Below are 57,671 nucleotides of genomic sequence, written 5' to 3'. Positions count from 1 at the left end.
AGGTAGTCGGCCAGGTCGCGGGCAGTGAGCTGTGGCCAGGTGTACCGCCCGACGCACACGACGGGTTGGTCCTCGATCCTTGCACGCGGACGGGCCAACCAGATGGCCTCGAAGACCCCTTCGCCTTCGCAGTCCTCGCCAAAGATGAGGAAGTCACTCGCAGAGGCCCTGCCGGGGACGAGGATCTCCCCCATCCACTCGGTCTCCGCGGTCGGCACGAAGTCCCTCAGGACACGAAGCCCGATGCCGTCCAGGTCGATCGGCACGGCTGCCACGGCTCGAAGAGCATCCGGCATGTGCTGGCCATGAAGGGTCACGCCAGGAGGCTAGCCGAGTGGGGCCGCATGATCGAGGCTGGGCCGTCTCGGGGCCGCACGAGGTGAACCACCGTCGCGCAACAACGACAAGATGTTCCGGCGGAGAGGATCGGGTGCAGTGGAGTGACGTCATGGCGGCGGTTGCGACTGGACCCGCGCGGGCGTTTGGCCCGCTGCATGAGATTCTGCGACCCTGCAACAGGGGACCGATTCCAGCGGAAAAGTTCTCGCTGCCCCAGACATCGCTGCGACCGGGATCCTGTGCCGTACAGCGGCTTCTAGGACGGGACGCCAGCGCGGTGAGGGCGGTCGGCTCAGGCAGGTGTGCGCAGGACCAGGTCGGTCCGGCGGCCCGCGGTGCGGTGGCACTGTCTATGGTTGTGGTTGGGTGGGGACAACAAGATGATCACACGTGCGATCGATGATCGCGTTCGACGGGGGGAACATGGGCGGCTCAACGCCCGCTGACGGGGCGACACCCCGACAGGATCAATGCGGCGGTGTGGTCCAGCAGGCCCTCGTCTCGCGGCTACTGGCGCTCATTCGGGCGTCCGAGATCGCCGAGTGGACGGACGGCACCGGGATGCTGCTCGCTATCACTTCGCTGGCACGCGCCGCGCTCCGAGAGGCGCAGGGGTGGTCCTCGCAGCAGATCCTGCAGGACCTGCGCCGAATCGTTCGCCCAGAGGACCGCAATCCGCCAGGCGAGCACGCTCTGGCGCAGCTCGTCGATGCGCTGATCCGCGACATACGCCGCCGGCCGTCAGAGGATCTGACTTACACGCGGCTTTTCGCCGCGTATGTGCAACTGCAGTCCCGCTGGTCCTCTATGCGTAAGGACTCCGGCGTCGCTGACAGCTCCGATCGGTGGGCCTGGGCTCCTCCGCCCCTGCCCACTGGGACCGGCAGGGAACTGCGCTCCAGCGATGTCGACGATGTGTTCGCGCGCCTCTGTCTCGATGCGCTGTTCGCCGACGCGGGAAGTCTGACGCCCCGCGAGGCGCCCGACTACGGGTGCAGCAATCCGGGCCCGCAGTGGGTCAGCGCCCCTGGACGGACCTTTCCGTCCGTGCCCACCTGGATGGCTACGGCCGTCTTGCACAGCGATCGCAGGACCTGGCACGGCCTGCTGGGAGCGACGCCCTGGTGGTACACCACGTTGGACACCGCCGCTGATGCCTTCGTCGCCTGGTACCTCTTGCGGGGACGCGACGCAGAGCCGTTGCGGATCGACGCCCGGGAGGGGCGCTGCGTTATCACCTTGGGCTTGCACCGGCCGCAAGTCGGTCAAGACCTGCTTTCCGCGGCCTTCGACTACGACCTGGCGAACCTGCGGGACGCCTGCGAACTACTGCTGTTGGCCTGGGCAGGGCGGGTGCGCCTGGACATCCTCCAAGTAGAGGGAGAAGATGCTGCCCCGATTGCCAAGCGCACCCTCTCACTGCCCGTGGACGCCGCCTCGGCTGCCTGCCTGCAAGCCGTGGCTCTGGAAGCACTGCACGGCCTCGTCGAGGGGTTCCAGGAGGCCGACAGCGCCGCTCTGGCGGCCGAACTGCCAATCGCGCTGGCCCTGCACCATTTCGCCGAAGCTGAGGCGAACAAGGCTAGCGACCTGGTTGTCGCGCTGAGACTCCTGCGCGGCACGCTGGGTCTGGAGCGAAGCAAAAGCGCCGCAGTTGCACGCGCCGCACGCAAGGTGACCGAGCAGCGGCAGCACCGGGCTGACCTATCCCTGGCCGGTCACGACACTGCCAAAGCGCGGACGGCTCAGCGGTCGGCCGAACGCGCCCTGGCCCGACTCTTGGCCGTCGACGAGGACGGTGCTGCTCAAGGCACCCGTCGTGGATTCGGCGGGCATGCGTTTGCTGATGATCGCCTCGCAGCGATGCTCGCGGCGCTGGATCGCCAGGACCGGGCTTTCGTCCACATTCACGTCGACGACGGCGTGCTGATGGCTACATGGGCCCGCCTACTGCCGGGCGGCCCGGCAGTGCGACGGCTTGCTCTACCCGAGGTACCGCTCACCCACGTCGCAGCAGAAGTCCGCTCCTGGAAAGAGCGCGGATCAAAGTTGGCTGGCATACCTCGGATCCAGCAGCTCCTGACGCTCGTAGGCACCAGGCTCAGCTCCTCCTTGGTGGATGACGGGGTCCGGCACGTGGTCCTCAGTCCCGTCTGGTTCCTGGAGCATGTTCCGCTGCACGCCGCGCCTTGCAGCCCCACGGCGGACGGGCCGGTCTTCTTCGACCGGTTTCACAGCGTGACCTACGCGCCGTGCCTGCAGGTGCTGGAGCAGTTGTACGGTTTCGATCCTGTCATTCCGGACGGCAGCGCTCTGCTGGTCTCTTACGGAGACGACCTGCCCGGGACAGCAGTGGAGGCACGCGTTCTCGCACGAATCTACCAGGCCTCCACAATCCTGCAGGGCGACGACGCCACCCCTCAACGGGTGCTGGACTGCTCCCGCACAGTGGATGTTGTGCACCTTGCCGCCCATGCCGCAGCACACGAAAACCGCTTCGCGTCCGCGATCGGTCTGCACGGCTACAGCGCTGCCGACTCGGCACTTACGCTTGCCCGGGTATTGGCCGAAGGCGACTTCCGGCGGACCAGCACGGTCGTCCTGGCCACCTGCGATTCGGGCACGCATGCATTCACCGGGCTCGGACGCCCACAGTACCGTTCGCTCGATGGCGCATTTCTCGCGCGCGGGGCCCGCAGCATTCTTTCCACGCTCTGGCCGCTGGCTGACGCCTCTTCACCAGCTTTCATGAGCGTGTTCCACCACGTGCTGGCCAGCGGCCGCGGCGCGGCTGCTGCTTACCGGACGGCCGTGAACTACCTGCGCCACGCCCAGTGGCGCGGTCCCGCTGACCATGGGGCGTCTATCGCCCAGGCCGAAGCAGACCTTGACGCGGTCTCACCCGACTGGCGGGAGCGCCTGGACGAGTGCACAGGCCCCGACGGCACCCTCGACCCCTCCCACTGGGCCTGTTTCAAGCTCGCCGGCTTGACCTGGTAGTCGGCACTCCAGGTATCTTCGATCAACGATCACGATGCGCACTGCGGACACAGGTGGGAAAGGGGCTGCGCCGATGGTGGGGTGGGTGACTGTGATTCGGGCCCCCGAGCAGGTCGACTACCGCCTCCTCAGCGCCTGCGGATGCGACTCCGAGCTCGACGCCCAGGTGGAGTGCTGACTGGCCGCTCCGCGCGATCTTGTGTGGATCGGCAGCGGGCTGGGCGAATTGGGCCTCGTCGCCGGCGAGTCCGCCGACCCGGCCGCCGCGAGGGCCCTGATGGACGGCCGCGACTGCCGCACGGTGAGCCGCTGGTACAGCGGAAGCGGGTTCTCGATCCGCGCGGCAAGCTCGCTGCCCATCTCCTGGTCGAGGCCGTCGCGGAGGCCGCCGAAGCCGAGGCGAAGTCGGTACGGCGAGTATCTCGGAGGCGCCCTCGCCAAGCGGCTCGTGCGAGCCGAGCGCGGCATCGTCCGCGACTCCGAGAAGCACCTGGCGGCCGCGGTCGGGTTCTCCCTCGACGACCTCCACGGCGGGGACGTCGTGGCGGAGACCCGGCGGTGGATGAACCGCCACGTCGACATCGGGCTGCGCGGCTGCGACCTCGTCCCTGGACCTGCCGAAATCCATCTCCACCGCCTTGGCCCTCGCCCCCGCAGCGCTCGCCGAGGACATCGAGACGGCCTGGTCGGAGTCCGCCAGAGAGGCCGTCGCGGCCCTGGAGCAGTGGACCGCCTACGGAATGCGCGGTCACCACGGCGACGGTGAGTGTCAGAGGACAAGGAAGACTGGCTCTTCAGCACTTTCCGTGAACGCAGGTGTTCTGGGACAGCGAATGCTGAGCGTTGTCAGCGGAGGTTGACAGCCACTAAGTTCGTGCCAGGGAAGGTTGAGTGACTGGGGCTGGGAGCGGTGCGTGTCCTCGTTGGATGAGTTGCGGGCTCTGCTGGGCGAACCCGCCAGCCGTCAGTCCAACCCGGATGACTGGACCGAGGTGGAGCGACACGTAGGGTCCGCTCTACCCGGTGACTTCAAGGCGTTTCTCGACGCCTACGGCACCGGGGTCATCTCCGGCGAGCTCGTTGTCTTCCACCCCTGTGGGACAAGCCCGCTATTGGATCGCATGCGCAAGACCAACGAGGTCTTCGCCGAGCGCCGAGCCAGGGCCCTCAGCAACGGCGACTCCGAGCACATCCCATACCCCTTTCACCCAGAATCGGGCGGGCTCATCTCGTGGGGGTACGACTACAGCGGCGACGAGCACTTCTTCCTGCCCTGCGACTCCGACCCGAGCCGATGGAAGATCGTCACGATGGCCCACGAGGAGGGCTGCCAGACCTTCGACGGCCCGTTCTCAAGCTTCGCCCTGGCGTTCGTACGACGACTGCTCGACGTCGACCGGTACCACGGCATCGAACCGGAGGCCCTGGAGTTCCTGGAACCGGAGGACCTGGAGGAACTGGTTGCCAGCGGGGAGATCGGCCCAGTGCAACCGGGCTTCGAGCCGGCCTGACCCGCGAACCGACAGGTCAATTGGCGAGCAGGATGCGTCGTCGTAGGAGAGCGAAGCCGGCGCGGCCGTAGGACTGGCGCTTGAGGAGCTTGATCCTCGTGACGTTGCCCTCGACCGGGCCGGAGTTCCAGTGCAGGGTGAGGCCGGCGGTGACGGCGGCGAGGTCCTTGCGGAGTCCGTTGGCGAAGGTCTGCAGTTCCTTGATTTGACTGTCGTCGGCTCTGGTCAGCCAGTCGGTGAGCTGGTGACCTTCGCGGCGTCGCAGCATCGCCGTGAAGTCGCGGGCCAGACGGCTGACCTGCTGAGTGTGCTCGCACCGGTCGCAGAGGTCTTTGAGGCTCTGACGTGCTGTTTCGCTTTGGTTCTCGGGCCGGCCGACGATCCACCGCACCACGTCACCGACTTTGAGCGGGGGTTGCGGGCCCGGGACAGGTCCACGGCGCTCGGCGAGGCTGTTCAGGAAGCGGCGTACGGTCTTGCGTCCGCCACGGTACCCGCGCGCGTGGATCTCTTCGCGCAGGATCTCGGCGTTGCCGCAGCCCTCCTCCCATCGGGCGGTCAGGTAGGTCTTGTAGGGGTCCAGAACGCTGGAGCCGCCGATGCGGATTTGCAGGAGGCTGTCGACCTGTGCCGCGTGGTAGTAGCGGCGCACGGTCTTTCGGTCCAGGCCGAGCCGGGCGCTGATCGTCTGGATCTGCAGGCCGCGCTCGCGTAGGGCGCGAATCTCAGCCCAGCGGTCGCGAACTCGCTGTTGAGCGGACGTCTCGGGCGCGGGCTCGGAATCCGGAACAGGCGGCTGTAGAGGTCGTAGACATCCTCGGTGGCGTCGTACCGCCCTCTCGACGGCGGTGGCGAGGTTGTCGAGCAGGTGCCAGCGGTCGGCGACTTGAGGGACTCCGGGCAGGGCCCGCTGGGCGCCATCGGCGAACGATCCGCCGCGGTCGCGGCAGATCAGCTTCACGTGTGGGTGCTCGCGCAGCCATGCGGCGAAGGTGTCGGAGGTATGGTCCGGGAGCACGTCCACGGGGCGGCGAGTGTGCATGTCGATGAGGATCGTGCCGAAGGTCCGGCCCCGGCGGAAGGCGAACTCGTCGACGCCGAGCACCTCGACTGCTGGGACGCCGGGCACCTCCAGGCGGTGGATCTGCCGCAGCAGCGTGGAGGCGCTGATCGGCACGGCCAGGTGCTCGGCCATCCGACTGCCGGCCTGGCCGCCGAGGTCGAGTGCCAGACGCTCCAACAAGCGTTGCAAGGTGACGGTGCGTCGGCCGTAGCGGAAGGTGAGACGGTCGACCTGTTCGGCGAAGGTCCGCTTCGCGCAGTTGGTGTTGCCACAGACGAAGCGGCGGACCAGCAGGTCGATCGCTGTGACCTGTGCCCCGACGGCCGTGTCGGCGAGTCTTCGTACATATCGGCTGTGCACACGCTCCGACATGGTCCCGCACACCGGGCACGGGGCGTTCGGCTCACTGCACCGTGCCGCGATCCGGACGGTCCTACCCACCCGGACCACGGAGTCGACTACAACCCGAGATAGATGCGGCAATAGGACTTTCAGCAGCTCAGGAACATGATCCCCCACCCCGAAGGGCTACCCAGAGATCACCGCGTTCACGGAAAGTGCTGAAGAGCCAACTCCTACTGTCCCTTGACAGGTGAGCGAGCCGAGCGCGTCGCCAGCAGCGGCTACCTAGGCTGGACGACACTGCACCGCTCCGCCCACCCGGTCGACGGTTCCCCCGGTGACCCGCACCTGCACGTCCACGTGAACCCGGCCCACATGATCAAGTGCGAGGACGGCAGGTGGCGAACGCCCGCGTCCGGCGCCGTTGACCTGCGCCGGCACGCGCACCTGGTCAACGAGATCGCCGAAGGCCTGCTCCGCGCGAAGCCGACGGAGCGCCATGGCGCAGTTTTCGAGCGGTCGGAGACCGGCGCCTGGAAGCTGGCCGGGATCCCCGAGCGGCTGTGCGCCGAGTTCTCGCGCCGCCACGCCCAGGCCGTCGCGATGGTCGGCGAGGGCGTGACCCGGGACCAGCACAGGGCCACAGCACGTCGTACTGCGGAAGCCAAGGAGGAGCACGGCACCGACGCCGAGCGCCTGGACTGGCTTACTCCGGCGGCGGGAGCCTTCACGGGCTCAACGAGGACGAGCGGACCTGCGCCCGCCAGTGGGGGTCAGGAGGCCGTCGACGCCGCCATCGCGACCGCCCTCCCCGGCGCGGGCGGCAGCCCCGCACCGGCCGGACGCGGTGCTGACGGAGGCGGACAAGTCCCGGCTCTGCGACCCTGGGGCAGATCGCCGAGCAGGTATGGGATCCCGAGCACAGCGTCGTCGCCGTACCAGCCGGCCCTGTCCCGGGCGCGGGGCAGAGCCACTTCTACCTGCCGCTGGCCGAACTCGAGGACGCCGCCACCCGCGCCACCCTGGGGGAACCCCGCAGCGACCAGGCCTGGTGGCGAGTCGCTAAGATCCGCCGTATCCGTGATCAAAAACAAGGCGGGGGACTCGTGCGCCGGACCCGTTGGACGACTGCTCTGATCTTGAGCCGCGCGCTGCTGCACCTACTTCGGACAGCCTGGCGCTCTCGCCTGACTGCAGCACGTTGGGCGCGAATCCATGGTGAGACAATCGCCGCCCTTGCCGTAACTGCTGTCATCATAGGCGCGGTCTACCTGGTCGTTCAGTTGTGCAACTTGCTCTGGACCAAGGTCACACACTTCTTTGCCTCCACGCCGCCCGTAGTCACATCCGAGGATCGGGCGACAGGTAGGGCGGAGCAGGTCAAAGCGCAAGCCACTGCGGCTCTCGCTGACCCCACCGTGTGGATGCCCAAGCCTGCCAACGACAGCATCAGCGTGGAAGGCTGGGACGCCTTCGACATCGATGTCCTCGGCAACGACAGTGCACAGGTGGATCCCGCGGCATATAGGGCGTTGGCCGAACTGCTGCCCAAGGGTTACCCAGTGGATGTCTGGCTGCCCGGTGATACCACTGACCTCACCACTGGTGATGGTCTTGACGTCTGGATGGCCCCGTTCGATGAGACCGACGTTAGCGTCCGCATTGTGGGCCTGCCCGCCCACGGCACGGCCACCGTCAAGGATCATGGGATCAGGTACAGGCCCCACTACGGCTGGGTGGGCGCGGACTCCCTCACGTACTCGATCACGTTCGGTGCCAGCGGACATACCGCCAAGGCCAAGGTCCGTATCAAGGTGGGTCCGGAACCGCACATCTACTACGAGAACTGCGCCGCTGCCCGTGCCGCAGGTGATACCCCGCTGTACAGGGGGGAGCCAGGCTACGCCCCCTGGCTCGATCGCGATGGCGACGGCATTGCCTGCGAGTGGGGATAGTCAGGAAGCGTCGGCAGCAATTCCCTGCTCGTGAGGTCTAACCGTTCTGAGTCGCGTTGGCCCATGTTGGCGCAACTGTTCGGAATTGAGCGCCGGATGTGGCTCAAGGTTGGCCAAAGGTAGCGGTGGTGCCAGTACATCGCGGCGTCGCTCTGGCCCTCGTCCGAGGCATCCTGGAGCATCGCCTTGCGCCAGGCGGAGTGCAGGCCGGCGAACTGTTCCACAGCGGCCAGGTGCGACGGTCAAGACGTGACGGCCGTGGCAGCCGCGGCCGTTGCCGCGGACTGGACCTGGTATACCGACCTCGACGTCACCCCGCCGACGCCCAGCGCCGGTCGGCCCCGTGGCTCACCTCCGGTTTCGCCGCCGAGGTCCGGCCCCAGGCGCCGGTCGCAGCCCCGGCGCCGACTGGGCTCGACTGGACGCCCACCACGGCTACACCACCGTCCGCCTGGTCCAGGCCCAGGACGACCCCACCCGGACACCGCGACGGCCACCTGGCGGGAGTTCACAGTGACGGTCTCCGAGCACGGTCGCGACAGCTGGAGCGGCTCCACGGCCACCTACGTCCAGTACGCCCACCCGGTCCGCGCCGGACGCGGCGCGGCCTGGCGCGTGAGCGAGATGCGAGGCGCCCAGTGACCGACGTCGAAGCCAGCCCGAGCTGGCCGAACCCGACCATCCCCGTTTCGCGCGACCTGGAAGTCACGGTCGACGGCATTCCCGTTCAGCCGCCGGCTGGGTTGGACCTGGCGGCACCTGGCAGTGGGCGGTCCGGCACGTGGCTCAGCGGTCGGAGTCAGCTGTGGCGGCCGCGCCGTCGGCAGCCTCCTTGCGCTTCCAGGCGCCGGGTCAGCGGGCCGTGAGCGTGCCGGAGCAGGAGCGTCGCGCACCGCTGGTCATCGACGGCTCGAACCTCGCGTGGATCTCATCTCCGAGTCGTCGCAGTGGGGGCCGCCCCAGCTACAACACCATGATGGAGGGGGGCAAGGCGCTGGAGCGGCAATACCCGGGGCGGCAGTGCACATCGTCATCGATGCGACGCTGCGCCACGACGTGCCGCCCGAGGAGCGGCCCGCCATCGAGGCCGCGATTGATGCTCGCGTGGTCGTACAGCCCCCGGCCGGGGCCGAGGGGCGCGGCGACGCTCTCGTGGCCAACATCGCCGCACAGGTCGACGGGGTCGCGGTGTCGAACGACAGCTTCGCTCCCCTTCACCGGTTGCACCCATGGCTGCGCACAGCAGGTCGGATGATCGGGGCCACTCGGTCCCAGGGGGTGTGGGTCTTCACACCCAGGACGCCGCCAGCCGCGCGGTGACATGGTCCTCCGGAAGGTGCCCAGCAGAGTTCCAACGGTGCTCCGCTGGGCCTACCTCACGGACCTCGACTCGTTCCTGATGGATCCCAGCACGCGTCAGCAGATCGACGCCTACCTCTGCAGCACGTACCCCTACTGCGTCCGACTCGCTGCTTGCCTTGCCGTCCCGGTCTGGCCGGAGGAGCAGCACCCTTCATAGAGGCGCCAGTGCCCGGCGCCTGGCGAAGGCCTCGTGCACGTCAACTCGGCTCCGGCACCGGGCTCTGCCGGATCGCAAGGGCGATCAAGGCCGCCAGCCTGCCAGGCTCAAGGGCACCAGCGTTGCAGCTCGGACCAGATCTCGTGGGGCCAGGACAGCGCCTTCACATCGAATGGGACCGAGACCCCGAACCCCCAGATCCACAACTTGACGCCCTGCGCTGCCTCGTCCGCGATCTCGCGGGCGGCACGCAGGAGAGCGAGAGCGCGCGATGCCGCGCCCTCGGCTGCGGCATCGCGCAGCGCGGGGAAGACCTCCCACATCAGCAGCTCGTGGAGCTCCCTGAGGTGATCCCCCGTCAACCGCTGGATCTCGCGGGCGCCTTCTTCGGCGGCCTCTTCCTGTTTCCCTTCGAGCTCCGCCTGACGATCTTCGTCCCAGCCGTGCTCCAGAACAATGGACTCCCAGACCCGCCAGGACCGCTCCATCGCAGCAGCGCCGGCGCGCAGGACCTCATCCTCGGTGAGACGCGGAATCACGACTCGATGATCGTGTTCGGGCTCCAAACGCCATAGCGCCCCGCCACTGCGATCCCCGGACCTTACAGCGGTGAGCACGCCCAGGGCGCGGATGGCCTGGGCAAGATCGTCGTCCGAGGCCGCATACACCATCTGCGAGACGTCCTCGTCCACGGCTTCCGCATTCTCATCTGCGAGGTGGAAGTCGAGGTCGCAGGCGATGGACTCGGCATCGGTCAGGTCACTGATCTCGTTGACGAGGTACTCGATCTCCGCATCCAGGCGCGCGAGCACGGCCACAGGTCGAGCACGGTCCCGTGCGGCATCGGCCTCGGCCGCTTCACGCTCCCGTTCTGCGCGGCGGCGCTCGCGAGCTTCCGCAACTGTGGGGAGGCGCATCTGCTCTGCGCGGGCGTGGAGGGCGCGGTCGGGGTCGAGACGCTCCAGCACATCGATGGCCTCCCGACGGTCTGCGGCCCTCACCAGGGGGTTGACAGCCAAAGCGGCCAGGGCCGGCACCGCCGCCTCGGGAGCGCGTCGGGCAGCCGCCAGGGCAAGCGCGAGGCGTTCGCCGGAGGGCGCATCTGGATGGTTGACGAGTTCGGGGACACCGGGAAGGAGCATAGGAAGGTCCTGCGTCTCCAAGTACGCGAGCGCAGTGTCGATGCGGATCTTCAGCTTCATCGTGTCGTCCGGGATGAGACTGATCGCGGTCTGCGTCCCCCAGCTCGGCTTCGCGCGGAGCGCCGCAGCCACCCAGCCCCAGGCGTTCGAGGGCAGAAGTTCGCGGGCGGCTCGGTAGCCATCGTCGTCGACAGCGAGCCTCTCGGCAGCCCGGTGACGAAAGACCGGCGGGAGGCCCTTGAGGCCGGCGATGTAGCGCAAGCCGGTCTCGAACTCGTTGCTGTCGTAGGGAACATACAGGGATCGAAATCGCTCGCTGAAGGCGCCGAGTCCGAACTCCGGCGCCTCGGGAATGCCGACCATGAAGGTGGCCGCCGCTGCGGTTGCCCCGCCTCGCACCGCGCAGGCGTCCAGGGTGATCACGGTCTGATGCGTCTTCCCCCGTGCACCTCCGAGTGCCAGGAGCATTCGCTGCGTGAACTGATCAGGCTGCGCGGACACAGTATGAACCTCTCTCCTGGGACTGGAGTCTGGCGGCATGTACTCCCCCTCTGCGGCATCCTGCGAATTTCGGCGGCGGCTCGCGGCCTACTGGTTCCCCAGGTCGAGGCGAATGCGGGCGATGGTCTCGGCAACCTCGGCTGTGAGTTCGTCGTGCGGACCGAAGACCACAACGAGGTCGTCGTGCAGGGGCTCCAGAATCTCGAGCGCCTCCGGGACGCGGTCCTGGGCGAGGAGCAGCACGGCGATCGTGTGGCGGAGTTCGACGGCTTCCTCGGTGACGTCGCTGCCGGTGGTGGTGCGAACGGCGGTGAGGACGTCCTCCAACTCGTGCAGGGCACGGGTGACCTGGCCGAGTTCGGCGCGGCAGCGAGCGGCCTGGCTGCGGCAGTCGAGCACGTCGGCGGCGAGCGGGCCGGCGATGCGGGCGTAGGCGCCGGAGAGGGCTTCGAACTCCGGCAGCGCCGCACGGAAGTCGCCGCCCAGATAGCGCGCCACAGCGCGGAGCTTGCGCAGGTCGAGCACGGTTCGGCTGTCGCGGCCGAGGGACCGGGCGGCGGGTTCGACGACCGCGTCCAGGATCTCGGCGGCCTGGGCGAAGCGTCCTTCCCGCATGAGCGCCTCTGCCTGGGCTCGGACGCTCCGCACCTCTGCACGCAACTGCTCTGGAATCGGCAGCGGGCCCGCGTCGATCGCGGTGGGCACCGGGGCCGCCGCAGCCGGCACCTGGGGGCGGGGCCGCGGCGCGTAGGGGTAACGGAAGACGCCCGTCGGGTCCGGGGCGCCGACGGGCCCGGCCTCGGCCGGTTCCGGAACAGATCCGGCGGGCGGGAGGAACGGAACCAGACGGGCGTGGACTTCCTGACTGTCGGCCGGGCGCGCCTCGGGGGCCTTTCGCAGCAGGTCCAGCACGAGCTCTTCCAAGCCCTCCGGGACCTCGGGCCGCAGCTGCCGTAGCGGCGTCGGGGCGGCGCCCACCTGCATCGACATGAGCGCGAAGTCGTTGTCGGCGTCGAACACAGGCTGGCCGGAGAGGAGTTCGTGCAGGGTGCAGCCGAGGCCGTAGAGGTCGGTGGCCGGGGTGTTCCGGCCCCCGCGGACCTGCTCCGGGGCCATGTAGTGATAGGAGCCGATCGGGCTGCCGGTGGCGGTCAGCTTGGTGACGTCGGTGCGCAGCAGCGCGGCGATGCCGAAGTCCAGGAGTTTCACTGTGCCGTCGCGGGCGACGAGGATGTTGTTGGGCTTGAGGTCGCGGTGGATGACAGGGACCTCGTGCGCGTAGGACAGGACGGTTGCGACCTGGGCGGCGACCGCCGCTGCCCAGGAGATCGGCAGCGGGTGGCCCGGCCGCAGGTACGCGTGGAGGGAGACGCCCTCGACGAGTTCCATGACGAGGAAGAGCCGCTCGTAACTCGCGTCGAGGACTGCGTCGTACACCTGTGGGACGCCCGGATGCTGGATGCGGGCAGTGATCCGGGCCTCGCGGCGGAAGCGCCGGGCGAACTCCTCGGCCTCGACGGGAGATCCGACCGACTCCTGCCGGATCAGCTTGACCGCGACAGGGCGGTCCAGCACGGTGTCATAGCCGCGCCGGACCTTGCCCATGCCACCCTGGCCCAGCTCCTCCAGGAGTTCGTAGCGCTCGGAGATGACCTCGCCCGGCACGCCGGTGCCCCCGTTCCTGACCTCTGTGGTTGTGAAGACGGTGTGTGTACGGGTTCAGTGTGACCGGCAAGGTGATCTCCAGTCCAGAGCCGCCGGCGAGGAGACCAGACTGCAACGCTCCATCCTCGAAGAATGATTGACGGGTCGTCAGGCGACGTCGTCGACGCCTTCCTCGCGGCGGATCATCCGCCAGGCGGCGCGGCGGGCGCTGCGGTCGAGGCTGGAGCGGAAGCCCTTGTCGGGAGCGAAGTAGCGCTTGCCGAGGTCGGTGACGATGCCGACGTAGTCCTCGACCTTGTCCGCGAAGACGCGGTCGAAGACCTTGCCGAAGTTGTCCTCGTCGTTGACCACCGCCGCCTGTCGGACCTCGGTCTCGGCCAGCGTCGCGTTGAAGGCCGGCAGCAGGTCCTGCTCGGTGAAGTCGGTGCCGAACTTGTCGTTGAACTTCGCGATCAGCTCGGACAGGAGGGACTTCTCCGGCTCCTTGGGGACGCCGTTGCCCTCGCCGACGTTGGCGATCAGCGACGGGCCCTCGGAGGTCAGGCCCATGTCGTACTCGCCGGTCTTCTCCACGCGGAGGTGGCTGAGGTCGACCTCCCCTATGTCGACGCCGCCGTCGGCGCGGCGGGGCAGGCGGTTGAGCAGGTAGCGCCCGTAGAGATGCAGGCGCTCCAGCTCGGGGTCGAAGTACGGGACGATCTGCGCGAGGAAGCCGTACTTGCGCACGTAGTCGTTGAGGTTGGCGCGGAAGTCCTCGGCGGTCTGCTGATCATCGTCGTCCTCGCTGTCCAGCAGGGCCTCGAAGCGCGCGACCGCGGGGGCGAGCAGCCGGTACAGCTCCGCGTGCAGCTTCTCCCACTTCGCGGCCGAGCCACCCGCCTTGTCCTGGGCGGCGAAGTACGCCTCCGCGAACGCGTCCATCTCGGCGGCGGTGAGGATGGGCGCGGACATGACGCGACTCTGCGCCTGGTAGAGCAGATTGGGGTCCGAAGGGAGGGTCATCGCCTCCTCGAAGTACGGACGGAACGCCTCCTGGATCGCCTCCGCGTCGTTGACGAAATCCAGGACCGCCAGGTCCGCCTGAGACTTGCGCTCGGCGGTGCGGTTGAGCCGGGAGAGCGTCTGCACGGCCGAGATGCCGGTCAGGGTCTTGTTGACGTACATGGTCGTCAGGAGGGGTTGGTCGAAGCCGGTCTGGTACTTCTCCGCCACGACCAGGATCCGGAACTCCTGCTTGCCGGGGCCGCCGGCCCGCACCGACTTGTCGTCGGCCCGGGTGTAGGCGAAGGTCTTCGGCAGCGCGCTTTCGGAGAGGCCGCCGTTCTCCTTCGGCTCGGTGGTCTCCTCGCCGTCGATGGTGAGCGAGCCGGAGAACGCGACGAGGACGCCGAGGTCCGGGTAGCGGGCGTCGTAACCGCGGTCCTTGATGTAGCTCTTGATGGCCCGCGACATCTGCACCGCGCTGTGGCGGGAAGCCGTCACCACCATCGCCTTCGCACGTCCGCCGAGGCGGGGACGGGTGTGCGCGAGGAAGTGCTCGACGATGACCTGGGCGTGCTGGGCCACGGTCGACGCATGGGTCAGGGCGAAACGGGCGAGGAGCGGGTTCGCCTTCTTCGGGTCCACCTCGTGGTCGTCGGCCGGGTTGTTGACCAGCTTCCAGTAGGTGTCATAGGTGACGTAGTTACGCAGCGGGTCGAGGATGAACCCCTCCTCGATGGCCTGCCGCATCGAATAGGTGTGGAACGGGCGGTACTTGGCCTCGCCGTCGACGTCCTCCAGCTCACCGAAGAGCTCGAGCGTCTTGGCCTTGGGGGTCGCTGTGAAGGCGAAGTAGGACAGGTTCGCGGCACGGGAGCGCTCGATCGCCTTGCGGCGGAGGCGCTCCTTGACGGCGGCCGTGCCGGTGGCCGGCCCGGCCTCGACCTCGGTCGCGCCCCCGTCGTCGGAGTCGGCGTCCAGCCCGAGGTCGCGCAGCGCAGCCCGGACGGCGGTGGCCGCGTCGCCGGACTGGGAGGAGTGGGCCTCGTCCACGATGATCGCGAACCGGTGCCCCTGGATCTCGGTCGGGTTCCGCTTGAGGTAGTCCAGCAGCGCAGGGAAGGAGTGCAGGGTGACGGTGACGATCTTCCCGGTTTCGCGGGAGAGCGCCTGGGCCAGCTGGGCGCCCTTCGCCCCGTGCTTCTCGTCGATCGCGACAACCAGGCCGGCGGTCTGCTCGAAGCTGCCGACCGTCTCCCGGAGTTGGGCGTCCAAATTGCGGCGGTCGGTGATGACGATGACCTTGTCGAAGACGGGCACGCCGGGCTGGAGCCCGGCGGCGAGGGCCTCGGGGTCGAGGTCGGCGGGGTTGGGGGAGGCGTGCAGGTCGGAGAGGCGGTGGGCGAGCCAGCCGATGGTGTTGGACTTACCCGAGCCGGCGGAGGCCATGACGAGGTAGTTGTGCCCCGCACCGTGGGTGGCGGCGTGGGCGGTCAACTTCTTGACGACGTCCCACTGGTGGAAGCGCGGGAAGATCAGCTTGGTGGTGCTGCCGCTGCCGGACGCGTTCTTCTCCTTGTGGAGATGGACGAACCGCTGCAGCAGGTCCAGCCAGTTGTCCCGCTGCCAGACCTGCTCCCAGAGGTAGGAGGTGGGGTAGCGGCCGGGCGTGGTGAGGGCAGGGTTGCCCGCCCCGCCAGGCTGGCCGGGGCCGGCGGAACCGGTGTTGAAGGGGAGGAACTGTGTCTTGGGCCCGCGCAGGCGGGTGGCGACGAAGACGAGGTCCGTGTCGATGGCGAAGTTGGCGATGACGCGGCTGGTGAAGATCAGCTCGCTCTCGTCGCGCTCCGTGCGGTACTGCGCCTTGGCGTGCTCGACGCCCTGGCGGGTGAGCGCGTTCTTCAACTCGGCAGTGGCAACCGGGATGCCGTTGAGGAACAGTGCGAGGTCGAGCCGGTTGCCCTTGTCCGCCTGCTTGGTCGCGTACTCCAGCTCCCGGACGACGGTGAGGCGGTTCGCCCGGTAGTTGTCGAGGACGGAGTTGTCGACAACTAGGTTCGGCCGGAAGTACGCGACGCGGAGGTGGACGCTGCGATCCTTCACTCCGTCGCGGAGCACCTTGATCAGGCCGTCGGAGGCGATGGCCTGCCCGAGCCGCTTGGCGAAGCCACGCTGCGCCTCGGCGACGTCACCGGCGTACTGGGTGGTGACCAGCTCGTCCCACTCGTCGGGCTGGGTGGCGCCGATGAAGGTGAACAACTCGTTGGTATCCAGGGCCAGTTCGGACCGGTAGTCCTGCGGGCGCGCCTCGCGCCAGCCGCGCTCGAGCAGCGCGGAGACGATGGCCTCGCCGAAGGCGGCCTCGGTGTGGATCGCGGGCATGGTGGTTACTCCGTAACTCCTCGACCGGATGCGGTGGACACGTCGAACTGGCCGGTGACGGCGGCGGTAATGAGGGCTTGGCGGCGCTCGGCAAGTGTCGCCAACTGGCGGTCGCATGCAGACATGGTGGCCTTTGTATGCAGCCAGCTCTTGCGGTGCTCGCTCACCAACTGTCGCTGTCGCGCAAGTGGAGGGATCGGCAGGAGCGCCGACTTCACGATCTCAAGGTTGATCATCGAGCGAGTTGAACCTCTGCCTTCTATCGCGCTGGCTCCCACAGGCGATGAGAGCAAGAGCGCGATGAAGTCGGCGTCAGCCACGTCCTTTTCGACGCGAGCCCGGAAACACTTACCTTTGACGATTGCTGCACCAAGGTCGGGAGCTACGCATGCGCGTCCAGCGTGGTTCCGAGAATCCCCGAGACCAGCGATCAACACGTCTCCTGCGCCTACTTCATGATATCGGAATCGCTCGAATAGTGTGGTCGGAATCCTTGCCTGATCTCCTCCTTTATACTCCGCAAATCCGATATTTCCCAGACGCACTACTGCCGCACCTTCGTCCACATAGTCATCGCTGGAGAAGGCGCTACCGAAGGGTCCATCGATGACAGAACGGATTACCCTCCGCAGGGGAATGGCGTCAGCCTGCGCACGGTCCAACTCTGCCTGGAAATGTGACCACCTTCGCGCTTCGAGCAGCCTCCTTTGCCGCTCACGCAGTTGACTGATCTGATCGATGCGGGCGGTTTCGGCGTCGAGGAAGTCGGCGATGCGACGCTGCTCCTCCAGTGGCGGTACGGGCATCGGGAGGTTCTGGAAGGCCTCAATATCAATTGCCTGACCCTGGCGGATACCCTGGGTGATGTTCGCCAGATGGGAGATGAGTAGGCTGGACCGGAAATAGTGCTTGAAGAATCTCGGATCCAAGTCGCCGGCTGACCGCAGAACCGTGTATGCCGGGCTCACGACGCCCCGCACGGCGGAGTGCGAAATCCCGTGCTGGAAGGATCGCAGGCCGATGACGAAGTCGTCTGGCTCAACGAGCTTGTAGTTACTGACGTTGGAGTCCGGGTTCCACACCGCGAAGTCCAGGTCGCTTCGCAGACTGACGCCGTCTTTGGTCGCAGACGCCAAGGGGGCGTCAGCGCCTCGTACATCGCGACGCGAGAACGAGAAGCGAGCTCGGCGAGTCTGCCAGTTGGCGGGAAACGTCATTCGGTCACCTCACCCAGCAGCGCCTGAATCTCCGCCTCCAACGACTTCAACTCCGCGTCGATCTCTGCCAGCGATCTCGGCGGCTGATACACGTAGAAGTGCCTGGTGAACGGGATCTCGTAGCCGATCTTGGTCTTCGTGTCGTCGATCCACGCGTCGGGGACGTGTGGCAACACCTCCCGCTTGAGGTAGTCCTCGACGTCCTCACCGAGCGGGACGTTCTCGAAGTCCCGCAGGTCCGCGTCCGGCTCCGGCGCGCCCTTGACTTTCTGGACCTCGCCCTCGGGGTGCCGGACGCCGACCGCCTCTCGTACTGCCTTAACGAACGGCGCTCCGGTCGGCCAGCTCAGGCCGGCCGCGATCACCGCGTCCTTGAGCGCGACGAATGCCTCGGACTTCGTCGTCCAGAACGAGCCGAGCAACGTACGCACCGCCGCGACGAACTCCTCGCTCCGCTCCAGCTTCGCCACCGGCTTGGCCTCCGCCAGCGCCGCCAAGGTCTCCTCCGTGACCTCGAAGCGCAGCTTCAGTGGGCGTTCGACGGTGACACGCTGGTAGCCGAAGTCCTCGTTGGCGAAGACCTTGACTTTGCCGTGCAGCGGGTGCTCGGGGTCCTTCGCGACCTGCATGGCCTCCGCGTACAGCCGGGTGATGTCGCCGATGTGGTCGGGGCGGCCGTTCGTCCCGTCGCCGAGCTCCTTGCGTTTGTCGCCGAGCGACTTGCGCATCTTCTGCCAGTAGTCGCGGGCGTCCAGCAGGACGACCTTGCCCTTGTGGTCGGCGTCCTTGCGGTTCGTCAGGATCCAGAAGTACGTGGAGATTCCGGTGTTGTAGAAGAGCTGGTCGGGCAGGGCGACGACCGCCTCCAGCCAGTCGTTCTCCAGGATCCACCGGCGGATGTTGGACTCGCCCGACCCGGCCGCTCCTGTGAACAACGGGGAGCCGTTGAAGACGATGGCGACCCGCGAACCGCCCCCGCCCCGCGCATCCACTGGCTTCATCTTCGACAGCATGTGCTGCAGGAACAGCAGTGAGCCGTCGTTGATCCTTGGCAGGCCGGCACCGAACCGTCCGGCCTCCCCCAGGGTCTTGTACTCGTCCTCGACCGCCTTCTGGACTTTCTTCCACTCCACGCCGAACGGGGGGTTGGCGAGCAGGTAGTCGAACTTCTCGCGCTTGTGGCCGTCGTCGCTGAAGGAGTTGCCGAAGGCGATGTGGTCGGGGTCCTGCCCCTTGATCATCAGGTCGGAGCGGCAGATCGCCCAGGACTCCGGGTTGAGCTCCTGCCCGTAGACCTCCACTCGCGCCGCCGGGTTGAGGGCAGTGATGTGGTCCTCGGCGGCACTTAGCATGCCGCCGGTGCCGCAAGCGGGGTCGAGGACCGTCCGCACCACACCCGGGAGGCTCAGTGCGTCCGCGTCCGGCGCGATGAGCAGGTTGACCATCAGCTTGATGACTTCGCGCGGGGTGAAGTGCTCTCCCGCGGTCTCGTTCGACTGCTCGGCGAAGCGGCGGATGAGCTCCTCGAAGATGTAGCCCATGTTGTGGTTGGGCACGCGTTCGGGGTGCAGGTCCAGGTCCGCGAACTTCCCGATGACCTGGTAGAGCAGGTCGGCGCCGTGAAGCTTCCTGATCTGCTGGTTGAACTCGTACTTCTCCAGGACCTCCCGCGCGTTGTCCGAGAAACCGGCCACGTACAACTGCAGGTTCGTGGCGGCGCTCTGCGGGTCGCCCGCGATCTTCCGCAGCGTCAGCGGGGTTTTGTTGTAGAACGAGTGGCCCGAGGCCTTCCGCAGGAACCGGTCCTCGTCGATGTCCTGGCCGGCCAACTGCTCCGCGACCTCGGCGACCTTCGCGCGGGTCGGCTCGAGTACACACTCCAGCCGTCGCAGCACGGTGAACGGCAGGATCACCTTGCCGTAGTCGGACTGCTTGTAGTCGCCGCGCAGGAGGTCGGCGACGGACCAGGCGTGGTTCGCCAGTTCCGTGTGCTTGCTGCTGTTCACGGGATTCCCCGGTTTCCTCTCGGGCCGTGCCGTCCGCGGGAGCTGGGACGGGACAGGTGCATTGTGATCGGTGGGACTGACAGTCGCCTGCCGTTCAGGCGGATTGGCCCTGGTCGGTTCGATCGTTCGATTTCGTGGGCACGAGCGCCCCGGTGGTGAGTCCGGCCGCCGCGGTCGCCGCCGCGTCCGCCGCGAGCGCGGCTGCCCGCCGTGCCGCCGCTGCGAGCTCGTACGCCTGCCGGAAGGCTCGTCCGTAGCGTTGTTGCTCGGCCAGCGGCAGTAGTGGGACGCGCAGGCGCCCGACGGTGACCTGGACCAGGCTGCTGCCGGTGGAGGCGCTCGCGATGTTGTCGGCCGCGCCGAGGAAGCCCGCCAGGAACCAGGGGTCCAGTCGGGCCGGGTCCGGGCGCAGCAGGTGCAGGTGGGCGCCGAGTACGGCGCCGGCGTCGTCGGGCCCGGCGACCCGGGTCATCGGCGCGGTCTGGTCGTTGCCGGGGTGCGCGCGGACCAGGACGTCACCTTCCGCGACATCGCTTCCCGGCTCGGGGTGAGCTTCGTTCGTGTGCCCGGACGGGGGGCCGCCTGACGCGACGTCATGTGCGGTGAGCACAGGCCGGTGCCCGCCCGCGGCTGCCGCACCGCCGGCCCCGCCCCGCGAGTCCCTGGAGCTCGGGGCGGCAGCCCGCATCACGGTCAGCGCGCCGCCTCGGCTGAGGTCGGCGACTGTGGCGGTGCGCCACTTCCGCAGCTCCGCGCCGGCCGCTGGCCACGATCGGGCCCCGGCCGCGTCCGCCAGCGTCTGGATCTGCTGGGCGAGCTGACCCTGCAACTGTTCCAGCTGCCCGACCAGTGCCTCCGGCTCGATCTCCGCCGCGCCGGCGCGCACCTGGCGCCCGGGTGTGAGGTCGATGATGTCGTCGAGGAGGTCGACAACAGGCACGGCCCGCGCGAATCCGGCCTCGCCGGTGTAGCTTTCCGGGCGGTCTCGGAATACGGCCCACTGCGGCAGGACACGCGCGGTCAGCGCGGCCCAGTCGAACGACATCCGCCGGGTCTGCCCGCTCGTCCGTGAGCTGATTCCCGCGGTCCCGGCTCCGCCGCCGGTCTCCCGCGCCTCGCCCCCTTCGCCGTCGATGAAAAGCACTGACGGCCGGTCAGGCCCCCCCGACTCAGGGCGTTGCAGCACCCACACCTGCAAAGCCACGTGCAGTGGGAAGGCGACGCGCGGCGGCAGAGAGACGACCGCCCGCACGGCCCCGCTGCGGACGAGCTCCGCGCGGATGCGGCGCGCAGAGGACCGGAAGGCGAGGGCGGGCGGGAGGACCATGACGACCCATCCGCCCGGCTTGACGTGCGCCAAGGCGTGCTGCACCCAGGCGAGTTCGGACTCTAGGCGCGGTGGGACGCCGTAGGCCCACCGGGGGTCGTAGGCGAGTTCGTCATGACCCCAGTCGCGGTCGCCGAAGGGCGGGTTGCACAGCACCGCGTCGAAGGTCTCGTCGGGGAAGCCGTCGTGGCGGAGGCTGTCGCCCACGTGGGCCTGGGCGCGGTCGCCGTTCTGCAGTGCGGTGTCGGCCAGGACCAGGGAGAGGAGGGTGCGCTGGACCTGGAGGGACAGGGAGTCCTGGCCGCAGACCCGGTGGGCTCCGTGCTCAGCTGCGGCGACCAGAAGGGTGCCACTGCCGCATGCCGGGTCGAGAACGCTGTCGGTGTCCTTGGGGAGCAGGCCAGCCATGAGGTCGGCCAGGCCCTCGGGAGTCTGGTAGGCCCCGGTGGCGGCGGACTCCTCCAGCTCGCGTTCGGCCAGGACGTCCATGGCGTCCTGGACTCCGGCTTCGCGCACGCACGTCAGCAGCGAGCGGACGACCGCGACGTCGCCAGGCGCGAAGCGGGCGGGCTCCTCCCTGACGCCGAGCAGCGGATGGGGGGCGTTGACCGCCGTCTCTGCGGTGGTGAGCAGTTGCTCGTCCGGCAGTAGCTCCAGCTCGTCCGGAGTGCGCTCCGTGAGCATGTGCGCTCTGGCCAGAAGCAGGAAGAAGCGGGCTGAGTCCGGATCCGGCCCGTGCAGCCGCAGGGCGGTGCGCAGCGCCTCGGCGGCAGAGGCGCTGGAGGTGTGGCCACGGTCGCGTAGCCAGGCCTGAACCTCTGCGAGGTCGTAGAGCGGGCTGCTCTCGGTTCCCCCATTGGGTGCGGGGAAGTCGGCGTGGCGGCGGCGCCAGTTGCTGACCGTCGCGCGGGTCACGCCCGCGATGCGGGAGATCTCAGCAGCGGTGACCTGGGCGGATGACGGCGATGTGGGCTGCGCGGGCTCTGGCATGGCGTGAGTCCTGCACCTCTCGACGGGAACAGTTAACACCTTACAGCACGTGTCAAACCCCGGATGCCATTTGACGATGCTTTCAGTTCCATGCTTTGATGCTCTCGCTTCCAATGGGGAGCGGAGAAGCCCTGGGTCCTACCCGGAGGCCGTCGCCGAGCCCTGCCAGCACGACGCCCGACGCACCTGCACGACCGCAGCCGGTACCGCCTCGGCCGCAGAGCGCCAATCCCCAGGACCACCGCCCGTCTCGCCGCCCCGTGGCCGAGACGCACCCAGCGAGGAGAAGCCGTGCACCACAGCCACCGTCGCCGCACCGCCCGCTCGCTCCACCGGGCCCTGGGGCTCCCGCCGCGGACGCGGGCGATGTCATGCGGCAAGACCTGGTTCCCTGACCGGATCGCCGCCGAGCTGGCGCTCGTCTCCATCAAGCAGCGCAATCAGGCCCGGGGGTGCGCCACCACCCGGGCCAAGGAGCCGGTCCGCTGCTATGCCTGCCCGCACTGCGCCGGCTGGCACCTCACCTCCATCCAGTCGTAGGCGTGGAAGTACCAGACCGAGCAGCAGGCCTGACCCGCCGTCAACCGAGGGGCGCGGCGCTGCCGGTGCAGGAGCGTCGCAGACCGGGCGCCCGCCTTCCGGACGTGCCCAGTCCCGTTTCCTGATGCGGCAACGAGCAGTCGCCCCGGTTCCAGATTCCCTACCGAACCCCTCCCAGAAGGGCAACGACGCCATGTCCCACAACCCTGAGTTCCCCGCCCCGACCCCCGGCCCCGCTCCCGCCGGCATGCCGGGCGGTCGGCCGTCGCGCCGGCGGTCGGTGCTCACGCACGGGCTGGTCGCAGTGGCCGCTCTCGGTCTCGGTGCGGGTATGGCCGGCGGAGGCCCGGGCAAGGCCGAGGCGTCTCCCCCGTCCCCCGCTCCGGCGACGACGGTGACGACGACCGTCACGGTCACCGCGACCCCGGCCGCCCCCAAGTCCGCAGTGCCCACGACCGGTTCGGGCGGCACCGGCGCCTCCAGCGGCAGCGCTGCCCCGGTCGCGGCCGCCTTCAGCGTGGCCGGTGATGGCGAGTACCTCGTGGGCGAGGACATGAAGCCCGGCACGTACAAGACGAAGGGCCCTGCCGACGCCGCCATCCCCAACTGCTACTGGGAGCGGGACAAGGACTCCTCTGGCAGCTTCAGCTCGATCATCGCCAACGACAACCTCTCCGGCACCGGGCGCGTAACCGTCCGCAAGGGCGAGGTCTTCAAGACCAACGGCTGCCAGGACTGGGTCAAGGTCCGCTGAGTACCGCCCTCCGGACCAACACCCAGCACCGCACCCGCGTTGCCGTGCCGTGCCCCCCAGAACCCTGCACCGCGGCCCGAACCCCAGGAGAAGCCGCCACCGTGACCAGAACCAGAGCCGCCGCTCTCGCAGCCGCCGCCGTGACCGCTGCGCTCGCCGCTGCCGTCACCGTCGACGTCCGTGCGCGCTCCGCCCTTGCGGACGCCCGCAACCGTGAGGCCGCCGCCGACCAGCGCGCGGCCCGCGCCGAGGCTCGGCCGCCGAAGACCGTGACCCGCACCGTCACCGTCACCAAGCCGGTCTTCGGCCGGTCGACGCTGCTGGGCGCCTACGCGGCAGGCGCCATATCCGGCGGCGTCTACACCGACGGCGGCGTCCTGAGCTACACCGCCAGCGACGCCACCTGCTCCCAGCAGTACGCCGCGATCTCCACCCAGCAGGTCGGCGGCACCGTCAGCCGTGATGCCTTCATGAAGGCCTGCCTCACCAACATCGACGACACCGCGAAGAGCGATCCTGCGCCCTGACGCAGCCGCTGGCCGTTCAGCCGCCTCCGATCGTGGTGCCCGCCTCAAGGCACCGTCTGTCCACCCGACTTGCTCATCTGCACGTGCTGCATCAACCACTTCTCTCCCTGGGAGTTCACCGTGAGCACACCTGAGGAACCGTCCAGTCGATCCACCTCCTCAACGTCCAGCTCGGCGGACCCGGCGCCGCCCCTCCGCGACATCGTCCGCACGCGACTGGCCGGCACCGGCCTGCCGGCGGACATCGCCGCGACCGTCCGCGACGTCCTGCAGATCATCGAGGACACCCGGCCCGCCGTCGAGCGCGGCGTCTACCTGCGGTCCCTCACCGCCCAGGGCTTCCGCGGCATCGGAACCGCCGTCACCCTGGAGCTGCCGCCCGGCCCCGGGCTGACGGTGGTTCAGGGACGCAACGGCAGCGGCAAGTCCAGCTTCGCCGAAGGCATCGAGGTGGCGCTCACCGGGCGCAACCGACGCTGGGAGGACGAGGACGGCCGCAACGTCCAGCAACTCCAGCAGGACGGCTGGCGGAATCTGCACCACGAAGGCGAGAGCCGCCTCGACCTCCGGCTGCTTGTCCCCGGCCGCACAGAGCCGCTCGCCATCAGTCGCGTCTGGACCGGCCCGGCCTGGACCGACTGCAGCACGCAGGTCACCGGCCTGGGCCCGGACCCGCTCCCGTTGACAGCACTGGGCTGGGAGGAGGATCTGCGCTCGTTCCGGCCGATCCTGTCCTACAGCGAACTCGGCCAACTGATGACCGCCAAGCCCGCGCAGATGTACGACCGCCTGGCGTCCCTGCTGGGCCTCGGGGCGCTGGCCGAGGCCCAGGAGCTGCTGGCCGATCGCGAGAAGGAGCTGGGCGAGAACGAGCGACAGGCCAAGGCCGCCCTCCCGGCCCTCCAGGACCGGCTCGCCGCCACCGCGGACGAACGCGCGCGGGCCGCGGAGCAGGCACTGGCAGCCCGCATCCCGGACCGCGAGCAGATCCGCGCGCTGGTCACCGGAACCCCGCCCGCCGACGCGGCTGAACTCGCCCGCCTGCGCCGGTACTCGACCCTCGAAGGTCCCGACCCGGACGCGGTTGCGGCCGCCGTCGCCCTCCTGCGCGAGGCCCTTGCCGGGGCGGAGGACCACCGCTTCACCGAAGCCGGAGCGGCGCTGGAACGCGCCGACCTGCTCGACCGGGCCCTGCGGTTGCGGCAGCGGCACCCGAAGGACCACACCTGCCCGGTCTGCGCGAGCACCGACCGCCTCGACGACGACTGGGCCGCGGCAGCTGTCGTCCATATCGAGACGCTGCACGAACAGGCCCAGGAGGCCGAGCGGGTCCGCCGCGAACTGCGCACCGCAGCCGGCGAATTGAGGGCCATGGCACATCGGCGCCCCAGCGGCCTCCCCGAGGCGCTCCACCCTCTGTGGGACGACTGGGATGCCTGCCGCAGCATCCAGGACCACGAGGAACTCGCGGCCAACGCGGAGAAGCGCGCCTCCGCCCTGGCCGCGGCATGCCGCCAGATCCGCGACGAGGCAGCCCGCCGACTGGCCGAACTCGACGAGCAGTGGCAGGCCCTCGTCCCGGAGCTGGCGTCCTGGCTGTCCGCCGCCGACGCGGCGGTCGACGCCAAGCCCGTCATCACGCGGATCCGCAAGGCTCGCGACTGGCTGAAGGCCTGTCAGGCCGAGCTTCGTGCTGAGCGCATGCGCGCCATCGCGTCCGCTGCCCAGGACATCTGGCAGTACCTGTGCCAGGAGAGCAACGTCGCGCTGGCGGACGTCACCCTCACTGGATCCGACGGCTTCACCCGCCGCGGCGTCACGCTGCAGGTCGCGGTCGATGACGTCGACGCCTCCGCGCTCGGGGTTGTCAGCCAGGGGGAGCTCTTCTCGCTCGCCCTGGCCCTGTTCCTGCCCCGGGCGATGGCCGAGCGGAGCCCCTTCCGGTTCCTCGTCATCGACGACCCCGTCCAGGCCATGGACCCCAGGAAGGTCGAGGGCCTGGCCCGGCTGCTGAACATGGTCGCGCAGACCCGCCAGGTCGTTGTCTTCTCCCACGACACGCGTCTGCCGGACGCCCTGCGGTTCCACCGCATCCCGGCCACCGTTGTCGAGGTCGGCCGCGGAACCGGCTCGGTCGTCACCGTGGCAGCCGCCGACGATCCCGTCGCCCGTGAACTCGACTACGCCCGCGCCGTCGTGGACGACCGCCGCGTCACCGAGCAGATCCTCGCCGAGATCCTGCCCGGGCAGTGCCGCGTCGCCCTCGAGGCGGCCCTGCGTGAACCCGCTCGCCGTACGCTTTTCGCCAACCCCGGTAACACCTACGCCACCGTGGAACTGGCACTCGAGAACGCCGGGGAACTCACCGACCTCGCCGCCCTCGCCCTCTTCGGGGAGCGCAGGAGCAAGCGGGAGGTGTACGCGGAGATCGAGCGCCGACTCGGCCGCGAGGCCGCTGACTTCGTCAGCCAGACCAACCGCGGCGCACACCAGACCCTTGCCGGCCTCGGCGACGGGCGTGCGTTCGTCCGGCGGGCCGCTCGCGTTGCGGAAGGACTCCGAGCCCTGTGACCACGCCTACGGACACCGTCACCGCGCGCCGGCTCACGGCGGCTACCGTCCTGCTCACCGTGGGCGAGTCCGGGCTCGTTCATCCCCGTGCCGCCGCCTTCCTGCTGCGCCGCGCCCTGGAGGAGCAGCTTGACCGCTACCTCCGTGCCCACCGGCCGGACCTGACGGCCTGTAAGTTCGGGACCAAGGCAGCGTGGCTTGCCCAGCACCTGGACGCGCAGTTGGCCGGACGGCTCGCTGCGGTCTGGCGCAACCTCAGCGCGGCATGCCACCACCACCAGTTCGCCCTCCCCCCGAGCACTGCCGAACTGCGCAGTTGGCAGGAGGACGTCGTCCATGTCCTGCGTGCCCTGCGGACCTGACTGCCCACAGCTTCCTTCGTCAGGAGGGCACTTGGCACAGGATCGGAACCCCTATTGTTCTTGTCCTGCCCCTCTCGTGAAGAACTTGTGATGTTGGTGAGCCGTTCGCGCCCTCCGTCTGGCCGACCGATCGACCCCTGGGAGAACTCGCTATGACCGAAGCCCCGATTGACTCCGCCCAGGTTCGCACCGATGCCGCCGCCGACGGCGGAGGCGATGCCGAACGGGAGGTGGTCGAGCATGAGCGCGCTGAGATACGCGAGTTCATTGCGGGGTTGAGCGCGGATGACATCAAGTCGGGGGACTGGTTCGCCAAGCTCAGCGCCCAGGCTCTGAGCTCCTACACCGACAAGGTGGACTGGCAATACTTCCAGCAGCGCTACGCGGGCGTTCCTGCGGATGCCATCGTCGATCAGCGGATCAAGATGGCGGCCCGGTACGCCGCCATCGAAGGCGGCATATCTGCCGGGGCTTACACGTTGGCTGTGGCCACCACCATCGGGAGCCTTGGCGGCGCCTCGCCGGCGACCCTCCCGGCCGCCATCGCGACCGTAATGGTCGACGTCGCGTTCATCACCCGGCTACAGCTCCGCCTGGCCCACGACATCGCCGTCCTCTACCGGGTTCCGCTCGACCTGTCCGATCCCGAGGACATGTGGAAGCTCTATCGCGTGGCCTTCACCATCAAGGGCGGGGAAGTGGCCCGGGAGGGCGTGCTCATAGCGGTCCCGGCCGTGGTGCGGCCGGTGATCAAGCGCTTCTACTCCAAGGGGGTATTGCACGCCGCCAAAGGGCTCCCCGTCGTTGGGAAGTATCTCCTGCAGCGCAACGTCATCAAGGTTGGCATCCCGGCGGTGGGCGTGCCCCTCTCGGTGGTGCTGAACCGTTACTCGACGCTTGTCGCGGGGCGCCACGCGCAAGCTGTTTTCCGGAACGAGGCTCGCGTGATCGAGCTCGCCGAGCGCCTGAGCGGGGGGACCCGGCACCCGCGGTTGATGTTGTGGGTCGCATGGCTCGTCATCACGGCGGACAGCAAGATGACCGACGCCGAGACGCTTCTGATGCTGCACCTGGTGCGCCTGGCCCGGGAGCAACACGAGGTGGTCGACGTACAGTTCGCTGACCTTGTTGAAATCGACCCCAGCGACGTGTGGCGGCTCATGGACGCTGAGCCAGGGGATCTGGGCGACCTCCTCGATCTGGCCGAACGGGTGGCCGCTGTGGACGATGCCGTCAACTCCCTCGAGCAGGCGGTCATCTCCGAACTTCGAGATCGCTGCTACCGAGCCTGACGGCGTCACGTGCTGCCTGCCACCATGGCGCAGATCTGACGGGTGAGTCGTGACCTGCCCGGAAGTTCGCATCAATTCGCCCAGCTTGCCAGGGGGCTCAGCAGGCATTGCCAGGAACGTACTTGGCAAACGACCGGAACCCCCTATGGTTCTGTCTTGCACATCTCGTGAAGAGAATGTGACGTCGGCTGCGGGGAGCGGTGCGGCGGGAGGGAAGGGCTGCCGCCAGGAACTTCGGTCGTATCCGTACCATCATGGAACTCTCGACGCTTCGAGCCCGTCTGCACTTCGGCTCGCCCGACCGTTGATCTGACTTGTTTGGACGGATGACATGCCGATACCGAGTTCAGTCGCCGCAGCATCGTCCGGGGATCCGGGGCGCGACCGGTTGCGGCGGGTTCTCGGCGACTGGCGTGAGTCGCTGCTGGATCTGAGCGGCCGGAACCGGCTGCTGAACTTCCGGCACACGAAGACGGCGACGCTGGAGATCCACTCCCCCGGAGTGCCGGTGTTGCTCGGTGGCCTTGCGGGCGGCTGGTCCTTCGCCCCTGTCGCACCGGCCAACGCCGACGAGGGCGACGGCGTTTCTCTCGCGAAGGAACAGGCCCGCCTCTCCGGCATGGTCACGCAGAAGACGACCCAGGCGGGCCTGGACAGCGCGCTGCGGCGGCTGCGCAGCCAGGCCAGCCAGATGTTCAACGACTACGGCCTGTGGGTGCTCTGGCTCGGCGTTGGCATGCTCGACTGGTACGAGTCCGACGACCAGGAAAAGCCGTCCACCGCCCCGCTGCTCCTGGTGCCGGTCGAACTGCGCCGGACCGGGAACGGCAGTCTGCGGCTGCATGCCGCAGAGGATCAGGACGCGATCCACAATCCGGCGCTCACGGTCAAGTTGGCCCGCATGGGCGTGGACTGGGGACCCGTCGCCAGGATGGACGTGTCCAGTCCGTCGGCCGTGCTCGACGCAGCCCGCCGGGTCGCCCGCGGTCAGCACCGTTGGACGGTCGAGGAGCGGATGGTCGTCGGCCTGTTCGCCTCCTACAAGGAGGCGATGTACCAGGACCTGCTGCAGAACGAGGAGCAGATCCTCGACCACCCGCTGGTCCGGGCGGTGGCGCTGGGCCCCGACATGGGACTTCCCGGAGATGGCATCGGGTTCGAGCCGCCCGACCTGGACCGGATCGATGACATCCAGCCGCCCGAGCGCACGCCGCTGGTGCTGGACGCCGACGCGTCCCAGCGCCAGTGCATCGCGGCGGCTCTGGACGGCCGTTCCTTCGTCGTGAGTGGACCGCCGGGAACTGGCAAGAGCCAGACCATCACCAACATGATCGCCGCGCTGATGCACGCGGGCCGCACGGTGCTCTTCGTCAGCGAGAAGGCCGCCGCTCTGGACGTCGTGCGCAACCGCCTCCGGGATGTCGGGCTCGGCGACTTCGTCCTGGCCCTGCACAGCGGCGACACGTCCAAGAAGGCCGTGGCCACCGAGCTGAGCCGGGTGCTGACGAGCGAGGTGCGGGCCACCGGGGCAGCGGCTCACGAACTTGAGAGGTCACGCGACCTCCGCACGGCCCTCTCCGCGTACGCGGCCGCCATGAACGAGACCAGTTTGCCGCTGCAGCGCAGCCTCCACGACGTGCTGGGGCGCGTTCTCCAACTGGAGCAGCGCGCGGGACGGCACTTCACGTTGAGAGTGGGGCGGGACCGGATCACCCGGGACCTGTCCGCGGGAGTGCTGCGGCAGCTGGTGGATGCGGCCGAGACGATCAGTCGATCCTGGCGTCCGGTCGTGGAGGGCGCGGACTTCACCTGGTTCGGGCTGGTCGGAGAGGCGCCCTCTGAGACGGTGGCCGGGGCTGACGATGCGTTGAGGGATGTTCAGACGGCCTGCGAGCAGCGGCCGTTCGCGGCCGAGGGGCCGGATCCGCGCAGTGTGCGGGAGCTCGACGAGGTCGTACGCGAGCTTCGCAGAAGGTTGCCGGCAGGCGGTCTTGTCGAGCGTTCCGGGCGGGCTGACTCTCTGCCGGAGAACCCCTCCAGTACCCTCGCCGAGCTTGCGGACGCGTTCGGGATGCCCAAGCCGACGTCAGCCGCAGCGGCTTTCGATCTGCTCACGCTCGCCGACCTGGGCGAGGCCGACTGCCGACCGCCCGCCGCCTGGTTCGACGCGGACGTCCTGGCCCAGGCGGAGTCCGCGGCGTCCGAACTGCGCGAGGCCGCAGAGGCCGAGCGAGCAGCCCGAGAGCGGGCACAGGACGCCTTCAGTCCTCAGGTGTGCCAGGCCGCGGAACTCCCGGCCCTGGTGCAGCGGTTCGCGGAGCAGCACCACGGAATCACGGCGCGCTTCTCCAGCCAGTACAAGGCCGACCGTGCCGCGGTCGCAGCCCTCACCGTCTCCGGCGCCTGGCACAAGAACCTGCCTCGCCGACTGGATGACGCCCTGGCCTGGCACCAGGCCGCGGGACAGCACGCCGCTCTACGGGAGCAGCACCGCCGGCTGTTGGGCCGGTACGCCCCCGGGCCGGACGGGCCGTCCGAGCAGCTTCAGCAGGCGCTCACCACCGCACGGCACATCCTGGCCCTCTCCGCGAGCAGCGGCCGCCCCGAGCTCGTGGTGGCCAGACTCGCGGACGGCGTCGCCCCGGACCCGCTGGTCCGGCTCCAGGTCCGGGCCGTGCTCGGCACGGTGGCGGACTGGTGCGAGGTGACCGAGCAGCGAATCCACCGGTGGACGGAACAGGCCGATGCACTGTTGCTGCTCTTCGCCGAGCCGCGCAGGATTCAGCTCTCGCCCCGTCTGCTGGGCACCTTCGACCAAGCCCGTGCCGTTCTCGACCGCCTGCTCCAGGATCCCCACGGGCCCGAGGAGTGGCGGGCCTTCAGCGCGGCGCAGGAGCAGCTGCGCGGTTTCGGAGCCGGGGACCTCGCCGCCGGTTGCGTGGAGCGCGGAATCGCGGCCGCGGACTTCCCCGCCGTCGTGGAGGGGGCGCTGCTGCGCACGTGGGCCGAGGCGGTACTCGACTCGGATCCGCGGCTTCGGGTGAGCCGGTCGTCCGAACTGGACGCCCGCGTCCAGGACTTCCGCGCAGCGGACGAGCGGCTTGTCGCCGCTGCCCGCGGGGCGGTGATCGAGGCGTGCAACTCGCGCAGGCCGCGCAGCTTCGCAGCGGGCCCGGGTGCTGTGATCACCAAGGAGGCGGAGAAGAAGACCCGGCACATGCCGGTGCGCGACCTGCTCTCCCGCACCGGGGAGGTCGTCCGGCTGGTCAAGCCGTGCTTCATGATGAGTCCGCTGACGGTCAGCCAGTTCCTGCCCGCCGATTACCACTTCGACGTCGTCATCTTCGACGAGGCATCCCAAGTCCGGCCGGGCGATGCCGCGAACTGCATCTACCGGGGCAGAGCGCTGATCGTGGCCGGGGACGAGAAGCAGCTCCCGCCGACGTCCTTCTTCGACTCCGCCGTCGGCGACGACACCGACGAGTGGGACGAGGAGACGCCGGACAGCTTCGAGTCGCTGCTGCACGCCTGCCGGGCCGGTGCGATGCAGCCCCTCGACCTTCGCTGGCATTACCGCAGCCGCCACGAGGGCCTCATCACCTTCAGCAACCGGTCGTTCTACGGCAACTCGATGGTGACCTTCCCCGGCGCCCAGGAGGAGGGGGCCGACGTAGGCGTCGAGTTCTTCCACGCGCGCGGCGCGTACGACCGCGGCGGGCGCAAGGACAACCCCGTCGAGGCGGATTTCGTCGCCCGACGCGTCCTGCACCACTTCGACACCCGCCCCGGCCAGAGCCTGGGAGTCGTCGCGCTCTCCCTGGCCCAGGCGGCCGCCATCGAGGCGGCGGTCGACCGCGCCCGGGCCGACCGCCCCGACCTGGACCGCTTCTTCACCGAGGATCGCTTGGACGGCTTCTTCGTGAAGAACCTGGAGTCGGTGCAGGGCGACGAGCGCGATGTGATGATCATGTCCATCGGCTATGGGCCCGACCAGTACGGAAAGCCCTCGCTCAACTTCGGGCCGATCAACCGGGCGGGAGGCTGGCGCCGTCTCAACGTCGCCGTCACCCGGGCCAGGCACCGGATGGAGCTGGTGGCCTCGTTCACCGGCGATGAACTCGCCGAGAGCGAGAACGAGAGCGTCCAGCACCTCAAGCGCTATCTCCAGTACGCACAGCACGGCCCTTCCGTCCTGGAGCAGCAACTCGTCCAGCAGCAGGCCGAGCCGGAGAGTCCGTTCGAGGAGTCCGTGCTCGAGGTGCTCCAGCGCTGGGGCTACGATGTCCAGCCTCAGGTCGGTGTCGCCGGATACCGGATCGATCTCGGACTGCGCCACCCCGATGCCCCCGGCTCGTACGCGCTCGGCATCGAGTGCGACGGTGCGATGTACCACTCCTCCAAGGTGGCTCGGGACCGCGACCGGCTGCGCGAGCAGGTGCTGGCGGGCCTAGGGTGGAACCTCTACCGGATCTGGGGCACCGACTGGTATCGCGATCGGGTGGGAGCGCAGGACCGTCTGCGCGCGGCCGTCGAGGAAGCCGTTGCCCGACCTGCCGGTCGGACGGCCAAGACGGTCGAACCGCTGCCGAACCCCCCGACAGCCTCTGCCGGGCCGGCCGTGAACTCCGGTTCGAGGGCGGAGTCGTCAGCCGAGCCTGCGCGTCTGCGCATCGACGGAAACCACGTCCGGTCCTGGGCCAGGCCCTACCGGACGGCGGAGGAGAGGGTCTACTCCGCCTACGAGATGCACACCGTGGACGCGCGACCGGAACTTCGGTCCCTGTTGGCGGCCATCCTCGCGATCGAGGGACCCATTCACGAGGATCTGCTGATCCAACGAGCCCGAGAGGCATGGGGGGTGGGCCGGTCCGGCAGCCGGATCCGCGACAACGTGCGCGTCGTCCTTTCCGGCCTCGTACGGGCTGGCACCGCCCAGGAGACGGAGCCGGGCGTCTTCAGCCGTGCGGGCGACGCGGTCCACCAGGCCAGGACGCCGGACGCCACCTGGACGAGGAAGGTCGCCCACGTGCCTCCGAGCGAGCGCAGGCTCGCCCTGTACGCGCTTGCGGCGGAGTGCCCCGGGATGAACCGCGAGGAGCTGCTGCGAGCTGCCTGCGACTTCTTTGGCTGGGGGCGTCTGGGTGCGGACATCCGGAACGCCTTGGAATCCGACATGGCGCACCTGTTTCGCGAGAGCAGGCTTATGGATTCCAACTCCCGAATTACGGTTGCGAATTGAGACTGATAGCTGCCCCGGCCATTGCGTCGCCCCAGATGCGCAGCCCATTGGCCAGGCGCCCAGGTCGAGGCGCCCCTGGATGGCGGCTCGGGAGGCTATCCCGAGTGCGGGGACCTGCCTCGTGCCCTCGGTCCGGCCGCCGCCCGGGTGGAGGCTGACGCCGGGCCTTGTCCGGATACGCGGGTGGCTGGGGCCGCTGTGAAAAAAACATGATCAATCTCCTGCCCTGCTCACGCATGGCCGTCGGGTCGCGCGAGCCGGGGCACAAGTCGAAGAGGTTGCTGTGCACGCTCAAGAGGTCACGTTCGTCAAGTTGGTGCAAGGCGAGAAGCAGTTCCAGGTCCCGCTCTATCAGCGGACCTACAGCTGGAGCCACAAGGAGCTCAAGCAGCTGTGGGAGGACGTGCGCGAGCTCGTGGACGCCCAGCTGGACGGGGAGAAGCCGGCTTCGCACTTCATCGGGTCGGTGGTGCTGGCTCCGGGGCAGCTCGCCGCCGCCGGCGTGCAGCGCTGGCTCGTCGTGGACGGCCAGCAACGGCTCACGACGCTGATGCTCGCCTTCGCTGCCCTACGTGATCAGTTGCGCGAGGCCCCGGGCTCGGAGTTCGCCCGCACTGCCGAGAAGATTCAGAACCTGCACCTGGTCAACCAGTATGAGGACGGCAACGACCACTACCGGCTCCTGCCCACCCAGGCTGACCGCGAAGAGTTCATCGCTTGCCTCGACGGAAGCCCCCATGCGGGCGGGGGCGGCAACGTCGGAGGGGCGTACCGCTTCTTCCGGGGCGTCTTCGCCGAGGGAGCCCAGGAGCACGGCCCGCAGTGGCTGGAGACGGTCGTGAGCACCCTGGGGCACCTGCTGGCGATCGTCGAGATCACCACCGACCCCCAGGACAACGTGTTCCGCATCTTCGAGTCCATCAACAACACCGGGGTCGGGCTCAGCCAGAGCGACTTGCTGCGCAACTACATCTTCATGCTGCTTCCCAGCTCTGGTGAGCGCGTCTACCAGCAGGTCTGGCTCCCGATGCAGCAGCAGCTCGGCCCCAAGAACCTCGAACTGCTGGTCTGGCTGGACCTGGTGGTGCGCGGCAACAGTAAGGCCAAGCAGACCGAGACCTACCGCGACCAGCAGAAGCGCCTCCAGGCATTCGTCAACGACGAAGCGGGCCTGCGGGCGGAGATCACCGCCCTCGCCGAACGTGGCCGACGGCTCATGCGCATTGTCGAACCCGGGCGGGAAGCCGACCCCGGGCTCCGCAACGCCCTCGAACGCCTCGACCGGTGGGGTGGGCAGGTCCACTACCCGCTTGCCCTGCTGCTTCTCGAACGTGCCGACAGCGGGGAGGCCACGCCGCAGCAGGCCGCCAAGGCCCTCGCCCACGTGGAGAGTTACCTGGTCCGTCGACTGCTGTGCCAGACCGCCACCCAGGGCCTGAACCGACTGTTCATGGAGATGCCGAAAGACATCGACCCAGCTCTGCCCGTGGATGAGGCCGTACGCCGCCAGCTCTCCTCCAAGAAGTCCGGCCCCCGCGTCTGGCCCAGCGATGCGGACGTCATCGACGCTGTCCTGCACAAGCCCTTCTACGCCGCAGGCCGTCCGCTCCAGCGCACCTTCGTCCTGCGCAGTCTTGAGGAGAGCTACGGCGCGGCGGAACAGGTCGACTACGACAAGTCGCTGCTCACCGTCGAGCATGTGCTCCCGCAGAAGCCTTCTCAACAGTGGTTCGACGAGGTGCTGCTCGACGACGTGGAGGACGGTCAATCCCCGCAGGAGCTGCACGAACTTCTGGTCCACACCCTCGGAAACCTCACGCTGACCGGCGAGAACAGCCGACTGTCCAACCACCCCTTCCGACGCAAGCAGGAGATCCTCGAATCGAGCGCTCTGCGCATGAACGCGGAGATTGCCCGCGCTCCGCGGTGGGGGGCCAAGGAGATCCTGGCCCGAGGAGAGGATCTGGCCCGCCGCGCGGTGGAACTGTGGCCGGGACCGATCAATGCGGCAGAGGCTGAGCCCGAGGAATGGGCCGGCTGGAAGGAGCTGCACGCCGCGCTCTTGGCCATCCCCGTCGGCTCATGGACCACCTACGGGGCACTGGCCGCCCTCATCGGAAGCCACCCCGTTCCCGTCGGCAACCACCTCGCGACCCGCGGCGGCCTTCACGGTGCCCACCGGGTGCTCACCTCTGACGGCAGAGTGTCCCCGTCCTTCCGCTGGACCGACGGCGAACGCGACGACGACCCGCGGGAACTGCTCGAGCAAGAAGGCGTTCCCTTCGACAGCAAGGGACGCGCCAATCCCGCCTACCGTCTCTCCGCCGAAGACCTAGCGGCCCTGCTCGACAAGGAACTGACCAGCGAGGAAATCGAGTTCCCGCCGGCAGACACCCGCACCCGAGAACGCGCAGCTCGCTTCGAGGAACTCCTCACCCAGAACCAACCACATGCCGCTGAGGCAGTGTTGCAGGTTCTACGGCACTGGGAGCAGATCAGCCCGCAGTGCCGCATCGACTACGGTCGAGCCGCCGAGACGAGCGCCTTCCCCATGATGGACACCGCGCCGGGCAAGAACCTCACGAGCACCATCTGGCCGCTCGCGCTCTACCCCGTCGCCGGTGTCGTCGAAGTCGTCTTCCAGCACCTGCGGCTCCGTCCGCCCTTCGACGACACCGCTCTTCGCAAGGAACTGATGGACCGGCTCAACGCCATCGACGGGATCGAACTACCGGAGGCGAAACTGGAGCTGCGCCCGTCGTTCCCGATGGACCTGCTTGCTCTGCGTTGCGAGGAGATCGAAGGGGTCCTGGGGTGGTTCTTCCAGACGGTTGCGTTCTACAAGGCACAGCAGGAGTGAGCTCCCCGGTCCTGGAGCTCTGGGGCAGAGGACTGTCGGCGCTGCGGAGTTCCGCTCCGGATACGGCAAACCGTACTGGTGCCGGCCGCTGCAGCGGTCCCAAGCTGTACGTAACCTGCCCCGGCCATGCCGAGCGCCGCATTCAGGACACTGAGGTGCATCAGTCTTGCGTGGGTCGAGGGGCGGCCGACCTACACCGCCCCTTGTGGCCAAGCATCAGCGCAGAGGCTGGTGAACTGGCGCGGGTTGCCTCATCTCACGAATACTCATGGATGCTCAAGCGAGTAGGTTCGTGCACTGTGCGAGTTGCTGTCAGTTAATCGGAGTATTGCAGAGCTTGGGGGAGTGAAGGGGGAACTTCCATGCGACTGATCGATGGCACTCCGGAGGAGATCGCTGAGTTTCTCCGCCTGACGGAGGGGGGCCGCTCGGCGGAGGCTGAGGAACCGGATGCGGCTGACCTCGAATCCGCCGCCGAGCCGGCCGGTGGAAAGCTGGACTGGGATCGCATCGCTCAGTTCGTGCAGGGCAGGGCGCGCAGCAACGACATCGCTCGTCGGGTCACGTCCTTCTTGCGCGGGGCGCTCGAACTGGGCGACGTGGAGATCGGACCGGGTGCCTCCGAGCGCACCACGGACGGGTTGACCGACTACGTGATGGTGCATGACGCCGGTGTCCGCCGCTTCGGAGCGGTCGCCTACGTGCAGGCTAAGAACGGTGGCCTGACCCTCCGGCTGACTCGGCAGGACGTGTCCGGCATGAACGTGTCCGGCATCCAGTTCCGTGATGTACGCCCGGGGCATCAGTACGTCGTGAACTGTCAGCTGCGCGACGACGAGTCCGTGGCGACCGCGCTGAAGCTCGTCAGTACTGCGCTCGCCAAGGTTCGTGCCTGATTCTCGGCCGCCGAAAACGTCAGATGGGGTCAGTCAGATGGGGTCATCGGAGGAAGGCCAGCCGTCGCCGGTGATGTCGATCAGGCAGGCATGGCAGGCGGAGGGCCTCCAGCCGGGGTGACCGGCGACATCAGCGGCCCACCGGGGCCACGGCGTTCTCGCGCAGCTGCAGGAAGATGCCCTCGCCGCGCTTCTCCACCGCGGGCACCCAGTGGGTGGTGCCGCGGGAGAGAGACCCGGTTTGGTGGTGCGAGTTCGCGACGGTCCGGCGCGGAGATGCGGTGATGGCGGCGAACCGCCTCATCGAGCGTGTTCTGTGTTCTGCCGCCCCTGCGGCCGCACGATGTCGTGACAGGGAAGTGACCCGACGATCGAGCCACGCGGGGGCTGACGCTGAGGTGCCAAGGACCAAGAGCGCCGGCTCAAGCGGTTATGGCGCTGTGAGGCTCTGGACGAGCTTCACCACGGCCTCGGTGTCGGTCAGGTCACCGAGGACCACGTCAGCGCCCGCGTCCGCGAGCTCGGTGGCCGTCGTCTTCCCCGTGGCCACGGCGATGGTGAACACACCGTTCGCCCGCCCGGCCGCAACGTCCGCGGTCGTGTCCCCGAAGATGACCGCCCGGTCCGCTGGGCTGCCGCCACGGCGCAGCGCGACCGCGATCATGTCGGCGCGTTCCTCGGCGTCCTCGCCGTAGGCGCCGGCGTCGAAGTCGATGTGGGTGTCGAGGCCGAAGGTCTGCAGCTTGATCTCGGCGACCTTGCGCACATTGCCGGTGGCCGCGGTCTGCACGACTGCGGGCAGGTGCGCCAGGGCGTCGAGGACGGCATGGGTGCCGGGCAGGGCGTGGCCGCGCTCGCGCAGGTCCGCGGCCCGGCGCAGGTAGCCCTGGGCGAGGATGTCGGCGTAGGTGGGGAAGTCGACCAGATCCCGGGGCAGGCCGTGCAGGGCGAGGGTCTCGCGGAAGATGACCATCTCGGAGCGGCCGGTGATCTCCGCCTGCCGCTCCAGCGGGCGGCCGGTCACCTCCTCGAACGCGGCGGCGAACACCTCGTGCCCGACCCCGCGGGTGGAGATCAGCGTGTGGTCGACATCCCAGAGAACCAGCCGCTCCGCCATGCCTGCCGCCCTTCGCGCCCGCGTGTCTGCCGTGGCCCTTCAGCCTGCCACACCCGATCAGGCGAAGCCCCTGCCCGCCGCCTTCCCGCCGTCCTACCCTGGCAACACAACTGACGCACCGTCACGCACCGGAGGCCGATCGTGGTCGCGTCCGACCTGCCCATCGGCGACCGCATCCGCCGCTACCGGCGCGGCCGCAAACAGGAAGTCGTCGCCGGACTCGTCGGCATCTCCACCGACTACCTCTCCCAGATCGAGCGGAACCTGAAGGTCCCGACGCTCCCCGTGCTGCACGCCATCGCCCGGGAGCTCGGAGTGCCGACCGCCGCCCTACTCGCCGACGCGCCCCCGCCCGCCCCGCTCCCGGCGGACAGCACCGAGCCGGCCATCGTGCAAGCCCTCATGGGCTTCGGGCCCGCCCGCTCCGCGACCCCGGCGACACCGCTGCAACTGCGCGAGCGCGTCGAGCACGCGTGGCGCACCTGGCAGACCTCCCCGAACCGGTTCACGGACCTCGCCACGGTGCTGCCCGACCTGATTGCGGACACCGAGCACGCGGTCCGTGCCCACCGCAGCGAACCCGCCCTGCAGCGGGACGTGCTGCGCTGCGCCGCCGACCTGTACTTCCTGCTGCGCTCCTATCTGCGCCGTACCGGCCGCGTCGACCTGTCCCTGATGGCCGCCGACCGGGCCGTGCGCGCCGCCGAGGACGCCGACGATCCGCTGCGGATCGCCGCCGCCCAATGGAACCTCGGGCACGTCCTGCTCGCCGCCGGCGAAGCAGACGGCGCCGAACAGGTCGCCCTGTGCGCCGCCGAGGACGTCCACCGGCACATCGGGGACGACGACGGGCAGTTGGCCGCCATGGAGGGCGCGCTGCAGCTCGTCGCGGTCGTCGCCGCGGCCCGGCGCCGCCAGTGGTGGGCGGCCCGGGACCGCCTGCAGGAGACAGCCGCACCCACAGCTCGGGTGACCGGCGAGGGCAACGTGATGTGGACCGCGTTCGGCCCGACCAACGTCGAGCTGCACAACGTCTCGATCGAGATGGAAGCCGGCGAGGCGAGCGAAGCGCTGCGCCGCGCGGACGCCGTCGACACCAGCGAACTGCCGTCGCTGGAGCGGATGTTCACCTTCACCCTCGAGGTCGCCAAGTGCTACGACCTGCGCCGCGAGGATGCCGCGGTGCTGCTGCACCTGCTGGAACTGGAGCGGCTCGCCCCCGAAGACCTGGCGCGGGCGCCGATGGCCCGGGACATCGTGCTGAACCTGGTCCGGCGCGCCCGCGCGATGCACGCCCGGCAGGCCGAGGCGCTCGCCGGCCGCATGGGGGTGCTGTGATCGCCGGCGTGCTGCTGGTCCACCCGAGCTGACAGTACGGGTGACCGCCGGCCTGCGCTTCTACCGTCGCAATCACGAACGCGACGAATGGAATCGGCCATGAGCAGCGCGAACACCGCCACGTACAGCCCAGCCCAGTTGCACGGCCGCGCCTGCATCCACTGCGGCACCACCGACGGCCCTTTGGTGCCGGCCGGGTACGTGACCACGCAGGGCACCGAGGGGCCGCTGCCGTGGGCGGTCGTGGTCTGCTCGGACTGCCGGCGAGGGGGCAGCAGTGAGTAGCGCGTGGGACCACCCGGGACCGGGCGGCTTGTCGTCGGCGAAAGCGCTCCGGTTCCACCTGGACGCCCAGGCCGTGGCCGACGCCGAGGGCCTGCGCCTGCTCGGCGCGGACCGCGGCGACCTGATGCTGACCGTCGGCCGGCTGCGCTGCGCCCTCGACGAGGCTCTGCGCATGGTCGGCGAGGTGGCCGCCACCCAGGCCCACCCGCACGCCGAGACCACCGTGGGCACCTGGAGGTGGTCGGTGTGACGACGTGGATCGTCGACCCGGTGCGGCGGGCGCATGACGACGACCGGGCGTACCTGGACACGCTGACCTGGCGGCCCGGGCGTTGCCACTTCTGCCGCTACCACGCCCCCCAGACAACGGAGTTCGCGCACATCGAGCAGGGCACCCTCCCGGGCTACCCGCTGATGGTCTGCCGCGAGCACGCCGCCTACGAGCTGACCCTGAGCCGGGCCGAGGCGGCCAACGCCGGCAGAGCGTTCGTGCCGGACATCCGCCTACTGGCGCGCTGAAGGCTTGCGCCCGGCTGGTGTCGTGGAGGTGACCGGGCCGAGGGGCTACAAGCACCGCCGGGAAGCGACCATGGCCTCCGGTCCGGGCGGCTGCATCCCTAGGGTCCGGTCGTCAGGGCCACCCAAGTACTCCTGCCCGATAAGTACTTCCCGCTGAGTTACAAGGGGCCGTTGTCGTGAACGGCTGTGACGCCATCCGAGGTCGTCCAACGCGAGCCCTTGCCGTCGGGGGCGACGTTCACGCGCATATCCGCGTAGGCGTTGCCGTCCCAGGAGATCTCGATCTGGTGGCGGGTGCGGCACCGGTTATGGAAGTAGACGGTGGTGGTGGCCCAACCGGAGTCGTCCCAGGACCAGGAAAAGCACCCGGAGACGCCGTGGTGCGTCGCGGCGGTTGCTGCTGGGGCCGGACCGACAACTGCGGCTGTGCCCATGGCAAGTAGAGCGGCGGAACGGACGAGAACGTGCAGGGTCACGGGCTCCTCCAGAGGCGCGGGGGACTGACGATCACGCACAACTGGGGGAGGCCTTCGAGGGACACGGTGCGGTCATTCTGATCACCCGGAAGGGTTGTCAGCGCGGCTGCCCTCGAGCGGGATGGCGAACCAGCAGACCTTGTGGCCGGGGTAGGTCCGAAACCCCCAGCAGCCCTGCGACAGCCGGTGGATGATCAGCAGCCCTCGACCATGAGTGTCGGGGTCGTCCTTCTGGTGCGGCAGATGGGTTTCGGCGGGCGCGAGTCGGGGTCGATAGAGGGTCCGGTCGTGCACCTCGATGAGGGCCTCGAAGGAGGAGTGGCGCAGGCGTAGGAGGTAGGGCCCGTCGGCGTGAAGGGTCGCGTTGGCGACAGCTTCGGTGGCCATGAGGACGCCATCCTCGACGAGGTCCTCCGTCGCACCGAGGGAGCGCAGCGCCGGGCGCAGGAGCTGGCGGGCGCGGCGGGTGGGCAGATCGCTGTCGCAGGTCCAGGCGAGCAGCGTGCGGTGCGGCAGGCGCCCTTCTCCGGTCATCGAGTCCGCCGGTGGAAGCGGCGCGGGTGGGTGGCGTGACGGGAGCGACGGCGGTGGCGCCCGGTGCCGGGCGCCGCGCATTGGCGCGAGTGGGCGAGCATCAGGCTCGCCCCGTGCGGGGTCAGGTGAAGCAGCATCAGCAATGCGAGAAGCAGGGGCATGTTGGCCTCCGTCTGGTGAGGGCTTCCGTTGCGACCAGATGAACTGCGCACGCCGAGAGAGCGGAACCCCCTTTCTCGAGAAACTTTCGCGACAGTCCGGGCGTCCCAGTGGACCGCGGCTGCGCTTTCCCCGCCCGTACACCTATCGAGTGCAAGCGCGATCACTTCCCTGACGGGAGGGGCGGGTTCATATGCCAGGCGAAATCGCTGGTCCGGTCCGTTGTAGGCGAAGCGCCTGTCGCTGGAAAGGGTGAGCAAAGGGCCAGAGGGGGTCCCTTCGTGCACCATCCTCATCTACAACCTGTGCCCGGGGACAGCGAGTCACGTCCATCGGGGACGTGAACCGTCGTCCGAGGAGAGGGGTGCTTGGTATGGCAAACGTGATCGCGGGCCGGCCGCGACGGGTCATGACCGGGGCGCTGGTGCTCGCGTTGGCGCTCCTTGGCGCGTCTGGCTGCAGCGCCGGTCAGGGTGGGAAGTCGGCTTCCGGGGACCGGGCCTCGAGCTCTGGGCCCACTCCGGGGCTTACGCCGTCGCCTTCGGCGGGTTCGGCGGCGGCGACGCCCCTGCCGTTGCCGGTGCCGTGGACCTCCGCTACCGGCACTGCGGCTCAGCAGGCGGCCGCCGTCGCGGCGCTTCGGGCCTATCGCGGGATGTGGGCGGACCTCGCGAAGTACAGCCAATCTCTGGATGGTTGGAAGAACCCAGAGTTGGGCGCGCACATGATCAATCAGGCGCTCATTGACTGGGTGAAGCAGCTCCAGGGCTACTCGGCGCGCGGCGTCGTGAGTTCGGGCGCCCCCCGTATCGATCCGCGCGTGGTGAAGGTCGACAGCAGCGCCGCGCCTCGCCAGGTGGAGATCGCGGACTGCTTCGACAACACAGGCTGGATCGAGATCTTCGCCCGGAACCACCAGCCCACGGACAGGAAGCCGGGCACGCGCGAACGTACCGAAGCGCTCGTGAACCTCGACTGGGACGGATTCTGGAAGGTGACCCAGCAGATCTTCGGGAAGCCGGGCTCGTGCTGAAGGTCAGAACTGCCGTGCTGGCTGCTCTTCTGGCCGCCCCTCTGGCTACCCTGCCGACGGTTGTCGAGGCGGGGGGATTCGGAAGCGGCGATGGAGGAGGAGTCCAGTGCCAGGGCAGCCAGTGTGACCTTCACGCGTGGAGCCTCTCCGGATCCGCAGCCTCGGGAGGCGCTACGGGTCCGCACGTTGCGGCTGGCAGCAATGCTTGCGTCACGGATCCGGTCCCGGGTGGCTCCTGGACTGGGACTGACGGCACGAAGTGGGTGATGTACCGCACTCAGTGCGGCTCGGGCTATCCGCAGGGGATGCTGGGTGGCCCTGCGTTGCCGAAGTACGCACAGGCGGGGCAGGCGACACAGGCCCCGCCGGTGGATCCGCGAGTGCTGGCCATGCAGGCGGAGTCTCAACTGGTCCTGCCGAAGCCGGTGGTGCGGATGAGTCCGGCGTCGTTCCAGGTGGTTGGGGTGCCGACGTGGTTGTGGCTGCGGTCGGGGTCGTGGGGGCCGGTGTCGTCGACGGCCTCGGTACCCGTGACATCGGTGACAGCGACGGCGACCCCGGTCTCGGTGTCTTGGGACACGGGTGACGGTGCGGAGCCGACGGTGTGCCGTGGTCCGGGGACGCCGTGGCGGCCGGGGTTGGATCCGGCCGCGGCTTCGCCGGATTGCGGTCATGTCTACGAGCGGGGTTCGGCGTCGGCGCCGGGCGGGGTGTTCACGGTGACTGCGACGGCGAATTGGCGGGTGGGCTGGCAGGGGGCCGGTCAGCAGGGGGTTTTGCCGGATCTGGTGTCGCGGGCGTCGGTGCGGGTGCGGGTGGACGAGGTGCAGGCGGTGGCGGGCGTCCCTGCCCGGTGAGCGGTGGCTCGGGTCTCCTCGTGCCGTGCGGGGCAGGGGAGTTGATCGATCGTTGGGAGTGGTGGACGTGGAGAGCGTGAGGACGGCGCTGCCGTTCATGCGGCAACGAACCGGGGATCCGGGCGCCGGGCCTGGGGCCGCCGGCGGGGCTGGGCTGGAGTTCGGTGGTGGGCAGCGGCGCCGCCAGCGGTCGCGTCGCCAGGTGCTGGTGGCGGCTGGGGCTGCGGTGGTGTGCGCGGTGGGGTTCGCATGGACGGCGAGCCAGGGCGGCGAGCGGGTCGCGGTGCTGGCCCTGGCCCGGCCGATGGACGCCGGGCAGGTGCTGACCGGGCGGGATCTGGTGGCGGTGATGGTGCCGCCGGGGACCGGGTTGGCGGTGTGGCCGGCGGCGCGGGAGAGCGAGGTGCTGGGGCAGCGGGTGGGCCAGGCGTTGTGGCCGGGTGCGTTGCTGTCGCGGCAGGCGCTGGCGGGCCCGCAGCCGCAGGCGGGCAGCGCGGTGGTGGCGTTGTCGGTGAAGGCGGGCCGGTATCCCCAGACGCTGACGGCGGGTCAGGTGGTGGAGGTCTTCGACGCCGGGACGGGCACCTCGGGAGGCGGCGCGCAGCCCGCGTCGCCGGTCCGGGCGCTGGTGCTGGCGGTGTCCGGCGACGACGGCGAGTACGCCCCGGGATCCGGCGGTGATGCCGCGGGCTCGGGTGGGTCGGCGGTGGTGCTGGTGCGCGCGGACGAGCAGGGCGCGGGCCGGCTGGCGGTCGCGGCGGATCCGGCGCTGGTCCAGGTCGCGGGCGGTGAGTGAGGGATGGCGCTGATCGCGGTGGGGTCGGCGAAGGGCGGGGCGGGGGTGTCCACGCTGTGCCTGGCGTTGGCGGCGGCGTGGCAGCTGCCGGACGGGAGCCGGCCGGTGCTGGTGGAGGCGGACCCGCGGGGCGGGGACGTGCAGCTGAACTTCGAACTGGGCGCGGAGCCGGGGCTGGTGCAGTTGGCCGCCGCCGCGCGCCGCACCGACCTGGAGTCACGGGTGCTGCGCGCGTGCGCTTACCGGATGCCGGAGGGGGCGACGGTGGTGACTGCCCCGACGGGTGCCGACCGCGCGGCGGCGTCGCTGGAGCTGCTGGAACCGCTGTGGCGGGAGGCGGAGTTCGATGACGTCACGGTGCTGGCCGACCTCGGGCGGCTGCTACCGACGGGGGCGGGGGAGCAGCTGCTGTACCGGGAGGTGCTGGAGGCGGCGGACCTGGTGCTGCTGGTCTCGCGCGGGTCGACGGCTGCGCTCACCCGGACGCGGGAGGTCGCGACGCGGCTGCCCTCGGGCCGGCCGGTGGCCGTGGCGGTGGTGGGGACGACCGGCTACGGGCAGGCGGAGATCGCCGCCGCCCTCGAGGTGCCGTGCGTGGCCCTGCTCGCCCACGACGAGCGCAGCGCCGCGTCGCTGCGCGGCGACCGGGAACCTCGGCGGCGCCGAGGTGAGCCCGCGTACCCGTTCCTCGGCGGCGTGAAGGAGTTCGGGGACCAGCTTGCCGCGTTGCTGCCCGCCCCCGCGGTACCGGCGGTCCCGGAGCGGGCGGTGGCGCGGGCCAGGCGGGCACCGCTGGTGGACGTGATCCGCCGCGCCGGGGACTGGACGCCCGTGGACGCAGGAGGCAACGAGTGAACGACCGGTCGGATGCGGTGGCTGCGCTGGACGAGGTCGGGCAGCTGGTGGAGCGGCTGCGCGGTCGGGTGTCGGAACGGCTGGTGGCATTGGCGCGGGACCGGCAACGGCAGGGGCTTGGCCCGTGGCCGGAGCCGGAGCGCCGCTCGGCGGGCCAGCGGATGCTGGGGGAGGAGCTGCAGGCCGACCTGGCCCAGCGCCTGAACGCCGGCCTGCCCGTCCCGGACCGGGCGGTCGAGGAGCGGGTGATCCGCCTGGTGGAGGACGCACTGTTTGGCATGGGCGGTCTCCAGCGCTGGTTGGCGGACCCGGAGTTGGAGGACCTGGACGCGATCGGCTGCGACCGGGTGTTCGCCCGCTTTGCAGGCGGCCGCCGGGAGCGGGTGGGGCCGATCGCCTCATCGGACGAGGAGCTGGTGGAGATGCTGCGCCAGCTGGCCGCGACCGCGGGCGGCGCGGAGGAGCGCCGCTTCGACCGCGCCGTCCCCCGCCTGAACCTGCAACTACCGGATGGGTCGCGGCTGCTGGCGGTGATGGCGGTCTCCCAGCGCCCGAGCGTGTCGATTCGCAAGCACCGGTTCAAGACGGTGACTCTGCCGCAGCTGCGCGCGCGGGGCATGTTCGACCGTGAGGTGGAGGGGTTCTTGCGGCTGGCGGCGCTGGCGCGGCAGAACGTGGTCATCGCGGGCGGCACCGGGAATGGGAAGACAACGCTGCTACGCGCGGTCGCCTCGGCGATCCCGCCGGAGGAGCGGCTGATCACGATCGAGGACACCTACGAGCTGGGCCTGCACGAGGACGGCATCCACGACAACGTCGTCGCGCTGCAAGCGCGGGAGCCGAACCTGGAGGGCGTGGGGGAGATCACCCAGGCCGAGCTGGTGCGGTGGGCGCTGAGGATGCGCCCGGACCGGCTGCTGGTCGGCGAGGTCCGCGGCAGCGAGATCGTGCCGATGCTCAACGCGATGACGATCGGCAACGACGGCAGCTTGTCCACGATCCACTCCAGCAGCTCCGCCGGCGTGTTCACGAAGCTCGCCGCCTACGCGGCGCAGAGCCCGGAGCGGTTGTCGCTGGAGGCGACGAACATGCTGGTCGCCTCGGCGCTGCACTTCGTGGTCCAACTCGCCTGGGACACCAGCGGCGTGCGGTGCGTTTCCTCGATCCGCGAGGTGATCGGTGCGGACGGGCGGCAGATCACCTCGAACGAGATCTATCGGCCCGGTCCCGACCGGCGTGCCGTGTTCGCGTGCCCGCTCAGTGGGCGGGCGCAGGAGGCGTTCGACCAGGCTGACCGCGACTTCGGCCCGGCGACCGTGCCGTGGAAGGAGGAGGTCGCGTGAATGGCCTCATCGGATGGCCTGGTCTGTGCGGGGCCGGCTTCGGCCTGTCCTGCTGGGCCCTGGCCCACGCCTTGTATGGACGCCGCGATCCCGGCGCCGGAGAGAGTGCGTCAACTGCGCTGCCTGCGTGGCGTGTTCGCTTCGAGCGGTGGTGGCAGCGGCATCGCCCTGCCCGGCCGGGACGCCGGGCGCTCGCTTCCACCGCTGCGGGGGTGGTCGCGTGGGTGGTGACCGGGTGGCCGGTGACCGTGCCGGTGGCAGCGTTCGCCGCCTGGATGCTGCCCGACGTGCTGGGTCGGGTGACCCGGGAGCGGGCGGAGATCGCCCGGATCGAGGCTGTGGCCGCGTGGACGGAGCAGTTGCGCGACACCCTGTCCGCTGCCGCGGGCCTGCAGCAGGCGGTCCAGGCGACCGCGCCGCTCGCCCCCGTCGAGATCCGCCCCCAGGTGACCGCCTTGGCGCAGCGGCTGGGGGAGGGCGAGCGGCTTCCGGTCGCGATCCGCACCTTCGGACACGAGCTGGGCGAGCCCCTGGCCGATCTGCTGGTCGCCGCGCTGGCTGGGGCCGGGGAGCAGCCGTCCGGGCGGCTCGCGGACATGCTGACCGCGCTCGCCGCGCAGGTCCGCGCCCACGCCACGATGCGCACCCGCACCGTGGCCAACCGGGCCCGCGCCCGCACGTCCGTCCGGGTCACCGTCACGGTCGCCCTCACCCTCGCGGTGGGGCTCATGCTGCTCAACCACGCCTACCTGCGCCCGTACGCGACTGGGACCGGGCAGCTGGTCCTGGCCGCGGTGTTCGCCATTGCCACCGCGGCGCTGGCGTGGATGGGTCGCATCGCTGCCTTCAAGAACCCGCCCCGGCTCCTCGCCCCCACCGGCGAACCGGACACAGCTCCGATCGGGAGGGCGCGATGATCTGGGACCTTGTCCTCGGCGGAGGGTTCGGCGTTGCCCTGTGGGCGCTGGCCGACGGCCTGCGCACCCGCCGCGCCACCCTGGCCGAACGCATCGCCGCCGCCCACACCCTCCCCACGACCTCACGGCCAGCCCCTACCCTGCCGACTGACGCGGCCGGTGAGGAAGGCGGCTGGGTCGGCGGGATCGGGCGCCCGCTCGCGCCGCTGCTGGCCGCGACCGGCCTACCCGGGCGCAGGCTCGCGACGGATCTGCGCACTCTCGGCATCCCCGCGGACCGGTTCCTCGCCGAGAAGGCCGCCACCGCCCTCCTCGGGCTGCTGGCCCCCCAGCTCGCCGCCATCGCCCTGACCGTGATCGGCACCGCCCCGCCGTGGGCGCTGCCGACCGCCGCCTCCGTCCTGCTGGCCGCGGCCGGGTTCTTCCTGCCCGACCTGACGGCACGTCAACGCGCCCGCGAGCTGCGCGAGGAGGCGAGGCATGCCCTCTCCCTCTTCCTCGACATGACCGTCATCGCCCTGCACGGCGGCGCCGGCATCCAGCAGGCCCTCGCCCAAGCAGCCCAAGCCGGCCACGGACGCTGCTTCGACGAACTGCGGGCCGCCTTGACGGAGGCGGAGATCACCCGGCAACCGCCGTGGGGCCCGCTCGCACGCCTCGGCGAGCGCTGGGACGTCCGCGACCTGCAAGGCCTGGCGGCCTCCGTCCACCTGGCCGGAAGCGAGGGCGCCCGGATCACCGCGTCCCTGACCGCCAAGGCCGACTCCCTGCGCACCACCCTCCTCGCCGACAGCGAGGCGCGCGCCTCCTCAGCCACCGAGCGCATGAGCCTGCCCGTCGTCCTGCTCTTCGCCGCCTTCCTCCTGTTCGTCGGCTACCCGGCCTGCGCCAACGCCCTCAGCGGCCTGTAGCACCCTCAACACCCCCAAGGAGAACCACCGTTGGATCCCCACCTGAGCGCGGCCCTGACCGCCCTACGCCACCACTGGCTCCGGCTGCGGGACCGGCTCACCCGCGACGGCGCGGACGCCGGCTACACCACCGAGACCGTCGTCGTCATCGCACTACTCGTCATCGCCGCCGTCACCGTGGTCGGCATCATCGTCAACAAGGTCGTCGCCCGTGCCAACAGCATCAACCTCGGCCCCTGACCCCCAACACCCCCAGCCCCGCCGTTCCCAGCGGTTCGGCCGGGGCAGGGAGCGCGGGTCGGCCACGGTCGAACTCGTCGTCGCCGCACCCCTGCTGATGCTCCTGCTGCTGGGGATCGTGCAGTTCGCGGTGGCCGCCCACGCCCAGCACATCGCCCAGGCGGTTGCGGTCCGCGCGCTGGCCGTCACCCGCGCCTACCAGTCCACCGCCCGCGCCGGATACACCACCGGGCAGCAGGGGCTGAACCGGTTCGCCGGCCGGACCCTCCTGCAACCCAGCATCACCGTCACCCGCACCGCCACGCAGGCCAGCGTGACCGTCACCGGCACCGCCGCCGAGGTCATCCCCTTCGTCCACCTGCACGTCACCGCCCACACCGCGGGTCCGGTCGAACGCCTCACCCCCGACACCGAAGGCCGATGACCATGACCCCACCACAACCACACCGCCGCCCACGGCTGCCGCAGGGCGGCGATCGAGGGTCGGCGGCGGTCGAACTCGTGCTGATCACCCCGCTGCTCATGCTCATCCTGCTGATCACCGTCGCCCTCGCCCGGATGGTTTCCACCCACCTGGACACCGCCGACGCCGCCCAGCAGGCCGCCCGCGCCGCCTCCCTCACCCGCAGCCCCGGTGCCGCACGCCAGGCCGCCACCACCGCCGCGGACGCCGCTCTGACCGCCGCCCACCAAAGCTGCACCCGCCTCCACGTGACCACCAACACCAGCGACTTCCAGCGCGGAGGCAGCGTCACCGTGGCAGTCTCGTGCACCACAAAACTGAGCGATCTCGGCGTCCCGCTGCCCGGCGCCCACACCAGCACCGCGACCGCACGCTCACCGCTGGACCTGCACCGTGCCCTCGACGAAGGCGCCACCCCATGACCAGAGCCCACCGCCGCCCGACACGAGCCCACCGGCTGCGGCGTGACGAGGGGACGGTGACCGCGTTCACCGTCACCGTCCTGTTCGCGCTGCTCGCGGTCACCGGACTCGTCGTCGACGCCGGCCGCGCGCTGACCGCGGACGTCCAGGCACAAGGACAGGCCGAGGACGCCGCACGCGCCGGCGCCCAGGACATCGACCTCGCCCGCCTGCGCACCGACGGGACCGTCGTCCTCCAACCCGCCCAGGCCCAGCACACCGCCACCGCCTACCTCGCCGGAGAGGGCGCCACCGGGACCGCTACCGCCACGAACGAACAGGTCACCGTCGCCGTGACCGGCACCGTCCACACCACCCTGCTCACCCTGGTCGGCGTCACCACCCTCCACGTGCACGGACAGGCCACCGCCCACGCCGCCAGGACCACCCCATGAACACGGCGCCACACCCCTTCACCGCTGGCGCCCGGGCCGCCGGCTCCGCACTACTCCTCGCCGGCCTGCTCGCCGGCCTGCCCTGGACCCTCGTCCGCTACGGCAGGTGGGCCCTGCCCGACCACCCGCCCACCCTGGGCCAGGTGTGGGCGCAGCTGCAGGCCCCGGCCGCGCTACCGCTCCTGCTCGAACTCCTGGTCCTCGCCGGCTGGATCACCTGGGCCGTCCTGCTCGCCCACACCCTGGCCGAGACCTGGTGGTGGGCCCGCCGCCTGCCCGCCCTCCTCCGGAGCAGCACCCCGCTGACCGGCCTGACCCGGCGCGGCGTCGCCGCCGTCCTGGTCGCCGCCATCGCCATCGGCATCATCACCGCCCTCCGCGCCAGCACCCCCGCCGCCGCCCTCACCACCCGCGCCGACCACCCCTCCACCGGGCGCGCCGCAGCCGCCGTCACCGCCCCGCTCACCCCGAACCCATCCGCGCCGCAAAGGACTGCAGCGCGACCCGTGTGCACGGTCCGCCACGGCGACACACTGTGGGACCTCGCCCGACGCCACCTCGGAGACCCGCTGCGCTGGCCCGAGATCTACCACCTCAACCACGGCCGGCCCCAGCCGGACGGCGGCCACTTGAGCGACCCCGACCGGATCTACCCCGGCTGGCAACTCCTCCTCCCCAGCCACCAAGCAACGGCCCCGACGCCACTCCCCGCCCCGGGCCCGTCCCCGCGCACCCACCCCGCCCCCGCACCGACCGGCACCACCACCCCACCGACACCCCAGCCGACCAGCAGCCCACACGCAGGCGGCCACCCCAGCCACCCGACCCCGGCCCCGGCCAGCGCGACCACCGGGACTCGGGGAGGCATCGAGCTCCCCGGCAGCAGCGGTTTCATCGACATCGGCACCGTCCTCGCCCTCAGCGCCGCCGCGACCCACCTGCTGCGCCAGCGCCGTCGCCGCCCGTACCGGCCCACCGCCCCACGGCCCCTGACCGCTCCGCAGCCCGCCGGCCCCGAGGGCACCCGCCTCGTCACCGCGATGCGCCGCATCGCCCGCGAACACCTCGACGAGCACGGCCACCCCTCCCCGGTCGACGGCCCCGCAATCGCCGTGCGCGACGGAACCACGGCCACCCTCACCGACCTGCTGCACGCCACCACCGACCGCTGCATCGCCCTTGTCGGGGAAGGCGCCGAGGCCGCCGTGCGTGCCCTCCTCGTCAACGCCCTCGCAAACAGTGGGTCAAGCGCTCTTCAAGTCCTCGCGGCGCAAGAGGACTTGGCCGCGCTCACAGGCGACACCACCACCGTCGCCAACGCCGGGCTCACCATCACGGCCAGCCTCGACGAGGCACTCGACCTCCTCGAAGGCAAAGCGATCGAAAAGCCCTCCAGCGAACCCCACGACACCCAGCGGGACCAGATCCTCCTCACCGGACAGCTGTTGACAAACCGTCAGCAACACCGGATGCACCGGCTCCCCGACCTCAACCCGTCGGCCACAGTGGTCCGCTACGGCCCCGGCGCGACAGCCACCGTCACCTACGAGGTCGCCCCCAACGGCGCCGCACGCCGCCTCGACCCTCCAGGCCCGGGTGAACGCCTGCGCTTCCACCACCTCCCCGTCCACACCGCGCACACGCTCCTCCAGCTTCTGCACGCCCGGCGCGACGCCGACGACGAAAACCCGGAAGCCCAGGAAAGCGCCGAAGAAGACCCCTTTCTGAGCACCGACGGGGAAGACGGGGAAACCACGCAGCCTGCTCCGGCGGTATTCGAGACACCAGCACCCTGCCCGGATACGCATGCCCCCGCCGAACCGCCGAAACCCGCCCCCACTCGGGTTGCCGAAGAAGAGGAAAACACTTCTCCAGGCGACTCAGCCCTGCCGTTGCCTCAACCTTCGCGCAACCCGGTGGTGAGCGCAGTGCCGACGGCCCCGGTGCGCCTGACCCTCCTCGGCCCCAGCTCCATGTCCGTGCGCGGCCGCACAGTGGCCCGCGGCATGACCGGCAACGTCGGCGAACTCCTCGCCTACCTCGCCGTCCACGACCACGGCGCCACCAAGGACGCCATCACCACCGCCCTGTGGCCGAGGCTCACCGACCCCAAACGAGCCGGCGCCACCTTCAACAACACCAAGACCTACGCCCGCGACATCCTGCGCGACGAACTCGGCACCACCCATCCACCCGCCGCCTTCCTCTCGACCGGCACCGGTTGGAAACTCAACCAGCAGCTCATCAGCACCGACCTCGCCGACCTGCGCACCGCCCTCACCCAGGCCCACGACGCACCCGACCAGGCAACCAGGCTCGCGGCCTGCCGCCGCGCAGCCTCCCTGCACACCGGCCCCCTCCTGGACGGCAACAGCACGGAATGGATCGAGATCCACCGCGAGGACCTGCGCCAACGCCTCCTCGACTGCCTCGACACCCTCACCAACCAGCCCGCCCTCCCGGACGAGGAAACCCTCCTCCACCTCGCCCACGCCATCCGCCTCGACCCCTACAACGAACACCTCCACCTGCGCCACGCCCGCCTCCTGGCCAAGCTCGGACGCCTGGACGCCGTCCGCCGCGCCGAAGACAACCTGCGCCACCACCTCGCCGACATCGACGCGACCCCCAGCCCACCGGTGCTCCAGGCATTCCGCAGACTCCTGGACCCCTCCACCCCTGCAGCCGCGACCAGGTAACGCAGCCAGCAAAATCGATTTCCCGGCCCGCACGTTCGAAGTGAGCGGGAGCCGGGCTGGTCCTCAGCTGAGGCAGTCCGGTCCGCATGGCGGGTTTCGGGGGCGCCGGTCAACACCGGCGTACCACTCGGTCAGCTGCTCGCTGAGGGACACCGTGTCGCGAAAGAGCGAATGGCGCTCGCATGGCCCTGGATCCCACCGCCAGATCCTGCCCTCGGGGGTGCTCCAGTCGACATGGGCCCACATCGCACAGCCGAGGGACAGGAGAGGGACCACATGGCTGGGATAGCCAGGTATGTGGGCGCGCCACTGCAGGTACTCGTCCACGAGACGCCCGGCGTCGCTGTGGAGGAAGTCGTGATCGTCCAACGAGAGAGCCGCGTTGTACGGGTCGAAGCCCCCATCCGAAACGTCCAGGTAGAGGCGGCGCAGCAGGGCCGGCATGCGGTGCCCCACGACGGCTTCCACCTCGGCCACGGCCTCCGCGCGCGCAGGCGCCTGGAGCTTTCCTGCTCTCTTGCGACGAATCAGCGCGGTGATCTCGTCATCGGTCATACGAGAGAGCTACCAGATCGATCTGACTGGCGGGCATCCGCGGGGCTGGGGCTGAGCCTTGGTCGAACGCGAGGGTGGAAGGAGGAGCTGGCGGTTGCGACTCGCGTGACCTTCCAACCGCACGGCGCATGTCCCGCACCCCGTCCCCTCTGGGGTGTCCGTCCTTCCCCGTCCACCACTCCGTCGCGCTAGAGATGCGACGGGCCCCGCCGCGATAAATGAGCAGCTCACCGCCGTATTGGGGAGGTCCGGGAGAGCCAGACCGTACTACCGGGAGGTCATCCACCCGGTCACTCGCGCCCACGACCCGGCCGCCCAGCCTCCTCTGCCGCTCCCCCCGGTCTCCTCCCTCTCCCCGATCTCACCTCCCCGCCCTCCAGTACCTGCGTGTCCCTCACCCGCCCTGCGCAGGCAGGCCGTTGGGGCCGGAGCCGGGGGCGCGCCGCCCCGCCAGGGCCGCCGTCGCCGCCCGGGATGCGGGAATGGGCGTGCGAGCGGCCGGACGGGGGGAGTGGGCACCCACCGGGGCGTGCAGGCCGCTGACCTGCACTCCAGTGATTCGGTCGCGACCGCCGCCAGAGGCGACGCTTCCCGTCGCCGCCTGGGAATTCCACGACACAAGGCGTCGTGAAATCGCGAGAATTCCAGCATTTCCCAGCCCTATTCCGGCTCGACTTGTCGGCGAAGGTCGAGCTACCTTTGAAATGTGCCCGGGAAAACCGGAAACAGCAGAAAGGCCCGGCGCATCAAACCCCCAGAAGAACTCCGCCCAGGCGGAGTCCTGCCCAAAAATGCGAATTACCGGAGGAATGCATGGAGAATTCCCAGACCATCAATGCCGTCGAACTGCGGCCGCGCCACGCCGGCCGGCGCATCCGCTTCACCACGATGTGCACCGACCTGATGGCGGCAGCCGGACGCGGCCGCGAGGGAGACCAGATCACCCTCACCGGCCGGATCCGCAAGGTCGAGAACGGCACCACCCTCGGACGCGCCTGGTCCCTGATCACCCTCGACCTGCCCGACGGCGCCACCCTCACCAGCGTCCTGGGCGCCCACCGCCGGGTCACCCTCCTGCCCGACCTGCCCGACGCAGGCTGTCCCGCGCGCAACTGACACGCCACCGAGCGGCACAACGCCCAAAGCACGCGCCACGCGCCCAGGGGCGCGCACCCCGCAGCGCCCCTCGCCACCCCAAAACCAACCACAGAAAAGGAACTTGAGCCGTGAACGCATCCGAGCCCTTCATCCAGGACATCCTGGTCCGCTCCGCCCTCGACGGACTGGCCGACCTCCTCGACCACGACCCCGAATACGCCCCCGACGGAGCCGAACTGCACAACCTGCTCACTCTCGCGGTCCGCATCGTCCACCACGCCGCCACCGGCCGCACCCCCGACCCCGTCACCGCCGAGTGGCTGGCCCGCGAGGCCGCCGTCCGCCTCCTGGCCACCTCCGGCCGCCCCCTGATCGGCTCCACCGACCCCCGCCTGCCCGCCCTCCTCGACGAAGTCGCCACCGCCCCCATCACCACCGTGATCCGCCTCCTGCGCGACGCCGCCCACCATGACCAGCCCCGCCCCCGCACCACGACCGCCCGGCCCACGCCCACCTCCGCCCAGCGGCGCACCGACCGCACGCTCCTCACCGCGCCGCCCCGCCCCCGCCGAAGCGCCTCCCCCTGCCCTTGCGCCTGCACCCGCCCCTGCGGCTGCGGCCACGCCGGATGCACCGCCCGCTAACCCCACCACCACACAGGTGCCGCCCCCACACGGACGGGCGGCACCCCCAACCACCCACCCCCCATCAGCCGATTGGAGAACCACGCCATGACCCGCATCCCCACACCCGACACCACCGCAGCCACCACCCCCGACCCGGTCCTGTGCCCCGGCGCCCACCTGGTCCACCGGCACCTCGCCGACCACGGCCACCCGGAACTGCTGACCGGCGGCGACCGCGCCGCCCGCATCCAGGTCGCCTTCGCGATCCGCGACAGCGCCGCCCAGCTCGACACCGACGCCGCCACCCTCGCCCGCAAACTGCGCACCCTCGCCGACAGCGTGACCACCCTGCGCGCAGGCGGACGCCTCACCCCCGCCCGCGCCACCACCCCGCTCGCCGCCCTCGGCGCCGAGATCGACCTCCTCGTTCACAGCATCGACCTCGGCACCGACACCCTGCGCCGCCACCTCGACACCTGGACCCAACTCACCACCCCTGACCCCGCGCCGGGCACCAACTGACCCCCGACCTGGAACCGGTGCCGCCCAACCGCGGGCGGCACCACCCACCCGGCCCGACCGCCTTGAGGGAGAAGCCCTGCCGTGCCGCAGCCCACCGTCCGCACCCCCGCCGGCCAGCTCCGCGCCGACGTCGCCCGCCTCCTGGCCTCGATTGCCCTCACCGCCCTCACCGTCACCGAGATCGCCAAACGCCTCGGCCACTCCGGCGGCGCCGTCGGCAACGCCTGCCAATCCCTGGTCACCCGAGGCGAGGCCGAACTCGCCTCCACCAACCCCCGCCGCTACCAAGCCACCCCCAACGCCGTCCCCCTGCCCGCACAGGCCGCCACCCCGATCACCCCCATCCCACCGGTAGCCAAGACGACACCAGCCCCGCCTGCACCCGCGCCCGCGAAGCTCCACACCGGCCCGGTGCTGCGCCCCAACGGCCAGCGCTACCACCCCAGGACACTCGCCGGACTCCCCGACGTCGAAGTCCTGCGCACCCTGCGGGCAGGCGGCGTGCCGGTCCTCCTCTACGGGCCACCGGGCACCGGCAAGACCTCCCTGATCGAGGCCGCGTTCGACGACCTGATCACCCTCGCCGGAGACGGCGATACCACCGTCGCCGATCTCATCGGCGAATACACCCAGGACCCCGCAGGCGGTTACCGCTTCCAGTACGGGCCGTTGGTCACCGCCATGACCGAAGGCCGCGCCCTGCTGATCGACGACGCCACCCTCATCTCCCCGAAAGTCCTCGCCGCCCTGTACCCCGCCATGGACGGTCGCCGTCAGATCCAGGTCAAAGCCCACACCGGCGAGACCATCACCGCCAAGGACGGCTTCTACGTCATCGCCGGACACAACCCCGGCGTCCACGGCGCGATCCTCACCGAAGCCCTCGCCTCCCGCTTCAGCGTCCAGATCCAAGTCGGCTCCGACTACGACCTCGCCGCCGCCCTCAAGATCGACCCCCGCGCCGTCCGCATCGCCCGCCACCTCGCCGCCCGCCACCTCACCGGCGACCTCGGCTGGGCACCCCAACTCCGCGAACTGATCGCCTTCCAGAAAGTCGCCGACCTCCTCGGCCCCGACACCGCCTTCGCCAACCTCGTCGGCATTGCACCCCTGGAAGACCGCGACCTCGTCGCCGAAATCGTCACCAAAGCCGTCGGCCGCCCCATCACCCCCCTCGCCCTCGGCCGCCAACTCTGACCCCACCGCGCGACCAGGTGCGCCACCCACGACCGCGCGCCCGCCCCACCACCAGGCCCCTGCAAGGGAGTTGACGATGCGCCACCACCACACCACCCCCAGCAACGAGGCGGCCGACCTGGCCCGCTGGGCCGACGACGGCGGCCCCGAACCCGACCCCCAGGCCCGCCGCCACCACGCGGACGCCGAATGGCTGCGCGTCGCCGCAGCACTGGCCACCCGCCTCCACCCGCTGGCCGAAAGCGACGACATCCTCGTCACCTGCGCACACCGCACCCGCTCCGGAGCACCCGCCGCCTTCTTCCCCAACCTAGCCGAACTCGAGATCGCCACCAACCTCTTCAAGCCCCACCCACCCGCCACCCTCCACCCCGACCGGCACGGAGACGAAGACCGCTACCCCGTCGCCTGGGGAGCCTTCACCCACGAAGCCGCCCACGCCGCTCACTCCGACTGGACGCTGCCCGCCCACCTGCACGGCACCACCCTGGCCGAGGCATCCGAATGGCTGGAGGAATCCCGCGCAGAACACCACCACCTGCAGCGCCGCCCCGCCGACCGCCGCTGGCTGCGCGCCGCGATCCGCCACCTCATCCTCAACAACCTCGGCACCCGCCCGCCGACCGACCGCTGGACCACCGCCCAGGCCGCCGCCCTCATCCTCGCCCGCCGCGACACCGGCATCCTCGAACCCGACGAAACCCAAGCCCTGCACGACCTCGCCGAACAGATCCTCGGCCCAGGCCTGCTGGCCACCCTGCAGACCATCTGGCAGGCCGCCCACGCAACCGGCGACACCGACGCGGCGGCGATGGAGGCCCACGCCCGCGCCTGGTGCCAGGCCCTCGCCCACGACCCCCACCAGCCCCCACCCAACCCCGACCCCACCGCGCAGCGCCGATCCGATGCCCTCCCCACCGCCATCGCGGGCATCACCCGGTAAGTCGCCGCCCACGACCAAGCCGACCAGGCCACCCACCAGCAGGCCGCCGACACCGCCCGCACCCGCGCCACCACCCGCAGCCAGGAAGCCGCCGCACGGCAACGCAACCAGGCCACCGCCTGCGCCGTGTTCAACCCCAACTCCCAGCCCTACAAGCCCGGCACCGGCAAACGCCCCAAGAACCCCGTCACTGGCCACCGCCCGCCCACCCCCGCCGAGCACCGCGCCGCCAGCCAACTCGCCCGCGCCCTCCGGCAAGCCGCCCACCGCGAACGCACCGAAACCCGTACCACCAGCGCGACACCACCCGGATGTCGGCGTACGCGTTTTCGTGCTCAGCCCCGTACGGGT

General features: G+C 69.9%; 50 protein-coding genes (1 of these 50 running past the window's edge). 36 read left to right on the top strand and 14 right to left on the bottom strand.

What is annotated here, in order from left to right; all coding sequences use genetic code 11:
* A protein-coding gene (locus ACFP3V_RS29425) for a hypothetical protein (RefSeq protein WP_380590042.1) crosses the window boundary here: on the bottom strand, window positions 1-317 show its 5' portion. 220 nt of this gene lie to the left of the window's left edge; 317 of the gene's 537 nt are visible here — the first part of the coding sequence; its start codon is at window positions 315-317; its stop codon lies off the left edge, out of view.
* A gap of 421 nt (window positions 318-738) precedes the next feature.
* Between ACFP3V_RS29425 and ACFP3V_RS29415 the strand changes: the two genes are divergently transcribed.
* Together ACFP3V_RS29415 and ACFP3V_RS29410 are read left to right on the top strand one after the other, a co-directional pair.
* Complete coding sequence (locus ACFP3V_RS29415; RefSeq protein ID WP_380590056.1) at window positions 739-3,339, top strand: CHAT domain-containing protein; 2,601 nt, start codon at window positions 739-741, stop codon at window positions 3,337-3,339.
* 914 nt (window positions 3,340-4,253) lie between these two features.
* Complete coding sequence (locus tag ACFP3V_RS29410) at window positions 4,254-4,850, top strand: SMI1/KNR4 family protein (protein WP_380590039.1); 597 nt, start codon at window positions 4,254-4,256, stop codon at window positions 4,848-4,850.
* 16 nt (window positions 4,851-4,866) lie between these two features.
* On the opposite strand, the gene ACFP3V_RS29405 is transcribed toward ACFP3V_RS29410, so the two are convergent.
* Window positions 4,867-6,354, bottom strand: a complete 1,488-nt coding sequence (locus ACFP3V_RS29405) for an ISL3 family transposase (protein WP_380590053.1) — start codon at window positions 6,352-6,354, stop codon at window positions 4,867-4,869.
* 144 nt (window positions 6,355-6,498) lie between these two features.
* On the opposite strand from ACFP3V_RS29405, the gene ACFP3V_RS29400 reads away from it, so the two are divergent.
* From ACFP3V_RS29400 to ACFP3V_RS29380, 5 genes are all read left to right on the top strand, one after another.
* A complete protein-coding gene (locus ACFP3V_RS29400; protein WP_380590036.1) occupies window positions 6,499-7,392 on the top strand; it encodes a relaxase domain-containing protein in 894 nt (297 codons plus the stop codon).
* 155 nt (window positions 7,393-7,547) lie between these two features.
* Complete coding sequence (locus tag ACFP3V_RS29395; RefSeq protein ID WP_380590033.1) at window positions 7,548-8,210, top strand: excalibur calcium-binding domain-containing protein; 663 nt, start codon at window positions 7,548-7,550, stop codon at window positions 8,208-8,210.
* Between the two features lie 513 nt (window positions 8,211-8,723).
* On the top strand, window positions 8,724-8,852 hold the full coding sequence (locus ACFP3V_RS29390) for a hypothetical protein (RefSeq protein ID WP_380590030.1): 129 nt from the start codon (window positions 8,724-8,726) through the stop codon (window positions 8,850-8,852).
* Window positions 8,853-9,230: 378 nt separating this feature from the next.
* Window positions 9,231-9,530: a hypothetical protein gene (locus ACFP3V_RS29385; RefSeq protein ID WP_380590027.1), complete on the top strand. Its 300-nt coding sequence runs from the start codon at window positions 9,231-9,233 to the stop codon at window positions 9,528-9,530.
* Between the two features lie 37 nt (window positions 9,531-9,567).
* On the top strand, window positions 9,568-9,729 hold the full coding sequence (locus ACFP3V_RS29380; RefSeq protein WP_380590024.1) for a hypothetical protein: 162 nt from the start codon (window positions 9,568-9,570) through the stop codon (window positions 9,727-9,729).
* A 107-nt stretch (window positions 9,730-9,836) separates the two neighbouring features.
* Here ACFP3V_RS29380 and ACFP3V_RS29375 read toward each other — a convergent pair whose 3' ends face one another.
* From ACFP3V_RS29375 to ACFP3V_RS29350, 6 genes are all read right to left on the bottom strand, one after another.
* Entirely contained in the window at window positions 9,837-11,294 is a 1,458-nt protein-coding gene (locus ACFP3V_RS29375; protein ID WP_380590022.1) for a hypothetical protein, read from the bottom strand.
* Window positions 11,295-11,459: 165 nt separating this feature from the next.
* Complete coding sequence (locus ACFP3V_RS29370; RefSeq protein ID WP_380590020.1) at window positions 11,460-13,037, bottom strand: serine/threonine-protein kinase; 1,578 nt, start codon at window positions 13,035-13,037, stop codon at window positions 11,460-11,462.
* Between the two features lie 147 nt (window positions 13,038-13,184).
* Window positions 13,185-16,400, bottom strand: a complete 3,216-nt coding sequence (locus tag ACFP3V_RS29365; RefSeq protein WP_380590017.1) for a type I restriction endonuclease subunit R — start codon at window positions 16,398-16,400, stop codon at window positions 13,185-13,187.
* Window positions 16,401-16,405: 5 nt separating this feature from the next.
* Window positions 16,406-17,617, bottom strand: coding sequence for a restriction endonuclease subunit S (locus ACFP3V_RS29360; RefSeq protein ID WP_380590014.1), 1,212 nt, complete (start codon window positions 17,615-17,617; stop codon window positions 16,406-16,408).
* Window positions 17,614-19,623: a type I restriction-modification system subunit M gene (locus ACFP3V_RS29355; protein WP_380590011.1), complete on the bottom strand. Its 2,010-nt coding sequence runs from the start codon at window positions 19,621-19,623 to the stop codon at window positions 17,614-17,616. Before ACFP3V_RS29355 ends, ACFP3V_RS29360 begins: the two co-directional genes overlap by 4 nt.
* A 94-nt stretch (window positions 19,624-19,717) precedes the next feature.
* Window positions 19,718-21,940 (bottom strand): N-6 DNA methylase, encoded by a 2,223-nt coding sequence (locus ACFP3V_RS29350; RefSeq protein ID WP_380590009.1) that lies wholly within the window; start codon window positions 21,938-21,940, stop codon window positions 19,718-19,720.
* Window positions 21,941-22,231: 291 nt separating this feature from the next.
* Between ACFP3V_RS29350 and ACFP3V_RS29345 the strand changes: the two genes are divergently transcribed.
* The 9 genes from ACFP3V_RS29345 (at window position 22,232) to ACFP3V_RS29305 (ending at window position 36,981) form a co-directional block, all read left to right on the top strand.
* On the top strand, window positions 22,232-22,480 hold the full coding sequence (locus ACFP3V_RS29345) for a hypothetical protein (protein ID WP_380590006.1): 249 nt from the start codon (window positions 22,232-22,234) through the stop codon (window positions 22,478-22,480).
* 193 nt (window positions 22,481-22,673) lie between these two features.
* On the top strand, window positions 22,674-23,234 hold the full coding sequence (locus ACFP3V_RS29340; protein WP_380590003.1) for a hypothetical protein: 561 nt from the start codon (window positions 22,674-22,676) through the stop codon (window positions 23,232-23,234).
* Between the two features lie 101 nt (window positions 23,235-23,335).
* Complete coding sequence (locus ACFP3V_RS29335; protein ID WP_380590001.1) at window positions 23,336-23,761, top strand: hypothetical protein; 426 nt, start codon at window positions 23,336-23,338, stop codon at window positions 23,759-23,761.
* 120 nt (window positions 23,762-23,881) lie between these two features.
* Window positions 23,882-26,332 carry an AAA family ATPase gene (locus tag ACFP3V_RS29330; RefSeq protein ID WP_380589999.1) on the top strand — a complete coding sequence of 817 codons (2,451 nt, stop codon included), beginning with the start codon at window positions 23,882-23,884 and terminating at the stop codon, window positions 26,330-26,332.
* A complete protein-coding gene (locus ACFP3V_RS29325; RefSeq protein WP_380589998.1) occupies window positions 26,329-26,694 on the top strand; it encodes a hypothetical protein in 366 nt (121 codons plus the stop codon). The genes ACFP3V_RS29330 and ACFP3V_RS29325 overlap by 4 nt, the downstream gene beginning before the upstream one ends.
* A 152-nt stretch (window positions 26,695-26,846) precedes the next feature.
* Window positions 26,847-27,986 (top strand): hypothetical protein, encoded by a 1,140-nt coding sequence (locus ACFP3V_RS29320; protein WP_380589996.1) that lies wholly within the window; start codon window positions 26,847-26,849, stop codon window positions 27,984-27,986.
* A 331-nt stretch (window positions 27,987-28,317) separates the two neighbouring features.
* Window positions 28,318-33,225, top strand: a complete 4,908-nt coding sequence (locus ACFP3V_RS29315) for a DUF3320 domain-containing protein (protein WP_380589994.1) — start codon at window positions 28,318-28,320, stop codon at window positions 33,223-33,225.
* Between the two features lie 316 nt (window positions 33,226-33,541).
* Window positions 33,542-36,085 carry a GmrSD restriction endonuclease domain-containing protein gene (locus tag ACFP3V_RS29310; protein WP_380590050.1) on the top strand — a complete coding sequence of 848 codons (2,544 nt, stop codon included), beginning with the start codon at window positions 33,542-33,544 and terminating at the stop codon, window positions 36,083-36,085.
* Window positions 36,086-36,447: 362 nt separating this feature from the next.
* A complete protein-coding gene (locus tag ACFP3V_RS29305; RefSeq protein ID WP_380589992.1) occupies window positions 36,448-36,981 on the top strand; it encodes a hypothetical protein in 534 nt (177 codons plus the stop codon).
* Window positions 36,982-37,111: 130 nt separating this feature from the next.
* On the opposite strand, the gene ACFP3V_RS29300 is transcribed toward ACFP3V_RS29305, so the two are convergent.
* Both ACFP3V_RS29300 and ACFP3V_RS29295 read right to left on the bottom strand, forming a co-directional pair.
* The gene (locus ACFP3V_RS29300; RefSeq protein ID WP_380589989.1) at window positions 37,112-37,285 is read right to left on the bottom strand and encodes a hypothetical protein; all 174 of its coding nucleotides are present in this window, start codon (window positions 37,283-37,285) and stop codon (window positions 37,112-37,114) included.
* 126 nt (window positions 37,286-37,411) lie between these two features.
* The gene (locus ACFP3V_RS29295) at window positions 37,412-38,098 is read right to left on the bottom strand and encodes an HAD family hydrolase (RefSeq protein ID WP_380589986.1); all 687 of its coding nucleotides are present in this window, start codon (window positions 38,096-38,098) and stop codon (window positions 37,412-37,414) included.
* A 141-nt stretch (window positions 38,099-38,239) separates the two neighbouring features.
* On the opposite strand from ACFP3V_RS29295, the gene ACFP3V_RS29290 reads away from it, so the two are divergent.
* From ACFP3V_RS29290 to ACFP3V_RS29275, 4 genes are all read left to right on the top strand, one after another.
* Entirely contained in the window at window positions 38,240-39,436 is a 1,197-nt protein-coding gene (locus ACFP3V_RS29290; protein WP_380589983.1) for a helix-turn-helix domain-containing protein, read from the top strand.
* Between the two features lie 99 nt (window positions 39,437-39,535).
* Complete coding sequence (locus ACFP3V_RS29285) at window positions 39,536-39,721, top strand: hypothetical protein (protein WP_380589980.1); 186 nt, start codon at window positions 39,536-39,538, stop codon at window positions 39,719-39,721.
* Window positions 39,722-39,749: 28 nt separating this feature from the next.
* The gene (locus tag ACFP3V_RS29280; protein WP_380589977.1) at window positions 39,750-39,971 is read left to right on the top strand and encodes a hypothetical protein; all 222 of its coding nucleotides are present in this window, start codon (window positions 39,750-39,752) and stop codon (window positions 39,969-39,971) included.
* On the top strand, window positions 39,968-40,240 hold the full coding sequence (locus ACFP3V_RS29275) for a hypothetical protein (protein ID WP_380589974.1): 273 nt from the start codon (window positions 39,968-39,970) through the stop codon (window positions 40,238-40,240). Before ACFP3V_RS29280 ends, ACFP3V_RS29275 begins: the two co-directional genes overlap by 4 nt.
* A 158-nt stretch (window positions 40,241-40,398) precedes the next feature.
* On the opposite strand, the gene ACFP3V_RS29270 is transcribed toward ACFP3V_RS29275, so the two are convergent.
* Window positions 40,399-40,674 (bottom strand): hypothetical protein, encoded by a 276-nt coding sequence (locus ACFP3V_RS29270; RefSeq protein WP_380589971.1) that lies wholly within the window; start codon window positions 40,672-40,674, stop codon window positions 40,399-40,401.
* A gap of 123 nt (window positions 40,675-40,797) precedes the next feature.
* Entirely contained in the window at window positions 40,798-41,250 is a 453-nt protein-coding gene (locus ACFP3V_RS29265; protein ID WP_380589969.1) for an ATP-binding protein, read from the bottom strand.
* A 532-nt stretch (window positions 41,251-41,782) separates the two neighbouring features.
* Between ACFP3V_RS29265 and ACFP3V_RS29260 the strand changes: the two genes are divergently transcribed.
* Complete coding sequence (locus tag ACFP3V_RS29260) at window positions 41,783-42,442, top strand: hypothetical protein (RefSeq protein WP_380589966.1); 660 nt, start codon at window positions 41,783-41,785, stop codon at window positions 42,440-42,442.
* Window positions 42,443-42,845: 403 nt separating this feature from the next.
* On the opposite strand, the gene ACFP3V_RS29255 is transcribed toward ACFP3V_RS29260, so the two are convergent.
* Window positions 42,846-43,022 carry a hypothetical protein gene (locus tag ACFP3V_RS29255; RefSeq protein WP_380589964.1) on the bottom strand — a complete coding sequence of 59 codons (177 nt, stop codon included), beginning with the start codon at window positions 43,020-43,022 and terminating at the stop codon, window positions 42,846-42,848.
* A gap of 515 nt (window positions 43,023-43,537) precedes the next feature.
* On the opposite strand from ACFP3V_RS29255, the gene ACFP3V_RS29250 reads away from it, so the two are divergent.
* From ACFP3V_RS29250 to ACFP3V_RS29205, 10 genes are all read left to right on the top strand, one after another.
* A complete protein-coding gene (locus tag ACFP3V_RS29250) occupies window positions 43,538-44,095 on the top strand; it encodes a hypothetical protein (RefSeq protein WP_380589961.1) in 558 nt (185 codons plus the stop codon).
* A gap of 3 nt (window positions 44,096-44,098) precedes the next feature.
* On the top strand, window positions 44,099-44,950 hold the full coding sequence (locus tag ACFP3V_RS29245) for a CpaE/TadZ family protein (RefSeq protein WP_380589958.1): 852 nt from the start codon (window positions 44,099-44,101) through the stop codon (window positions 44,948-44,950).
* Window positions 44,947-46,293, top strand: a complete 1,347-nt coding sequence (locus ACFP3V_RS29240; RefSeq protein WP_380589955.1) for a CpaF family protein — start codon at window positions 44,947-44,949, stop codon at window positions 46,291-46,293. Before ACFP3V_RS29245 ends, ACFP3V_RS29240 begins: the two co-directional genes overlap by 4 nt.
* A gap of 224 nt (window positions 46,294-46,517) precedes the next feature.
* Complete coding sequence (locus tag ACFP3V_RS29235; protein WP_380589953.1) at window positions 46,518-47,210, top strand: type II secretion system F family protein; 693 nt, start codon at window positions 46,518-46,520, stop codon at window positions 47,208-47,210.
* Window positions 47,207-48,121, top strand: a complete 915-nt coding sequence (locus tag ACFP3V_RS29230; protein WP_380589950.1) for a type II secretion system F family protein — start codon at window positions 47,207-47,209, stop codon at window positions 48,119-48,121. The genes ACFP3V_RS29235 and ACFP3V_RS29230 overlap by 4 nt, the downstream gene beginning before the upstream one ends.
* A gap of 30 nt (window positions 48,122-48,151) precedes the next feature.
* The gene (locus ACFP3V_RS29225) at window positions 48,152-48,361 is read left to right on the top strand and encodes a hypothetical protein (RefSeq protein WP_380589947.1); all 210 of its coding nucleotides are present in this window, start codon (window positions 48,152-48,154) and stop codon (window positions 48,359-48,361) included.
* Window positions 48,333-48,785 carry a TadE/TadG family type IV pilus assembly protein gene (locus ACFP3V_RS29220; protein ID WP_380589945.1) on the top strand — a complete coding sequence of 151 codons (453 nt, stop codon included), beginning with the start codon at window positions 48,333-48,335 and terminating at the stop codon, window positions 48,783-48,785. Before ACFP3V_RS29225 ends, ACFP3V_RS29220 begins: the two co-directional genes overlap by 29 nt.
* A gap of 2 nt (window positions 48,786-48,787) precedes the next feature.
* On the top strand, window positions 48,788-49,246 hold the full coding sequence (locus tag ACFP3V_RS29215) for a TadE family protein (protein WP_380589942.1): 459 nt from the start codon (window positions 48,788-48,790) through the stop codon (window positions 49,244-49,246).
* On the top strand, window positions 49,243-49,680 hold the full coding sequence (locus ACFP3V_RS29210; protein WP_380589939.1) for a TadE/TadG family type IV pilus assembly protein: 438 nt from the start codon (window positions 49,243-49,245) through the stop codon (window positions 49,678-49,680). Before ACFP3V_RS29215 ends, ACFP3V_RS29210 begins: the two co-directional genes overlap by 4 nt.
* Entirely contained in the window at window positions 49,677-52,379 is a 2,703-nt protein-coding gene (locus ACFP3V_RS29205) for a BTAD domain-containing putative transcriptional regulator (RefSeq protein WP_380589936.1), read from the top strand. The genes ACFP3V_RS29210 and ACFP3V_RS29205 overlap by 4 nt, the downstream gene beginning before the upstream one ends.
* Window positions 52,380-52,442: 63 nt before the next feature.
* On the opposite strand, the gene ACFP3V_RS29200 is transcribed toward ACFP3V_RS29205, so the two are convergent.
* Window positions 52,443-52,934, bottom strand: coding sequence for an SMI1/KNR4 family protein (locus tag ACFP3V_RS29200; protein WP_380589933.1), 492 nt, complete (start codon window positions 52,932-52,934; stop codon window positions 52,443-52,445).
* A gap of 813 nt (window positions 52,935-53,747) precedes the next feature.
* Between ACFP3V_RS29200 and ACFP3V_RS29195 the strand changes: the two genes are divergently transcribed.
* The 5 genes from ACFP3V_RS29195 (at window position 53,748) to ACFP3V_RS29175 (ending at window position 57,320) form a co-directional block, all read left to right on the top strand.
* On the top strand, window positions 53,748-54,050 hold the full coding sequence (locus tag ACFP3V_RS29195) for a hypothetical protein (RefSeq protein WP_380589930.1): 303 nt from the start codon (window positions 53,748-53,750) through the stop codon (window positions 54,048-54,050).
* Window positions 54,051-54,160: 110 nt separating this feature from the next.
* Window positions 54,161-54,676, top strand: a complete 516-nt coding sequence (locus ACFP3V_RS29190) for a hypothetical protein (protein WP_380589927.1) — start codon at window positions 54,161-54,163, stop codon at window positions 54,674-54,676.
* 87 nt (window positions 54,677-54,763) lie between these two features.
* Window positions 54,764-55,180 (top strand): hypothetical protein, encoded by a 417-nt coding sequence (locus tag ACFP3V_RS29185; protein WP_380589924.1) that lies wholly within the window; start codon window positions 54,764-54,766, stop codon window positions 55,178-55,180.
* Between the two features lie 81 nt (window positions 55,181-55,261).
* Window positions 55,262-56,377, top strand: coding sequence for an AAA family ATPase (locus ACFP3V_RS29180; protein WP_380589921.1), 1,116 nt, complete (start codon window positions 55,262-55,264; stop codon window positions 56,375-56,377).
* 76 nt (window positions 56,378-56,453) lie between these two features.
* Window positions 56,454-57,320: a hypothetical protein gene (locus ACFP3V_RS29175; protein ID WP_380589918.1), complete on the top strand. Its 867-nt coding sequence runs from the start codon at window positions 56,454-56,456 to the stop codon at window positions 57,318-57,320.
* Window positions 57,321-57,671 lie beyond the last annotated feature (351 nt).

Source organism: Streptacidiphilus monticola (assembly GCF_042658505.1).
GTDB classification, from domain to species: domain Bacteria; phylum Actinomycetota; class Actinomycetes; order Streptomycetales; family Streptomycetaceae; genus Streptacidiphilus; species Streptacidiphilus monticola.
Note: the sequence above shows the minus strand (reverse complement) of the source record. Positions and strands in the feature narration are given on the sequence as shown.

Bases quoted from the DNA above. Each gene is read 5' to 3' on its own strand.
- ACFP3V_RS29415 (WP_380590056.1), top strand. From the start codon at position 739: ATGATCGCGTTCGACGGGGGGAACATGGGCGGCTCAACGCCCGCTGAC.
- ACFP3V_RS29365 (WP_380590017.1), bottom strand. From the start codon at position 16,400: ATGCCCGCGATCCACACCGAGGCCGCCTTCGGCGAGGCCATCGTCTCC.
- ACFP3V_RS29360 (WP_380590014.1), bottom strand. From the start codon at position 17,617: ATGACGTTTCCCGCCAACTGGCAGACTCGCCGAGCTCGCTTCTCGTTC.
- ACFP3V_RS29350 (WP_380590009.1), bottom strand. From the start codon at position 21,940: ATGCCAGAGCCCGCGCAGCCCACATCGCCGTCATCCGCCCAGGTCACC.
- ACFP3V_RS29340 (WP_380590003.1), top strand. From the start codon at position 22,674: ATGTCCCACAACCCTGAGTTCCCCGCCCCGACCCCCGGCCCCGCTCCC.
- ACFP3V_RS29320 (WP_380589996.1), top strand. From the start codon at position 26,847: ATGACCGAAGCCCCGATTGACTCCGCCCAGGTTCGCACCGATGCCGCC.
- ACFP3V_RS29315 (WP_380589994.1), top strand. From the start codon at position 28,318: ATGCCGATACCGAGTTCAGTCGCCGCAGCATCGTCCGGGGATCCGGGG.
- ACFP3V_RS29305 (WP_380589992.1), top strand. From the start codon at position 36,448: ATGCGACTGATCGATGGCACTCCGGAGGAGATCGCTGAGTTTCTCCGC.
- ACFP3V_RS29300 (WP_380589989.1), bottom strand. From the start codon at position 37,285: ATGAGGCGGTTCGCCGCCATCACCGCATCTCCGCGCCGGACCGTCGCG.
- ACFP3V_RS29295 (WP_380589986.1), bottom strand. From the start codon at position 38,098: ATGGCGGAGCGGCTGGTTCTCTGGGATGTCGACCACACGCTGATCTCC.
- ACFP3V_RS29285 (WP_380589980.1), top strand. From the start codon at position 39,536: ATGAGCAGCGCGAACACCGCCACGTACAGCCCAGCCCAGTTGCACGGC.
- ACFP3V_RS29270 (WP_380589971.1), bottom strand. From the start codon at position 40,674: ATGGGCACAGCCGCAGTTGTCGGTCCGGCCCCAGCAGCAACCGCCGCG.
- ACFP3V_RS29265 (WP_380589969.1), bottom strand. From the start codon at position 41,250: ATGACCGGAGAAGGGCGCCTGCCGCACCGCACGCTGCTCGCCTGGACC.
- ACFP3V_RS29260 (WP_380589966.1), top strand. From the start codon at position 41,783: ATGGCAAACGTGATCGCGGGCCGGCCGCGACGGGTCATGACCGGGGCG.
- ACFP3V_RS29245 (WP_380589958.1), top strand. From the start codon at position 44,099: ATGGCGCTGATCGCGGTGGGGTCGGCGAAGGGCGGGGCGGGGGTGTCC.
- ACFP3V_RS29230 (WP_380589950.1), top strand. From the start codon at position 47,207: ATGATCTGGGACCTTGTCCTCGGCGGAGGGTTCGGCGTTGCCCTGTGG.
- ACFP3V_RS29215 (WP_380589942.1), top strand. From the start codon at position 48,788: ATGACCCCACCACAACCACACCGCCGCCCACGGCTGCCGCAGGGCGGC.
- ACFP3V_RS29210 (WP_380589939.1), top strand. From the start codon at position 49,243: ATGACCAGAGCCCACCGCCGCCCGACACGAGCCCACCGGCTGCGGCGT.
- ACFP3V_RS29205 (WP_380589936.1), top strand. From the start codon at position 49,677: ATGAACACGGCGCCACACCCCTTCACCGCTGGCGCCCGGGCCGCCGGC.
- ACFP3V_RS29200 (WP_380589933.1), bottom strand. From the start codon at position 52,934: ATGACCGATGACGAGATCACCGCGCTGATTCGTCGCAAGAGAGCAGGA.
- ACFP3V_RS29195 (WP_380589930.1), top strand. From the start codon at position 53,748: ATGGAGAATTCCCAGACCATCAATGCCGTCGAACTGCGGCCGCGCCAC.
- ACFP3V_RS29185 (WP_380589924.1), top strand. From the start codon at position 54,764: ATGACCCGCATCCCCACACCCGACACCACCGCAGCCACCACCCCCGAC.
- ACFP3V_RS29175 (WP_380589918.1), top strand. From the start codon at position 56,454: ATGCGCCACCACCACACCACCCCCAGCAACGAGGCGGCCGACCTGGCC.